Origin of the sequence: Endozoicomonas sp. NE40 (assembly GCF_040549045.1) — a bacterium.
GTDB classification, from domain to species: Bacteria; Pseudomonadota; Gammaproteobacteria; order Pseudomonadales; family Endozoicomonadaceae; genus Endozoicomonas_A; species Endozoicomonas_A lisbonensis.
Window position 1 is genome coordinate 4,324,850 of the sequence record NZ_JBEWTB010000002.1, and the last position, 57,671, is coordinate 4,382,520.

Below are 57,671 nucleotides of genomic sequence, written 5' to 3' on the forward strand. Positions count from 1 at the left end.
TTTAACAAAAGAACGAATTGAAGGGGCGAAGCAGTTGAAACTGGCTATTACCGCTGGAGTTGGTTCTGACCATGTTGACTTACAGGCTGCTATTAAGAATGGGGTTGATGTGGTTGAAATCACCTACTGCAACTCAGTGTCCGTTTCAGAGCATATAGTTATGATGATCCTGTCTCTGGTTCGTGATTACCATACTCAACATGCGATCGCTAAAGCAGGCGGGTGGAACATCGCTGACGCAGTACAACGATCTTATGATGTTGAAGGTATGCATATTGGTTCAGTCGCTGCCGGTAGAATCGGGCTGTCGGTCCTGAGAAAGATGAAACCGTTCGATACCCATCTTCATTACTGTGACAAGCATCGCCTGCCTGAATCCATAGAACGGGAACTGGGATTGACTTATCACGCCTCCGTTGAGTCCATGCTGCCAGAATGTGATGTGGTGACAATAAACTGCCCGTTACATGCGGAAACGGAAAATCTTTTTGATAGTGAAATGATCAGCAAAATGAAAAAAGGTGCTTATCTGGTCAATACGGCACGTGGGAAAATCTGCAATAGAAATGCCGTTGCGGATGCCCTGAAATCAGGTCAGCTCAGTGGTTACGCCGGAGATGTCTGGTTTCCCCAGCCAGCGCCAGGTGATCATATCTGGAGACGTATGCCTCATCATGGAATGACACCACACACATCGGGTACAACCTTGTCAGCGCAGGCTCGTTATGCAGCGGGAACCCGGGAGATTCTGGAGTGTTTTTTTGCCGGGAAGCCGATCAGGGAAGAGTATTACATTGTGAAGGATGGTGTGCTGGCCGGTGCCGGTAAGCACGCTTATACAGAAGGCAATACAACAGCAGGTTCAGAAGAAGCGAGTTCTTACTGAGTTGTTACTACCCTCGTTAGCGGTATTTGACTAAAAGGCTCAATGACAATTCCTTGAAGATTTTTACCTCGCATGCACTGATCTTGATGGCAATTCCCGATACAATAGGGGTTTGTACTCTAGGCAGTTTGAATGCTGACCAGACAGGTCCACTTTTGATTTTTATTTAAGGTTATCTTCATGCGTAATCGACAGGCTTCCTCTGGCAAGCGTCAGGATGTAGGGGAAGTGCTGGTGACAGGTCTTTCCCATGATGGCCGCGGTCTGGCTCGTACTCAGGCCGCTTCCGTTAACAGGGCTTTTGGTCACGGAGCTGGAAAAACGGCTCGGAATAAAGAGCAGGGCAAAACCCTGTTTATAGAAGGTGCACTTCCGGGAGAAACGGTCACAGTCAGGATTTTGGAAGACCGTCGTCGCTTTCTTAATGGCCGTGTCCAAACCATTATTCAACCCTCCGGTGAGCGTGTTGAGCCACCTTGTAAACACTTTAAACAGTGCGGTGGTTGCAGCCTGCAATACTGGTCTCATAAGGGGCAGCTGGCAGGCAAGCAGGAGATTGTGCTGGATCAGTTGCGACGCTTTTCCTCGCTTACCCCAGCAGAGGTAGCCCCGCCCCTGGTGTCAGAACCTTATGGCTATCGCCATCGCGCCCGTTTGTCCATCCGCTGGCAAAAGGACGGTCTGGCTCTGGGGTTTCGGGAAAAACAGAGTAAAGCTATCTGCTCCATCAGCGAATGTCCGGTACTGGCAGAATCCCTGCAGCCTTTGCCCGGGCGTTTGCGCGAACTGTTACCACAGTTGCAGAAACATCAGGCGATCAGTCATGCTGAACTGTTTGACGCCGACAGTGGACGAGCCATTTTGCTCCGCCATATTCGCCCCCTGACTGAGCAGGATGCCCAAACACTCCGGGCTTTTGCCCGGGAGGAACAGCTGCATCTGTATCTGCAGGGTGATCCCGACAAGGTTCAATGCCTTTATAAACCCGGGGATGATGCATGGCTGTACAACCAGATTCCTGAATTTGACCTGAAACTGCAGTTTCGTCCCACTGACTTTACCCAGGTGAACTGGGCGATCAATCGTAAAATGGTGGCGCAGGCGGTTGAATGGTTACAACCGAAAGCGTCTGACCGGGTGCTCGACCTGTTCTGTGGGTTAGGTAATTTTTCCCTGGCGCTGGCTCGTCATGTTCAAACTGTTACGGGCGTTGAGGGGAGCGAGGGGGCGGTTGAACGGGCTCGCTATAATTCGAATCTGAATCATATTGAAAACAGCGATTTCCATCAGGCTGATCTGTCTGCACTGGCAAAGGGCAGCGAGTGGTTTGACCGGAACTACGACATACTGTTGCTTGACCCCCCAAGAACAGGGGCTATAGAGATTATTGAACAAATGGCACAGACTTTGCCAGACAGGGTACTCTATATTTCATGCAACCCAGCCACTCTGGCACGTGATGCTGGCGCTCTGGCTGAACAGGGGTTTCAACTGGCAAAACTGGGTGTCATGGATATGTTCCCGCAGACGGCCCATGTGGAATCCATGGGTTTATTTATAAGAAGCTGAGATACAGCATCAGAACAAAAGAGTAATTGTAGGCAGTTAACTGCCCGCCGGAGAACAACCCGGCGAACCGGATTTATATGGAAAGACTGATATGGTCAAGGTAAGAGAAGATCACCCAACCCGATACGATGGCTCTGTAGATCTGGACGCCTGGCTGCAGCGTCTGGGTGATACTCATGGTATCAACAATATTGCACGGCTGCGTGAAGCCTGCGAAATGAGTCGCACGGCTGAAGAGCAGGCACGCTTACAGGCTGATACCGTATGGCCCACCGGGCCAGGCTGCTATCGCACTGGCCTTGAAATGATCGAAATTCTGGCCGAGTTGAAGGTCGACCCGGACTGTCTGGTGGCCGCAGCATTATACCGGACTGTGCGTGAGCGTAAGCTGGCACTGAAGGTGGTGGAGGAAACCTTTGGTACTACCGTGGCTGCCCTGATCAAGTCGGTGCAGGGCATGGCTGCCATCAGCACATTGCTTAACCCGGCTCGTACCCAGGTACTGGACCAGTCTCAGGACCAGCTGGAAAAAGTCCGCAAAATGCTGGTGTCGATTATCGACGATGTCCGCGTTGCCCTGATCAAACTGGCTGAACGTACCTGCGCTATTCGCGCCCTGCGCGACGCTGACAAGGAAAAGCGTCGCCGGGTTGCCCGTGAAGTGTTCGAGATTTATGCACCACTGGCGCACCGTCTGGGGATTGGTTACATCAAATGGGAGCTGGAAGACCTCTCCTTCCGCTATCTGAAACCTCAGGATTACAAGAAGATTGCCCGCCTTCTGGATGAAAAGCGTCTGGATCGACAGCAATATATCGACAGCGTGGTCGAACAGTTGCAGGAAGCCATGAAAGAGGCGGACATTGACGGTGAGATTTATGGTCGTGCCAAGCATATCTACAGTATCTGGCGCAAAATGAAGCGCAAGGGACTGGATTTCCGCGAACTGTACGATATTCGGGCGTTCCGTATTATTACCCATCAGGTGCGGGACTGTTATGCCGCTCTGGGTGTGGTGCATTCCCTGTTCAACCATATTCCCCAGGAGTTTGACGATTACATCGCAACGCCCAAGGAAAATGGCTATCGCTCACTGCATACGGCGGTATTCGGGCCAAACGGTAAAACCCTTGAAGTTCAGATCCGCACCGAAAGCATGCACGAAGAAGCTGAGCTGGGGGTGTGTGCTCACTGGAAATACAAGGGTACGGATGTTAATGCCAAGAGTGACAGCTACGAAGAGAAGTTGGCGTGGTTGCGTCAGGTGATGGAATGGCATGAAGAACTGGGCGACCTGAGCGGCATTGCCGAAGAGTGGCGCACCGATATCGAGCCGGACCGTATCTATGTCTTTACCCGTAATGGTCATGTGGTTGATTTATCGGTGGGGGCGACCCCGGTGGACTTCGCCTTCCGCATCCATTCTGAAGTAGGTCTGAAGTGTCGTGGTGCCAAGGTGGGTGGGCGTATTGTGCCACTGAACCACTCTCTGAAGACCGGTGATCAGGTGGAAATCCTCACGGCTTCCAACGCCCGTCCGAGTCGTGACTGGCTGAACCCGGATCTGGGTTATGTCACCACCAACCGAGCCCGGGCGAAGATTACCAGCTGGCTGAAGAAACAGGACAGGGAATCCAACCTGGTTGACGGACGCAGCCAGCTGGATGCCGAGCTGAAACGCCTGGCCCTGACCAGTGTGGATCTGCAGCCGTTGTTGAAAAATACGCCATTCGAGAGTCTGGACGATATGTACGCTGCTATTGGTGCCGGCGATTATCGTGTGGCACAGATCACAACGCTGGCGCAACGTGAGCTGTCTCCGGAAGAAGAGAAAGACTTTGAGATCCGCACCAAGCCAAGACAGGAAAAAACGTCAGACAGCACCATCACGATTGATGGCGTTGGTAACCTGTTAACGCAGATGGCGGGTTGTTGCCAGCCAGTACCCGGCGATCCGATTATCGGCTACATTACGACCGGACGGGGTGTCAGCATTCATCGACAGGACTGTAACAACGCCCTGATTCTTCAGAATCAGGAACCGGAGCGCCTGATAGAGGTCAACTGGGGACACTCACCTGAATATGGCTACCCGGTAGAAGTGCAGATTTTGGCCTATGACCGTTCAGGGTTGTTGAGGGATATCACTGTTGTACTGGCGAATGAAAAGGTGAACGTTCTCGAAGTCAGCACCCGCACCAGCAAGGAAGAGAATATTGCGACCATGCGACTGTTGCTGGAAGTTAACAGCTTGCAGCAGCTGGGTGTGGTACTGGCAAAGGTGGATAAACTGCCTAATGTCATTGAGGCGGTTCGTCATCGGAAGGAAGCCAGAAGTAAGTAGATTAAGACTCTGCTTATGGGAGAAACTTATGGAAATAGTCATAGATAAAAAGCCATAGGTAAAAAGCCTGATGCAATATAGCTACGACGACCTGGTGTATTTAATGAATCGACTCAGGGACCCGGTTACCGGTTGTCCCTGGGATCTGGAACAGAATTTCAGCACCATTGCTCCCTACACGTTAGAAGAGGCTTGTGAGGTGTTGGAAGCCATCGCCAGTAAGGATTACGACAACCTGAAAGAGGAACTGGGTGACCTGCTGTTTCAGGTGATCTTTCACGCCCGGATGGCGCAGGAAGAAACGTTGTTTGATATTTCAGATGTCATTCACGGGCTGGTCAGCAAAATGGTTCGCCGGCACCCCCATGTTTTTCCTGACGGAAGCTTACACTCTGAGCGTACCGGAGAGGAAGCGACGACACCGGAACAGGTGACCGAGAACTGGAGTAAGATCAAGCAGCGTGAAAAGGCCGGGGTATCCAGACCGCTGTCCGCCATGCCAGACAAACTGCCAGCGGCGCTCCCAGCCATGGAAAAGGCAAAGAAAATTCAGAAAGCGGCTGCAAAAACAGGGTTTGACTGGCCTGACAGCTCGCAGGTGTATGAAAAAATACAGGAAGAGATTACCGAGCTGAAGGAAGCCCAGACCGAAGGACAGGAGCGAATGACGGAAGAGTTTGGCGACCTGTTGTTCGCCTGTGTGAATTTAGCCCGACATTTACAGGTAGATCCTGAACTGGCTTTACGGCAAGCCACGGGGAAATTCGAACGACGATTCCGTACTATGGAATCTATCGCCCTGGCTGATGAACAGGATTTCCGGCAACTGACGCTGGAAGAAATGGAAGACTACTGGCAACAAAGCAAGCAGAATGGCGGTTAAAGGAAGTACAACTGATGGCGTATTTATTTTAAAAACTGATGTTTGGTGGGGTTATGACGAGGCATAAGTGATGGGGTTGTTTTCTGATGCACCCAGATACGGGGGTGTGTTTTATCGATCTTTTTCTCAATGCATGGACAGCCCTGATATTAATCTCTTTTTTGGTGAGGGTTCAGTCGCTCAAGCAGGCATTTGTGGGGGAGCGACTATTGTTTGGATAAGGTATTATTTGTCGCATGAAGGAATGTATAGCAATAAGATTCTTTCCAGGGAAACCAGTACTATAGAAATGCTCCAAAGTGCATTGGCGTATCGGGATCAGGGATTATCACAGCTGTTCATTGATAAAGGCATCATGATGGTACGTCCATTTCATTACAATGGTAAATCTGTTTCCAGTGCTGACGCCATGGAAGTCAGCCATCTTGTCTCTGTGTCTCATGGGATCAGCATTTTTAGTTATTACCATAGAGCCCTTGGTCCACATGTTGTTGCAGCTTATGTTGATCGGACAAAAAGATTATTTTTTTTCGATGCGAATCAAGGTGACGTATCGATTCCATACCCCGGAAGTTTTCAGTGGCTGCATTCGTACATAAATCTTTTTCTGCAGCAAACAGCATGGTTTAAGGTGACGCATTTTGAACCGTGCTGGAATGAGGGGCGGTTTCAACAATGCCTGGCAGAGTTAACCGCAGACGCTGAAAAGGGTTTCCCGCAGATGCGTCTGAGGGCAAGGCGATTGCGAGAGGGTGTAGTCGAAAGGGAAACTACGTTGTAAACCCGACGCTTCATTTTCCGGAGTAAAGGGTAATAACCCCGGTGCTGCTGGCAGGATAAAATGGACAAGAGCCTTAATGGACGACTTTACAGATCAATGGTAGCCTTGTTTTGCGCTGGAGCGGCTCAATCCAATAGCCTGGGGAGGCAAATAGTAGAAGAGATGTTTATTTATACATGAAGCCAATCAGTAAATTATTATTATTGCTGGAACTGATGATCTGTTACGGCCCATCCCTCTGCTACCTGATTATCGGTATTGCTTTTGTTCCGTTCTGGATATTGTCTGCCCTGAGTGGGGAATTTCAGGCCATCACCATGGTCATGATGGTGGTGGGCGGCGTGATTGGGTTCTTTGCCCTGCTGGCGCTGGTTTACAAAATCTGCCACCCAAAATCCAATATGATCTGTGATGGCAAAATTCGCCTGTTGTCGCTGATGGGGATGATATCGTCCATTGTTATTCTCTATCAGGCCGACGCGATTGAGAAGTTGTTTGAGGTCGGAGCTTTTCTCTATCTGCTGCCCCTCGCGGCTTCTCTGCATATTATCTATCTGGGTAGAAACTACTATTTTTCCTGCTGCGATCGATCTGAGCGTTCAGGCAGCGACTGATATCGAGAGGCAGTACTGCCTCTTAGTTTTTCACTGTAAAAACTCGGCCTGCCGTCGATAATCGCCATAAGAATATAAATACTCTTATTATTTATGGCAGACCCTCTTTCTCCCAGTGGCTCCAAAAGGCGCTCATCAGGCTCATTTGAGTCTTTTGTGGTTTCAGATTCGCAGGAGCCTGAATATTCAGCCGCTGCCAGAGACCATAATGAGTTTAAAGCCCGGTTCGGTTCTCACAGTGTTAAAAAGCATGAAGCGGAAATGCAGTTCATGCTAAAGCCGTTTATGAGAAAAGCTTCCGGTTCGCAACAAGCGTTAGGGAAAAGGCTGCTGCGTACACTGGGAAAGGTGAGGGGGCTGGTCACACGCTCGCTACCCGCTGATCAGTGCACTGTACCTGATTGGAAGGAGGCGCGTGTTCCGGCATCAGAATGGCAAGACGAGCTGAGAGCTAATCAGGTGGATATGTTTGTCTCTGACGAGAGACTGCTGAACAATATGGATTCCAGTTCTGAATGGTACGATCGAATGGGCAATGGGGTGCTGTTCAATGGTGAAGTGCCAGATACGTTTGATATTGCACAGCTGGACAGGCGACAGACCTGTTTTCTGCTGAGTGCATTGGGTGCTTATGCTGCAACCCCACTGGGACAACGTTTGCTACAGCAGATTATCCGGCTATATCCGGAAGGTTTTGTGGGGGTAACTTTAAACGATGACTCTCTGGCTGAACGTAGTGTCAAGGTAGTGGTGTCCAGCAGCCGTCCCGTTGATCGCCATGGTAAGGATTGTTATTCATTTGCCAATACTTCCGGTGCTCGTTGGGCAGGTTATATAGAGAAAGCGTGTCATGCGTTGCTTCTGGAGCGTAGTGCCAACGTTGATCAATTGAAGAAAGAAAAGCCGGGAGAGGATTTGTCTTATATTGAAGGCTTGTTACGCTTGATAACCAGTAATAAAAAAAACAGTTGTCTGCTTGATCGTATCGATATGTCTCTGGCTTTTAAACTGCTGCCACCGATGCCTGAACTAACGTCACCAAGCCCTGCGTTCCAGCAGCCACAAAGTCTGAATGCGTTTGACGCGCGTGATGATGATCTGAAAAAACCTCTGATTAAAGATCTGATCTGTTTCAATATCAAACAGGGCATTCCGGTAATACTGGGTACCAGGGGCGACTGGCGGGGGACTTTTAATGCCTCATCCGGTACCCCGACCAATCACGCTGTAACGGTACTGGGTCCCGCCTCTCTCAGGAAAGGCTCCGACACTGTAGACGGTTTTTTAACCTATGATCCCTATGGAGAAGCTTTTGGCAAGAGCGACATTGCCACGGCTTCCGTTGGTACTACGACGAGCGTAAAACCCTCTGGTCAGGCCATTCGCTTTTGTTCTTATGATGACATTCACGAGTATTTCAACCGGGTAACCATTGCCCGCGGAGGCTTTGTTCATAATCTGGAATACCTTAAAAAACTGGCTGCTGAAAAACCGGATGCCCGGAATGAAGATGGCTGGGAATTAGTCTAACCGGGCGTTTTGATCTCCTGGGTCCTTGTTTCCTGCTTTATTGATGTAAATTATTTCCAACCTGCTATACATTTCGACATAGTCTTTACTCATCGCTGTCCAGGAAGGTTATTGTGGATTTAAATCTGACATTGAACGAAACTCGCGTACTTGGCTGCCTTCTGGAGAAGGAGAGTACAACGCCCGACCTGTACCCGCTGACGCTGAATTCCCTGCTGAATGCCTGCAACCAGAAAAGCAATCGGGACCCGGTGCTGTCGCTGACGCCAGCTGACGTCAAAAGCACTCTGGATGACCTGGTCGAACAACGCCTGGTCAGTGAAGAAGGCGGCTCCCGCACCAGCAAGTACCGCCACCGGTTCTGCAATACCCTGTTCAGTGACCTGAAGTTTTCTGAGCAGGAACGTGCCATCGTCTGCGTGATGTTGTTGCGTGGTCCGCAGACACCGGGTGAAATTCGCAGCCGGACGGGTCGTCTGACACAGTTTTCAGACGTTTCACAGGTAGAAACCGTGTTGCAGGACATGGCTGAAAAAGAGTGGGTCAGGCAGCTGCCAAAGGAACCCGGCAAGCGCGAGTCCCGTTTCGCCCATCTGTTCTCCGGCGATATTGAGGTGCCACCCAGCCCCGTGACGGTCATGGCTGACGACAAGTCGCGTATTCAGGAGCTTGAGCATGAAGTGAAGGTTCTGAAGGCTGAAATTGAGCGTTTAAATCAGTTGCTGGTTTCATCAGCAGACGGCCTGGAGTAACTCTAGCGCCTCTTCCCGGTGGAGGCCAATACTCACAATATTTTGAATATGCCATGTCAGAAACCTTTAAAGTAGAGAAAACATATCTCTGTATCACGAGCTAGGCTGGTGCTTGGATTTTACACTCTCTTTCAGTTCTGCTCTTTCTGTTTCTGAAAGGTAAGCAATGGTCAGGCCATTTTCCTGTGCCTGACGAATATCACCTTGGTTCAATCCAGCAGCAGGAGCAGCAACTTCATATTCATGAGGCAAGTCTATGCCTTCCACAGCAGGATCGTCGGTGTTAATGGTAGCTAAAATACCGTGTGCCAGAAACTGCTTGAGAGGGTGTGACTCTATATTTGGGAAAGCACTGGTTTGTACGTTGGAGGTCAGGCAGGACTCTATGCCAATCTGGTGTTCTGCCAGATAATCCATTAGTTCCGGGTCTTGAATGGCTTTGGCTCCATGACCAATACGCGTTGCACCCAGCTCGTTAATAGCTTGCCATACGCTCTCAGGACCAGCGGCTTCACCTGCATGAATAGTAACGTTCAGACCTGCATCACGAACCTGCTTAAAATGACTGTTAAAAAGCGCACCGGGTTTACCCACCTCATCACCTGCCAGATCGATAGCGACCAGATGGTCTTTATGGGTAAGGCAGGCTTCCAGGTCTTTCTTGCAGCCCTGTAGGCCACAGGTACGACACATAACACCAATTAGATTGGTTTTAACTGAAAAGTCTTTGCTACCAGCCTGTACACCGTCAATCACGGCTTCGACGACTCCTTCCGGGTTCAGGCCGTTTGTCATTGCCATATACCAGGGGCTAAAGCGCAATTCGGCGTAGTCGATTTGGGCATTCCGTGCGTCTTCAACATTTTCATAGGCAACTCGACGACAATCGTCGTAAGATGAAAGAACTTTGACACCCCAGTCAATCTTGCTGAGAAAGCTGACCAGATCGGGCTCTTGATTAGTCACCTGAACATGGGGAAGCAAATCTGTAAGTGTTTTGGCAGGAAGTTGAATATTATTTTTCAGACCTAGCTCAAGAATAGTCTGGGGCCGGGTATTGCCGTCAAGATGTCGATGGATATCGGTCAGGGGGAGTGATTTATCGATCATAGTGTTTCTCACTGTTTTGATGGGTAATCAACTCAGTACCGAGTAATAAAATAGTTGAAATCACAAGGCAGGCAAACCGGGAAATCTATAAACTCGGATAAGACACTCAACGTGACTAGGTAGTTTTGCAAAAGGAAAACAGCTTCCTGCGACTTTAGTAAGCTGGTCCTGTGGATCGAAACAGGTCTCATGATTATGATGAACTGTTGAAAATGATGTTGCTTCCCATTAACAGATATGCCTTACCGCTTTTTTGATAGTTCTGCCAGGGTGTGGAAATCTCGGTCGGCACACTTTCAGAAGAAAGCTCTTTGAAACCGGCAAGGCTATAAAAGTGCTTAAGGTGTTGATAGGGGTAACACCAGCAGCGGGAAGGGGACAAAGCCAGAAGTGTTTCCTTTACCAGCTGAAGCCCATAGCCGCAGCCGCGTCTTGGTACTGACACACAGACAGAGCGCAGCAGAAAACCTTGAGACCGGGGGCAGGCTCGCAGCGCGGCGATTATCTCACCTTCGCTGCGAAGGACAAACACCCGCTCGCCGGAGCGGGCTTTGCCTTTGTGTCCATTGGCCTTGAAAAAACGGTTAACCAGTGGATAGGCCACCGGTTGCAGCTCTTCAATCATTGGTGTTGTCTTTCACACCGCTGGCTTTCTGGGCGCTGGACAGAATGCCCCGCAGCATATTCAGTTCTTTTGACTCCGGGCGGGCCCGGTTAAATAAGCGACGAAGTCTTTTCATCACCTTGCCCGGGTGCTGCTGAATAATAAAATCAATATCCGTCAGGGTTTGTTCAAGGTGCTGGTAGAAGCGCTCCAGTTCTTCCTGAAGGGGGTACTCTTCTGCTTGTGGCTGAGCCTGTAGTTGAATCGTTGTCCGGTCAAAATGAACCGAAGCCTTGCGCAGTTCGTAACAGAGAATCTGAATGGCTGAAGCAACATTCAGCACCGGGTAGTCCGGATTAGCATCAATGCAGGCATGAAAGTGACACTTTTCCAGTTCTTCATTGGTCAGTCCCATGGTCTCCTGTCCAAACACGAGGGCAACAGGGCGGTTGACAGACTCTTTCAGCAGGGCTTCGGCACAAGCATCGGCTTCCAGCATCGGACGGTTACTGGTGCTGTTGCGTGAGCGGGCGCTGGTACCAATCACCAGCGAACAGTCGGCAATGGCTTCATCCAGAGAAGGAAAGATGCGGGCGTTCGCCAGAACATCCATTGCGCCAGCCGCCATTGCGTCGGCATCGGGGTCAGGGTAACGTTGCGGAGTTACCAGACACAGCTCGCTTAAACCCATGGTTTTCATGGCCCGCGCGGCAGAGCCAATATTACCGGGGTGAAAGGTGTTAATCAGGATAATTCGAATATTTGACAGCATGATCCGGGCGAATTTCAATTAAGGTGGGCAATTATAATGTCGTTCCTGCCCCGCATAAATGGCTACCAGGAAAAATAGCAGGCTTCCCTTATATAACTTTTGTGTCTGAAAAATAATTAAAATTTGTACTGTGGTAATAATGGTCGTATCTGTTACAGTGCAGCTCTGTATTTTCCGAAGTTTATCTTCTCTTTTGTGAGTTTCGTCTGATATGAGCAGTTCGACGAATAAGACGGCTGAAAAAGCCGCCTATCGCTGGTTATTACAACAGGTTTCGCCTGCCCGCAAGTGGTTGATTGCCTCCGTTTCACTGGGTTTGTTCAGTGGTCTCCTGTTGATTGTTCAGGCAGCCCTGCTGGCTGACAGTATTCATAAACTGGTCATGGACAGTGTGCCACGCACGGACCTGACCGGTGCGATGATCAGCATTCTGCTGGTGTTGCTGGTTCGCTCGATCTGCAACTGGGGACGTGAAGTCTGTGGCTTCAATGCCGGTGTCCAGGTTCGGGAGAGCATTCGTTCAGCCCTTTTGCAAAAGCTGAAGCGACAGGGGCCAACCACGATCGCTACCCAGCCCGCTGGCAGCTGGTCCACCCTGCTGGTGGAACAGGTGGAAGAGCTGCATGATTTCGTTGCCCGTTATCTGCCGCAAATGGCGCTGGCAGCGTTAATACCTCTGGTCATCGTGGTGGTGGCGTTTCCTCTTAACTGGGTGGCTGGTCTGGTATTTCTTGGCACGGCACCGCTGATTCCACTGTTTATGATTCTTGTCGGGCTGAAAGCAGCAGAAGCCAACCGTCGAAACTTTCAGGCTTTGAACCGACTGGGTGGTTTTTTTCTGGACCGTTTGCAGGCGATGGAAACATTGCGGCTGTTTCAGAGAAGTGCTTATGAAAAGCAGCAGCTGGAACAGGCCAGTGAGGATTTTCGGGTGAAAACCATGCAGGTGTTAAGGCTGGCATTCCTGTCGTCTACCGTACTGGAGTTTTTTGCCTCAATCTCTATCGCCATTCTGGCGCTGTATCTGGGTATGAGTTTTCTGGGGTATCTAAACTTTGGCAGTTACGGGGCTGGAGTCAGCTTGTTTAGCGGACTGTTTTTATTGTTGCTGGCACCGGATTTTTATCAGCCACTGCGTGACCTGGGTACTCACTACCACGCTAAGGCCAAGGCTATCGGTGCCTGCGATGATATTATCAGGGTGCTTGATCAGGAAGCGATCAGCAGTCAGCAGGGTAGTCAGCCGTTGCCTGATACCGGGTCGTTGAGTATCGCCGTGTCCGGTCTGTCGGTGGATGCTCCGGGTGGTCAGAACCTGCTGAGTGATCTGTCCTTTTCCGTCAGAGCCGGAGAGCGACTGGCTATTATCGGCCCCTCGGGTGCCGGTAAGTCGACCCTGATTAATACCCTGATGGGCTTCTGGTCCTATCGCGGGCAGTTGCAGGTGAATGGCTGTGAACTCCGTGATGTGGCTCCTGAAAGCTGGAGAAAGAACATTGCCTGGCTCGGACAGCAACCGTTAATCATCCATGGCAGTGTTTATGACAATGTCTGCTTTGGTCGCGAACTGAGTCGGGAGCAGGTGTTACAGGCGTTGCATAACGCTCAGGCAATGGAGTTTATTGAAAGACTGCCGGCGGGTATCGACACGCTGTTGCAGGAACAGGGGGGCAATGTATCCGTCGGGCAGGCGCAACGTATCGCCCTGGCTCGTGCCATCGCTGAACCTGTGAAATTGCTGATTCTGGATGAGCCTACTGCCAGCCTTGATGCCCTGAGTGAGCGACTGGTTCTGGATGCCCTTGAATCTATACCTTCAGACTGTGCGGTCATCACCGTGACCCACAGGTTGGAACAGATTGATTCCATGGATCGGGTGCTGATGCTGGAAAGCGGAAAGCTGGTGGCTGAAGGTGTGCCCGCCGAGTTGAAGTCGGGGCATTTTCCATCGAACGATCGATTCTCACATTTTGTCACTGAGCTGGAACAGGAACAGGGACTCGCTAAAGGACTCGCTAAAGGAGTAGCCAATGGGTAACCTTCTGCCGTTTATTAAACTGTACCGTCGTCATCCTGGTGCTATGGCATTAGGTGTATTACTGTCAATTACCACATTGCTGGCAAGCCTTGGGCTGTTAGCCCTCTCTGGCTGGTTTATCACCTCAACCGCCATTGCCGGATTAACACTGGCAACGGCACAACACTTTAACTTCTTTACGCCGGGTGCTGGCGTCCGGGGTTTTTCCATAGGACGAACCGCCTCCCGGTATTTTGAGCGTCTGGTCAGCCACGATGCGACCTTTAAACTACTGGCCTGGTTGCGGGGCTGGTTTTTCGCCCGTCTTGCGCCGGTTCCCCTGCATCGTTTAAAGCGATTTCGTAAGGGTGATCTGCTGAACCGGCTGGTGGCGGATGTTGACGCTCTGGATCAGTTATACCTGCGGATGTTCAGCCCGATTCTGGCGGCTGTTCTGGTGATTGTGATTCTTTCACTGGGGTTGAGCTGGTTCAGTACCACGCTTGGGTTGTCTGTGCTGCTGATGATGGGGGGCTGGTTATTGCTGCTGCCGCCGTTGTTTTATGCGCTGGGTAAACACAGCAGTAAGGCGAAAGGTGTCAGTCAGCAACAGCTCCGGCAGGCTGCGCTGGATTATCTGCAAGGGATGGCTGAATTGCAGATTGTGGGTACTGAAGAGGTTTTCCGGCAGCAGTTAGACGAGCGGGAGCGTCAGCTGCACCGGCATCAGGCGAGGCTCTCAAAGCTGGAAGGTCTGGGCTCTGCGTTGTTGACGTTTGCAGCGGGCAGTTCTGCCGTCGTCATGCTGTATCTGGCGGCGGGGGAATATCAGGCAGGGGGGATTTCCGGCCCTGTTATGGTGATGTCGTTGTTTGCGGTACTGGCAGGGTTTGAAGCTCTGATGCCGGTTCCCGGGGCTTTTCAGTTTCTGGGCTTTACCACACAGGCGGCGGGGCAGTTGAAAGAAGTGATCGACCAGCCACCCATGATTTACGGTGAGCAGAAGCCTGAGGTTAAGGGGCAGGTTCAGTTTGAAAATGTCAACTTTTCTTATGGCGGATTGCAGGTACTGGATCAGGTGACACTGACGATTCCTGTCGGTCAGCACGTCGCACTGGTGGGCAAAACCGGGTGTGGCAAGTCAACACTCGCTGGTTTGCTGACCCGTTATAACGATTGCGACAGTGGTCAGGTATTGATTGATGGTGTTCCAGTCCCTGATTTCAGTGAGCAGGCGCTTTATCAGGCGCTGGCTGTGGTTCCCCAGAAAACCCATGTACTAAGTGCGACGTTGCGGGATAATCTGAAGCTGGCTGATCACTCTGCCAGCGATGAGCGTCTGCTTGAGGTTATACAAACGACGGGGTTAAACCAGTTAGCTGCGGCTCGAGGAGATGAAAAGATTCTTGATCTGTGGCTGGGGCAGGGCGGCATCACTTTGTCGGGTGGTGAACAGCGTCGTCTGGCTATTGCCCGTGCCATGCTGAAGCAGGCAGATATCCTGATCATGGATGAAGCGTCGGAAGGGCTGGATCGCTTCAGTGAACAACTGTTGTTAAACCGTATTCTTGAGGCTTATCAGCACAAAACCGTGATGATGATTACTCATAAGCAGGGTATGTTGCAGAAAATGGATGCAGTGTACCGGCTGGATGGCGGGCGTTTGTCTCAGGTTTGCGGTTGATCCAGCCCAAGGTGTTCGCAAGCCTGTCGGGTCAGTTGTTCAATGGCGTTGTCATTATTGCCATGGAGATTGTCTGCCCTGATGATGCCCCCATCCAGCAGGGGCTGAAAATGTTCTGCTTTTAACCGGACATCTTTAAGTCGCAGCTGGGTGAACAGATGACGGAATTCGATCTCTTCAGGCTGTGGGTTCCGGGGGGACTCGTCGTCTGTCGCTTTCGTTGTTGTCTGGTTCAGCTGGCGGACAGGTGGCTCAGGCGCGACATCTCTTTCGGTAATAGCGGGCCGTGTAATGGGAATACGGCGGGGCTTTTTTCTGGTACCTGCTGGTTGCAGATAGGGTGTTACCGGTTGCGTACCAGGGATAACCGGCAGGGCAGAACCGATAGCTCCCATTTCCTGACGTTCTTTTTCTATGTATCTGGCTAAAGCGCCCCGACTCTGGCTGGCCGCCAGCTCCAGCAGCTCACCACGGCTTTTATTCGCGGCAGTGACCAGTTTCTCCAGGTTTTCCTTATTAATGGCTTTGTAGGCTTTTTCGGTCAGTACGCCCCGGCTGTAACCCAGTTTGATAATGTTCGCTGTCTTCAGTAGCAGCCTGATGTTCGTTTCTGAGATATTCCGGTTGCGCAGCTGCTGTTTGATACGACTAATTGATGCCTGGCTGGCTTTCGGCTCAGCCAGCCTGCCCAACAGCGGCAGGGGTTTTACCAGACGACGTAACCCCCATAGTCCGCTAACCTCATTTTTACTGTCCAGCCATGTACCTTTCTTCTGTAGCTTCTGCCAGGTAAATGCACCGACAATATCTCTGGGTCTGATCAAACTGTCCATAGTGTGCCATCGTTTTTCTCTCAGGAGATATCGGCACATTGAAGATAGTTTGCACTGCGCCGACGCTGACCCAAAAATATCAACCCGAGAAGTAGCAGGGCAGGAATCCAGATCAGCTGTCTGGGGGGGCGTTCTACCGGAATTTCCAGACGGTTAAGGGTCCAGTCAAAATCAATACCGGCTGATTCTGCCGGGCTGTCAAAGCTGATCATATCTACCTTGAGTTCGCCGTCAGACGGGTAGGTTTGCAGACCCATAAAGCTCAGTTGTTGCTCGGCACCTGCTTCAGAGCCTGTCGGCAGAATGCTGAGCTTGCTAACCATTCTGCCATCGAGATTTTCACCGGAGACCCATAGACGGATTTCGTCATCCAGTGGTGCCTTCTCCAGACCGGCAATAATCTGCTCACCTTCATAGGTTTCATAGGGATCGTAAATCTGGTCCCACCAGAAACCGGGGCGGAACAGGGTAAAGGCGATCAACAGCAAACCAACGGTTTCATACCAGCGGTTTTTGGTCAGCCAGTAACCCTGGGTAGCGGTAGCGAAAACCAGCATGGCCACCAGGGCGCTGGACACCACCAGAACCAGTTGTAGCCAGCTATCCACCCCAATCAGTAACAGCTCGGTGTTAAAGATAAACATAAACGGCAGAACGGCGGTACGGATATCGTAGGTGAAGCCCTGAATACCGGTCCGGATCGGGTCGGAACGGGCGATCGCTGCCGCCGCAAAGGCAGCCAGCCCTACCGGAGGCGTATCATCTGCCAGAATGCCAAAGTAGAACACAAACAGGTGAACGGCGATCAGAGGCACGATCAGGCCAGACTGAGCCCCCAGGGTAACAATCACCGGTGTCATCAGTGTTGAGACAACGATGTAGTTGGCGGTGGTTGGCAGTCCCATGCCCAGTACCAGACAGATCAGCGCCGTGAACACCAGCATAAGAATCACATTACCGCCGGAAATCCATTCTACAAACTCGGTCATTACCAGCCCGATACCGGTCAGGGTAACAGCGCCCACAACAATACCGGCTGTAGCGGTGGCGACGCCAATGCCGATCATATTGCGCGCACCACTTAACAGTCCATTGAGCATATCGAACCAGCCCTGTTTGAGAGCACTGGTGTCAGGCTGTTTGCTTCGGAACTCTTTACGGAAAAAGGACAGCAGGGGCTTATGGGTCAGGGTGATCACAATCATGACCAGGGTTGACCAGAACGCAGACAGTCCCGGGGAGAAGCGTTCAACGGTCAGGCACCAGAGCAACACGACAATCGGCAATAAATAGTAAAGACCGCGTTTCAGTGTCGGGCCGGGCTCGGGCGTATGGCTGAGCGTGGCTTCCGTATCCCGGGGCAGGTCGGGTTGCAGTGAGGCAAGCTTCACCAGACCCACGTAGCTCAACAGCAATGCGCTGCCAATCATGTACAGGGCATAGTCGCCCATATAGCTTCGGGTCCAGCCAATGCCGTAATAGACGGCAGTTCCCATAATGCAGAGCCCGGCAAAGGTTCCGGTAAACGACAGCAGTGCCTGCAGTTTGGTGCGGGTGTGCCTGCGTGGCAAACCTTCCATTCCGGCTTTAACCGCTTCAAGGTGAACGATATAGAACAGGGCAATATAGGAAATAATAGCGGGCAGCAATGCCGCCTTGATTACTTCCAGATAGGAAATGCCGACGTATTCCACCATCAGAAAGGCTGCAGCCCCCATGATGGGCGGAGTCAGCTGGCCATTGGTGGAGGCAGCGACTTCTATGGCTCCGGCTTTATGGGAAGGGAAACCGACCCGCTTCATCAATGGGATGGTGAAGGTTCCGGTGGTGACAACGTTAGCAATGGATGAACCAGACACCACGCCACTCAGGCCGGAAGACACCACTGCCGCTTTAGCAGGGCCACCGCGCATGTGACCCAACAGAGAGAAGGCTACCTGAATAAAATAGTTACCGGCACCGGCTCTTTCCAGCAGTGCGCCGAACAGGACAAACATAAAGACAAAGTTGGTGGAGACACCCAGCGCTACCCCGAACACCCCTTCGGTGGTGATCCAGAAGTGGGACATGGCTTTATTAAAACTGGCACCTTTATGGGCTATAACGTCCGGCATATAAGGACCGGCAAAGGCATAGGTAATAAATACCAAAGCGACGACCATCAGTGGTGGGCCTAACGCACGACGGGTGGCTTCCAGTAACAGAATAATGCCGGAAGCCGCGATAAACAGATCCATGGTGGTTGGTGCGCCGGAGCGGTAAGCCAGCTCGGTGCTGAACAGATACAGATAAGCCGAACTGAAACTGGCCAGCAGCGCCATTATCCAGTCGTAAAAAGGCACCTGGTTTCTATACGACTTGCGCCGTGCAGGAAATGCCATAAAGGCGAGAAAAACGGCAAAGCTTAAATGAATGGCGCGAGCCTGAGTGTCATTGAAAATACCCGCTTTGAAAATAAAAGGCAGTGGGGATGCATACCAGAGTTGAAACAGCGACCAGCAGAGTGTGACAGCAAGAATAAGCCGACCAGTAAGACCAACCGGGTTGCGCGCCCCCTGATCGGACTGTTCGGCTATTTTGCGGGCTTCCCTGAGAGCCTCTTTGGATGTGTCGACTTCCATGGAAATTCCTGACCTGAACGTTAATCGTTAGTACTCGTAAACGGCAGCAAAACCCGGCGAGCCGGGTTTTGTCATTACATGATTGACGGACAAGAATTAATTCTTGATCAGGCCGGCTTCCATAAAGTAGCGCTTAGCGCCTTCGTGCAGAGGTGCAGACAGACCGTCAGAGATCATTTCTTCCTTCTTCAGGGTGCCGAATGCCTGATGCATCTGCTTGAAGGTGGACAGGTCTTCGAACACGGATTTGGTCACCTGATACACGGTTTCATCGCTCAAACGGGTTGAGGCAACAAACGTAGCGGCAACACCAAAGGTCTGTACGTCGGCGTCGTTACCACGGTACATGCCACCGGGAATGGTGGCGGTACGGTAATAAGGATTTTCGCTGAGCAGCTTTTCAACGGCCGGGCCGCTGACAGTGACAAGGTTGGTGTCACAGGAGGTGGTGGCTTCTTTCAGGGAACCACTGGGATGGCCCGCAGTGAACACAAACGCATCAATCTTGTTGTCACACAGGGCTTTGGCCTGTTCAGAGGACTTGAGTTCAGAGGTCAGCGAGAAGGCTTTGGTGGTCCACCCTTTGGCGGCCATCATTTGTTCCATGGTACCGCGCTGACCGGAACCCGGGTTGCCAATATTGACCCGCTTGCCTTTCAGGTCTTCAAACGTCTTGATGTTGGCGTCTTTACGGGCAAGGACGGTGAAGGCTTCCGGATGCAGGGAGAAGACTGCCCGCAACTCTTTATCCGGGCCATTGGGCTTAAACTTGCTGGTGCCGTTGGTGGCATGATATTGCCAGTCCGACTGGACAATACCCATGTCCATGTCACCGGCACGAATGGTGTTCAGGTTGTAGCTGGAACCACCGGTAGACTCAACAGAGCAGCGAATACCAGTATCTTTGCGGGTTCTGTTAACCAGACGACAGATGGCGCCACCGGTCGGGTAGTAAACACCAGTCACCCCGCCGGTACCAATGGTGACAAACTGCTGTTGAACGTTTTGAGCATTGGCGCTGACGGCTGAAACTGCTATGCCCGCTCCAAAAATGGCCATACTTAATTTTTTTAGTAATGTCATTGGCTATTCTCTGTTGTGGTTATTATCGTTCTTGCTATTGCCTGTTCATGGCTGTTTGCCACAAAAATTCCATTTCTATCATCAGGGAATTTGAAACCTGATTACAAGTCATCAGTTGTATATCATATTTTTTTTGTCCTTTAAATTGTCTTGTGGCAATGTTTCAAAAGATTCAGCTACCTTTTTAGTTTTATATCTGCCTTCCTATGAAGTGAAACGAGCTATCCTTATAGGGTCATGGAAGCGCCTGATTCTTTGAGTCGTCTGATATAAGTAGCAATATATGAAGACGATCAGCATTTTTTACCTTTACGACAGGTCTTTCAGTCCTTGAGGAGTAAGATATGTCATCATGGTACGAGCGACGAAAATACAGCAAAGGATTAAAGGGCGCCGCTCAGGTTCACAGCTCAGAGCAGTTTCGGGTAGACCGGTTCAGGCAACAGTTTTTTCTGAGTAAATATGAATTACAAGCCAGAGGGTACGAGAAAATTACACTTAAAAAAGGGTGTAATTGTGTTATTCAGGGATCGTTTGATGGTTTTGTTTCAGCGAATCATTGCACCATTAAAATAACTGAGCCGAAGCCCAGAGATGGAGGCACAAGACCTGCACCAGACTTTGTAGTGGCTGTTTGCATGATTCCACCCCATAAAAGGGTCTCATTAGGTGTCGATGTAGAAGGTGAATCCAGTTTTACGATGCACTTCGTAGAGTTCTGGAGATCAACAGGTGCGGGAGCTATTGGTTCCAGCTCTTTTAACCCGGATGTATTGTTGATGCAGGTAAAGCACTTTGCCGACGCAACCGAGGCTAATATCGTAGCAACCAGAATGCTTCTGTCCAACATTGCTGTAACCTTGCCAACAGTCAACACTGAAAAAAAGGAAAGGGATGGTTCGACGATTGAGGCAAGAATTCCGGGAGAAAATACTGTTGAGTGCGCCGCTCTGGGAATCAGTAATAATCAGAATAAAGACATCTGTTATCCAGTTATGATAAAGCGTGGTATAGAAAAGATCATGCGACTTGCTACAGAAGGCGATAAAACCGAAAAATGATAGTATGCAACACCCCTGGGACGGGTGTTCTGCCAGACTTATAAACCTGGCTACCGGTTTGTAGAACCCGTCCAGCTTGAGTTATTGATTTTCAGGAACCTGTCAATGAAGAGCATACCTTCCGAATCATTATGCCCTTGCGGAAGTGGTCAGACTTATCAGCACTGCTGTGCAATGTTTCATACGGGGAAAAACGCCCCTACAGCAGAGAAGCTGATGCGGTCCCGTTTTTGTGCCTACTATCTGAAAAATGCTGCTTACCTGCTGGAAACCACCTGGCCCCGTCAACACGACGGGCTGGATAAATCAGGCATTATGAACCGGGCCGATACAACGGAGTGGACACGCCTGGATGTTGTTCGTACCGAAGCCGGACAAGCGGAAGACAGCAAAGGCATCGTTGAATTCAAGGCGTGGTACAAAGATGGAGCCGGTGAATCCGCTCACCATGAAACATCAGACTTTATACGGGAGAACGGGCGCTGGTACTTTATCTATCCTGATATTCCGGCAAAATTGCCGGGTCGTAATGACCCCTGTCTGTGCGGCAGTGGCAAAAAATATAAAAAGTGCTGCGGTTGTTAAATCAGCCTGCCACCCTCAGGTGCCATGAGAGGGTGGCAAGGCAGACCGCAGTGTTGATACTGGGCTAAGGGCAACCATGTAATGATTCACATGGCTCCCATAAACTCTACCAGTAAAAATAACTCAGAATAGTTGAGAATATAACCATGGGGATTTTTAGAGAGGACATGGCTTCGCTGGCTCCTGAGAGGGGAACGCTTTGAAGTGTGGTGCATTGGCAAGTACTTTTTCCTGCAACCCAGCTGACCTGGGCGTCTTTCCAGGTGCCGCCGTACTCATTGCAAACCGGAAGCTTGCTATTTTCATGTACATTGCCTCCCGGACAATTAAGGTAGTAATACCTGGCGCAACCTTCCCAGTTGTTGTGGTTCTTTGACTTATCCAGATGGGCCTGCCAAACGGTTTTACCCTCTTCATTGGTATCGGGAACACACTGATTACCCCAGGGCGAAGGTGGGTCATAGTCACAGTCTTCTTCATTCTGGCATGGCGGTTCAACAACGTTAAGTGTGTGACTGATTGAATCAACAAACCAAAGGCGTTTGGTTATTTTGTCTACAGTCATGCCTGCAATTCGCCTTGCAGGTGTTCTGATACTGCCAATCAAAGTATGGTTTCCTGTTGTGATATCCAGTTTAATGGCATGAATTTCTCCTGTAGCTGCGTCACTCACAAAAAGTCGGTCTTCAGAAATGGTCAGACCACTGGGGGTATCAAGCCTAAGGTCTTTGACATTTAGTACAGAGAAGGTTGCATTGATTATTTTGGTATACGTCGTGTACTTTTCTCTCCACTCTTCTTCGGGTTTGACATGGCCGCTTGTTACTCCGCTTTGGGTATCTAGAACGTTAATCCTACCTGCCGCCGGATTTGCCACGAACAAAAACTTGCCATATTTAACCATATGCCCGGGTATAATAGGGCCAGTTCCGGCTTTTCTTGTCATGGTGGTTCCCTCATAACGGTAAAGGGAGGCACCATTATGGTTGTGACCGCCATAACCGTGGGATTGGGTAATGCTGGTAAACACGATACTTCCATATTTAGAATCTGCGCCAGCGTCCCATGTCCAGTAACCGGCTTGCTCGCCGTCCCAGGCCGCACCCATTGAATAGGGCTGTTGATGAATCATGGACAGATGGGAACCAAAGGGCTGTTTGGAAAGATCATTCGGGAAAAAGTCGTTATTTTGGATGGCAAAGGTTTTGAGGTTATTCGCCCATAGCGAGGGCCCCATAAAGTCGGTGCAGGTTCGCTGTGAGTAATCGCCTCCCATAAATGCGGAGGCTGTATAGTCATTGCAGCTGCCGCCTGTAGTAAGAAAGGTTCCTGTTGTATTCAGGTTTTGAGCCAGTTGCCCTTCAAAGTCTGGGGCGTCCCCGTCACTTGGCGCTCCACCAAAGGCAATGGCTGTAGGACGGTGCATGAAGTGACAGGATGCCAGGTCCCGTCGCTTTTCTGGTTTGTAGGAAGCAGACTTGATTCCCGGACAGTAAAAAATGGTGACACTGTCATCACTATTTAAAGCCCAGATTTGTCCTCTTGCGTTGGGGTTTTCAGCGACTGCAACAGGGTTTTTCAGCCCCCCCTGATCGGGTCTTGAACTACCCCACTGGCGTATTGCAGGAACGAAATTGTCATTGCTGTCTTTAACTCCGAACTCAGGTATGCAGCCAGATACTCCCTTACAGCGATTAGCGACAGGGCATTGGCCATATCCAGCCGATGAGCCGCCGGGTTTTCTGATAAGGGAGCAATCGGTCAACTCAGCCCGGCCTGGCGGTGTATTTATCAATGGCAATGTCGCCAGAACGAAAAATGAGAGGTGTCGTTTGGTTCTTGAAAAACGGGTTTTGACTTCGTGATACATAGAGATCATGCGCTCCTGTCAACACGGTTTAAAAAATGAACTCAAGTCAAGAAAAAGTAGGATTAGAGAAAAGCCTGAAAGCATTCTCATAGCAGATTTATTGAAATGTTTGGGGCTTTTAAAGTTAGTGAAGTACTCTGCTGAGTATAATGTAGCTGAACTAAACCTGAATGGTGGTGAAACTTATTTGAAAATGACACCGACAAACTACGAAGTCCCGTAGAGGCTGGCCTGACTATTCTGTAAACGCCCCCCGGCAGAGCTTAATGAAATTGTTGTAATCACCAACAGGAAACTCCTGCGTAAATTCGTTACACTTTCTGTCAGAAAAAGACCAACAGGAGCCCATAATGAAAGCGGGGAAATTTGTCATCAGTCTGTCCTGGCTGGCATCGATACGCAACTCCTCTATCGGTCAAAGATCGCCTTTTGATCACTGTTTTTGGCGGTTTTCATTTGATGACATTAATGAAACAGCTGCCAGAAGCAGCTGTTCCTGATGAGTGTAAAGGGTGAGCTAGAAGATAGTGCTTGAAGAATCCCAGAAAAAAACCATCCAGACGGCTTACAGTGCTTTTTTGAAAAGTAAGCAGCTCAAGGCCCGTCCTGGGCAGAAGCAGATGATCGCTGAAATTGCCCGGGCTCTGGGTGATATTAATACCGACGGTGAGGGGCGCAGAACGTCTGATCCGTCTGTTACTGTTATTGAAGCCGGTACCGGCACCGGTAAAACCGTTGGTTATGTCATTCCAGCGGTGGCCATGGCAAAAGCGGCAGGTAAAAGGCTGGTCATCTCGACCGCCACAGTGACGCTGCAGGAACAGATTATCAGCAAAGACTTGCCGGATATTATTCTTAAAACCGGTTTGAAGTTTTCCTTTACCCTGGCGAAGGGGCGTGGGCGCTATGCTTGTCTGAGCAAGCTGGACCGGCTGTTGCAGGAAGAACAGTCGGTGGCCTCCCTGATGGATATGTTTGCTGGTGAAGGTCAAACCGGGCAGCAGGATGAAACGGCATTGAAACTCTATCAGCATATGCTCGAAGAGTTTGCCGCTTCGAAATGGCAGGGTGACCGGGACAGCTGGCCAGAAGCTCTGGAAGATCAGCAGTGGCGTTTGATTACCACCGACCACGCCCAGTGCAGTGGCAGACGCTGTGGTTATTTTAACCAGTGTCCGTTTTATAAAGCCCGCAACGATCTGGAGCAGGCTGACGTGGTGGTAACCAACCATGATCTGGTGCTGGCAGATCTGGCGCTGGGCGGCGGTGCGATTCTGCCTGACCCGAAAGACTGTATTTACATTTTTGACGAAGGCCATCATCTGCCGGACAAGGCGATTGACCATTTCGCCTGTCATGGTCGTTTAAAAGGGACGGCCAGCTGGCTGGAAAAAGCCGGTAAACATCTGCAAAAGGTGCTGGGGCAAAATGCTTTGCCGGGTGAACTGGGAGAGCGGCTGGAAAAACTGCAGCCAGAGTTTGACCAGCTGGTTAACGCTTTAGGTCATGCACGACAGATGTTGCACAGGGAAGCCACTTTCGAACCCAGGGTTCAGGGTGACTTAACGGTGGCGGTGTACCGTTTTCCTGAAGGGGTGGTGCCTGGTGCTATTCGTCAGCAGGCAGAAGTGCTGAAGGCGGGCTTCAGCCGTTGCAGCGGTATGCTGGAAAAAGTCGCCAAAGACCTGAACGATGCTATGGACGGTGATGTTCCGGGCATTGACCGCTGGCAGGCCGAGCAGCTGTATCCGGAAATTGGTGCTATGCAGATGCGTATGGAGAGCCAGTTCCAGCTGTGGCTGACCTACTCGCTGCCTGATCCTGAAGGGGAGCCGCCCAGTGCGCGCTGGGTGAAATGGACGGAAGGTTCTTTTGGTGAAGAACTGGAACTGTTCAGCAGCCCTATTCTGTCGTCTATGACGTTGTGGCAGACCTTATGGAACCCTGGTTATGCTTCGATCGTTACGTCTGCAACGCTGGCAGCCCTGGGTAACTTTAACCGGTTTCGCATGCGTTCAGGCATTCCTTCTGAATCTAAATGCGTTGTTGTCCCCAGCCCTTTTCAACATGCAACCGCCGCCAGGCTGGTGATTCCTGCCATGGAGTCTAATCCCCGTGACAGCGATGCCCATACGGAAGAAATTGTGGAAATGCTGCCAGAGCTGCTGGAAGGCAGTAAAGGCTCACTGGTGCTGTTTTCTTCCAGACGACAGATGAATGACGTTTATTATGGGCTGGAGCAAAACCAGCGAGACCAGATCCTGTTGCAGGATGATTATTCCCGGCAGGAACTGCTGAAACTGCATCGTAAAAACATTGATGAAGGTAACACCAGTATTCTGTTTGGTCTGGCCAGTCTGGCAGAAGGGATCGATTTACCCGGTGAGTACTGTGAGCATGTTGTCATTGCCAAAATTCCGTTTGCGGTACCGGATGACCCGGTGGAAGCGGCACTGGCTGACTGGCTGGAAGCCCAGGGGCGTAACCCGTTTATGGAAATTACGGTGCCAGACGCGGCGATCAAGTTGGTACAGGCTTGCGGTCGTCTGTTGCGGACAGAACAGGATTCTGGGCGTATTACCCTGATGGACCGGCGGGTGGTCACCCAGCGTTATGGTCGTATGATTTTGAATTCCCTGCCACCGTTTAAACAGGAAGTCGAACACGCGGTGTTGTAGCGGGAAAGTGGAAATCAGGTGCAGGTCTCTGAAAACCTGTACCTGATAGATGAGAGGTTACTGATATAGAGCAACAGTACTATCCGGACAACCTATCCATTTGCTCTTTAATTAGCGACTGTACATAGTCTGTCTGGTCTTTGTCGTTGGGATGAGATTTAGCATATTCAGAGAACTCATTTTTCAGCATTGTCAGCTGAGAGCTGGAGCCTACGGTTGAAAGATCCCGTTCAAATGCTGCCCAAAAATCTGGCTGATCGTGATAATAGCCGGATTTAAAGCTGCTCATTAACTGGCTGGCTGTTAAGCCAGTTTGGGGTTTCCTGGAATTCGGTTTCGGTGCTATCGCTGGGGCTTTTTTCTTTGTAGTTTGAGTTTTTTCTGCTCCAGAGTTTGCACCGGTACTGCTACTTTGTTTCCGGGGAGCGGGCTGCGGTCGTACCCGGGGAGCATGAGGTGGTACCGGTGGGGGCTCAGTTTGAGTTTTTTCTGCTCCAGAGTTTGCACCGGTACTGCTACTTTGTTCCCGGGGAGCGGGCTGCGGTCGTACCCGGGGAGCACGCGGTGGTACCGGTGGGGGCTCAGTTTGAGTTTTTTCTGCTCCAGAGTTTGCATTGGTATCACTAACCTGTTTCTGGGGCTTGGGTTTCTCTTCTACCGCTGGGCCTTTTTTCTTTTCAGGTGGAAGTGACTGAGTATTTTGGTTTTTCAGCCCGGCTGCATCAATTAACGGGTCAAGTACTGAAGGTAAATCCTTGTGCAGGGCTTTAAGGACATTATACTGGCCGGGAGTCTGGACAAAAGCTTTGCGGGTTTTTCTTGCATTGTGAATGGAAGAGTCAAGGTCAGTATTAACTGTACCATCACGCAAGTAATCCCGGGTGCTTTTACTGAGAGTAATAAAAGTGCCGGTACGGCCAACCCCCGCATTGCAGTTGACCACCATTGGACTATCTTCATAGCCTGAGAGTTCAGGTTCCTGTTTCAACTGTTCCACCACTACTGCCAGGGCTGCCAGCCTGGACGGCGTTCCTGAAGTGTGGTCTTCCCAGCCGGTATCATAGACGCGAAAATGGGTTTTTCCATCGATTTCGAGCTTGTCTATACGGACTTTGTCACCGTCTAAGAAATGTTGATCTGCCAGCTTGACTTTAACCCCCGTATAGTTTTCTTCGCTGCCGATCTCTTTAGGCCCCAGGCTCACCGTACGTTTTCGTTGAGTTGGGTTTTCGGGATCCAGTTCGTTTTTACTGACCAGACAAACTGATACTCTGGAGCCTGTATCGTTAATCATGTGGGCAAAGTGATGTATATTTTTTTCAGTAGGACCTTGAGAGGCAATATATGGCGTTTCATCAGGGTCTTCTGACAATCTGACGTAGTTAGCATGAACATAGTTTCCTTTCCTTCCAGCACAGCTTTCAATGTCGCAGGGGATATCACGGTATTTGGGATTTGCCTGCTTGCCAAACTGTTCATGTTGAGGGTTATTTTTGGGGTCAAAGACGTTTTTTAGCTTTGGATCCTTTCTACGTTGATTGTTGTAATTAGTCTGTACGTCTTTTTCTTGTTTTGTAAGAGGCCTTTCAGGATCCTTAAAGTCGACAAATTCCTCCTGAAGGTCATGAGGTATCTGATCTAAAGCCTTGTAGGCTGATGAACAACGGTCGGAAAATCCCAGTTGGCGATCAAGTTCTTTTAGGACAGTGTCTTTATGCTCATCGTCTCTTTCAAGCAGTTTGTTGCGAAATGACTCAATCATTCTATCCTGTTTTGGTCCGGCGGATTGGGTAAGCGCGAATGTCACTTCCTTTTCTGCACGGACTTCCTGCACCAGTGTCTTTATGTCATCTGGTAATTCATTATAGGCTTTTATGTAGCTTGAACTGGAAAAGAAGCTTTCTCTGTCAAGATGGCGCAAGTGCTGCTTGGCCAGATTCCTGTCAGTGTTGTTGTCAGGACCAGCATAAATACCATTTTCAAGATTTTCGGAAAATTGATCCAGTGAATAAATCTTGGGCAGGTCTGTTACTTTTGTTTGCTTTGCTGGTTTTGCTGATTCAGGGGTTGGAGGAAGTGGACGTCCGATGTAAGGGTTATCACTGGTTTTGGCCAGAGAGGCTGTACGCTCCCTGATCGGGGTTCCCTTTGCCTTTGCTGGTTGATTACCTGGTGAAGGCGTATGTCGGATTTTTTTGCCGAAAAGGGCTGACACCAGTTTGTTAAGCCATTTTCTGGGCCGGCTGACATTGGTTTTTTTGCCCTGAATAGTGAGTTTGCGGCTGCCATCAGCTTTCTGAGTCTGGTTCTGCTGCGGATACTGCCCACTGACGTTTGAAGATTTTGGATCAAATCCGTTCATTGAAAACTCCTGCTTAATGCGTCCTTACCTTTATTCAGAGTAAGAGGCTATCAGGCATTTTTCATGGCAAAGGCCATAATCCTGTGTTTAGATGGGCAGGATTGACGTTTTATTTCGAATTGAGTGTATAAAAAGCGCACAGACAAAAAACTGTCATTGCCAACTAAGGTTGCTAACTGATTGAATAAAAAGGAAAAAACAAGGCGGCTATAAATTTTGAATAAACCGCCTGTTTTTTAGAAGCTAAAGAGTCAGCCACGCTTTTCTTCCGTTGAACTCTCTTCAGCCTCTTCAGTACTGTCATTTTCTGACAGTGTAAATTCAGAAGATTCCGGCTGTTCAGCTTCTTCCTGATCTTCTGTCTGGTGGTCATTATGAGCCAGGGTCCATTCAAGGTTCGTTACCCGCTGGCCTTCCTTTTTGTCGTCAGCCTGTTCGTCGTCTCCGGCAAAGGCTGCCAGATTGATGATGGAAAGGGGTAACAGAAGGGCGAAAGCCGCCAGTTTTTTCATCTTCATTGTGAACGTCTCTTGTTGCTAGTTTTCATATTGTTGCTTCTTATGCATCGGCGTTTGACACTTCTGTACCGGAAAGGTTCCATAGCAATGGATATTCAGTGTTTTATTTTTGTTCAGGCTTCCACTACCCGGTGGATTGGGTGATGAATTTACCGGGTAATGGAAAAAACACTGGTTATCAGCCGCTTGTGGGGAGATCCGTGATTCCCAGTCCCGATCGTATCAGTTACAATGGGCGGCTAACTTTTCTATTTTGTCGGTCAGTGGGTACCCAACCTGCTGCAGACCGATAAGAACTATCCAGTAGAGCGATTTACCGAGCGAGAGAGTCATGCTTGAAGTTAATCCGATCAAGGAACGTATTAAAGACCTGACGGCGCGTACGGACGTGCTTAGGGGGTATCTTTGACTACGCTCACAAGAGCGAACGGTTACAGGAAGTAGAGCGGGAACTGGAAGATCCGGACGTGTGGAACGAACCGGAACGAGCCCAGGCTCTTGGTAAAGAGCGTTCCATTCTGGAAGGCATTGTCTCCACCATCGACACCATGACTTCCGGTCTGGAAGACTCCGCTGAACTACTTGATATGTCTGTGGAAGAGCAGGACGAAGACGGCGTTGACAGCGTGGTGGAAGAGCTGGATGAACTGACTCAGAAGCTTGAGATTCTGGAGTTCAAGCGCATGTTTGCCGGCGAAATGGACCCGAACAACGCTTACCTCGATATCCAGTCCGGTTCCGGAGGCACAGAGGCTCAGGACTGGGCCAATATGATGCTGCGTATGTATCTGCGCTGGGGCGAACAGAAAGGCTTCAAGACCGAGATTATTGAAGTATCAGCCGGTGATGTGGCAGGCATTAAGTCTGCAACGGTGCAGTTCTCCGGCGAGTACGCTTTCGGCTGGTTGCGCACAGAGACCGGCGTTCATCGTCTGGTTCGTAAGTCCCCATTCGACTCCGGCAACCGTCGTCACACCTCCTTCTCTTCGGTGTTTGTTTCTCCGGAGATTGATGACAATGTTGAGATTGAGATCAATCCGGCCGACCTGCGAATCGATACGTACCGTTCCAGTGGTGCGGGCGGTCAGCACGTAAACACCACCGACTCTGCGGTGCGTATTACCCACGAACCGTCCGGTATTGTGGTGCAGTGCCAGAACCAGCGCTCCCAGCATCAGAACAAGGATAAGGCGATGCAGCAGCTGAAAGCGAAGCTGTACGAGCAGGAAATGCAGAGGCGTACTGCCGACGCTCAGGCGCTGGAGGATACCAAATCCGATATTGGTTGGGGCAGTCAGATTCGTTCCTACGTGCTGGACGACTCCCGTATCAAGGATTTGCGCACTAACGTTGAGACCCGTAATACCCAGGCCGTACTGGACGGGGATCTGGACAAGTTTATCGAGGCCAGCCTCAAGCAGGGTCTGTAATCACAACCTTTTTTAGAAAGACTTTTTGAAAAGGCTTTTTTTGAGAAGACTTTTTTTGGAAAAACAATGTCTGAAGAACAAATGATCGACGCGCAGGAAGAGAACCGCCTGGTTGCCCTGCGCCGTGAAAAGCTGGCGGCTATCCGCGCTGAACGGGTCGCTTTCCCGAACAAGTTTCGTCGTGACGCTTATGCGGCTGATTTGCAGGAACAATACAAAGAAGCCGGTAAAGAAGAACTGCTGGAAGCGGGCCACAAAGTCCGGGTCGCTGGTCGTATCATGCTGAACCGTGGTGCGTTCATGGAGATTCAGGATGCTTCCGGCCGTATTCAGGTTTACGTAAACCGTAAAGTGCTGGATAAGAGCACCCTGAAAGAAGTTAAAACCTGGGATATGGGCGATATCATCGGCGCCGAAGGTACAGTGCAACGATCCGGAAAGGGCGACCTGTATGTGGATATGGAAGGCGTGGAGCTGTTGACCAAGTCCCTGCGTCCGCTGCCAGACAAGCACAAGGGTCTGACGGATACGGAAATGCGCTATCGTCAGCGTTACGTGGACCTGATCATGAACGATGAGTCCCGTGATGCTTTCCGTGTGCGTTCCCGTATTATTCAGGTGATCCGCGACTACTTCCACAAGAATGAATACATGGAAGTAGAAACGCCGATGCTGCAAACCATTCCGGGTGGGGCGACAGCGCGTCCGTTTGTGACCCATCACAATGCTCTGGATATGGAGATGTTCCTGCGTATTGCACCGGAACTGTACCTGAAGCGTCTGGTCGTGGGTGGTTTCGAGCGTGTGTTCGAAATTAACCGCAACTTCCGTAACGAAGGTCTGTCTACCCGTCATAACCCGGAATTCACCATGATTGAGTTCTACCAGGCGTATGCGGATTACATTGACATGATGGATCACACCGAAACCCTGTTCCGCCTGCTGGCTGAAGAAGTGACCGGTAGCACCAAAGTGACGTATCAGGGTACGGAACTGGACTTCGGCAAGCCATTTGCCCGCATGTCTGTGTTTGAATCTATCCTGCACTTTAACCCTGAGCTGGAAGCGGCGGATATTGACAATATCGAATCTGCAACCGCCGTGGCGAAGAAACTGGGTATCGAAGTGAAAGACATCTGGGGGCTGGGCAAGATCCAGATTGAGATCTTCGAAGAGACCGTTGAAGAGCGCCTGATCGACCCAACCTTTATCACTCAGTATCCGACTGAAGTGTCTCCGCTGGCTCGTCGCAGCGATGAAGACCCGTTTGTCAGTGACCGTTTTGAGTTCTTCGTGGGTGGTCGTGAAATTGCCAACGGTTTTTCCGAGTTGAACGACGCGGAAGACCAGGCAGAACGCTTCCGTCAGCAGGTGGCGGAGAAGGATGCGGGTGATGATGAAGCCATGCATTACGATGCAGACTACATCAATGCTCTGGAATACGGCCTGCCACCAACAGCGGGTGAAGGTATCGGTATTGACCGTCTGGTGATGCTGTTTACCGACGCACCTTCTATTCGGGACGTGCTGCTGTTCCCGCACATGCGTCCACAGGTTTAATGCCTGCCGGTGCAGCTGGTCGAGCCAGATCAGCTGTGCCTCTCCTTTCGTCTGCTGTCAGAAAACCCTGTTTATGTCTGGGTTTTTGTCTTAGCCGTCCAGTTAATCTGCTTAAACATAGTCCAGTCCCGAACGGATGCATGAGCCTGCGGATGCTGCTCTTGAAACCCTGTTCTGAGGCTGGCTTTTTTACGAACTTTGGGCATAAGTGCCGGTTAGATTCTATACTGCTTCACCATCTCACCCGGCAGGGCTTTACAGGTCTGTGTTCAGGCAGTCTCTGCGGGAGAGTTCCGGCAATGCCCGATTGAGGGCATTGCGACAAACAATAAGTCAATGTAGCCGTTGTCAGCGAGCGCCTGACAGTGATGAGGGCTTATTACAGAAGATTAACAGGCAAACGGTATAAGGCATTTCCTCATGGAAGCAACGAACTGTGAAGTAGTGAGTGACTCTCTTTCTCAGACCAGTAAAGACAATGGTACTTCCTCCAGCGGATCGTCAAATGGAAATGAAGCCCTGAAGTATCAGGGACGAAAAACCAGTCGTGCCAACAGTGAGCAGCGACGTCGCATTATTCTTGAAGCGGCATTGCGCATTGTTGTGCGAGATGGTGTCAGAGGCGTCCGCCACCGCGCGGTTGCCAGGGAAGCCGAGGTTCCACTGTCTGCAACCACTTATTATTTCAAAGATATTTCAGATCTCATTACAGACACCTTTACGTTGTTTGTGGAAATGGGGGCGGAAAAATTCAAGGCGTTCTGGGAAGAGTCTGACTCCAAGCTGCAGGAGGCCCTGGCGCTGCTGGGTGGACAGGATTCAGCCAGTCTCAGTCAGGAAGTCAGGCTGGTGTTTGTGGAGAGAATGGTAGATCTGGCGGTGCATTATATTGTTACGCAGCTAAGGGATCACCGGGATTATCTGATTGCAGAACGATCGTTTCAGCTTGAATGCCTGCGTAATGAAAATCTTCGTCCTGTGGCATTTAATCACCAGTCTTACCTGTTAAACAGTCTGGAAAGCTTCTTCCGGCGTGTGGGTTCAGAGAAGCCTGATATTGATGCCCAGCTCTTTTCTGCGGTTATTATGCAGGTTGAATATCAATGCATGGTTCAACCCGGTGACGAGCCTGACACCGGGTTGATTCGCAGCAGGTTAATGCGTCAGATCAGCCTGATGCTAGTGGGTTAGATACGGATTGGTTGACTATTGCCAGAACGGGCTGTATTCAAGAATGCTGTCCGTGCTGGTTCTGTCAGCGACTTCCAGGCTGAGAATACCCAGCTCCTGCATAAAGCCGTAAACCATAATGGCGTTTGACAACGTCAGATACGAGAACCCCTGGTGCTGACGATAGCCCAGCCGGTTCAGCTGTTGCTCTTTATCTAACGGGTGTTGTTCGGTCTGTTCACGGTTCAGTGAGCGATCAATAAATTGCTTCACTTCATGCTGTGTGATCAGCAATTGCTCTGGTTCCGTTTTTATTGCCTCCAGCAGGCTGTACTGGAACAGGCTGCCAATTGCCACGACTTCTCCATTATTGCGAGTGATTTGTGAGCGAACCAGTTTGGGAATCTTTTCCGCCAGATGATGTGCAAACCTTACCCCTTCTTCAAACTGATCGCTGGTTAATGGATGGAGGTTGTCGTTCTTCTGCAAGTCCTTCCCCTGGACGACTTCCAGCAGGTAGCGGAAAAATGACCGGGAACCAGCATCTCCCTTGTAAGCTATAGTATCAGCGGCCGGATCGTCTGCAATCAGCTGGTAGCTGTTATTACCAATATCCCAGACGACGGGTTTGCCGGGCTTTTTGCTGGCGCGCAATGCGGTGAAATAGTCTATCTGGTTTTCATCGTCCTGCGTCAGTATCTGCATAACAAGACCGGTTTTACCCTGCAGGGCTGACTGAACCTCTACCTTGTTGCTGGTAATCCTGATGGCTTCTGTTGCAACCACCTTGATATGAGCGGTGTGGTAATAGCTGGCTTTATCTTTCAATCTCAGAAATATATCTGACATGGCATCAAGGGTAGCCTTATCGATGGTGTGCCAGTCATTATTCAGCACATTGTCATGTAAGCGGAAGGCGATACTGTCCTGGTCTTTGATCTCCAGAATGGTGTCATTGCTGCTGTTGACGTCCGCAATAGCGTACTTGATGGCGCTTGAACCCACTTCAATGACCATGCGTCGCTCGACGCTGTCTGTGGCAAACAGGGGTGATGCGATAAAGCAGGCAACCATCAGCAAATGGCGTAACAGAGCGCGTTTCATAATAGCTCCTTTGAGTAATCAAAAGAGTTGTCGGCCATAGGATATGGTTGTTAATGGTTCGGGTAGAGTGGTTTGTGAAACATTTGCAATGCGTGGCTGAAACAGAAGTTTGGTTTTATAATCCCGTCTGATTTTTTTGACAAGTGGCTGCTGGTTAATCCTGCAGCCTCTGGAGAAGGTACATGCGCGAAGTTAGGCTTGAGCCTACATGGAAGGCTCATCTGCAGGACGAGTTTGATAAAGACTACATTCAGACCCTGAGAGCCTTTCTGCTGGCTGAAAAAGCGGCTGGTAAAACGATTTATCCCCACGGTGATGAATACTTTAATGCTCTGAATCTGACGCCTTTCGAACAGGTAAAGGTGGTAATACTGGGGCAGGACCCTTACCACGGTCCGGGGCAGGCACATGGATTGTCGTTTTCGGTTCGGCCCGATATAACCATTCCACCGTCTCTGGTGAACATGTACAAAGAGCTGCACAGTGATCTGGGTATTGAACCTGCCCGGCATGGTTTTCTTGAGCATTGGGCTCAGCAGGGTGTTCTGTTGTTAAACAGCGTACTGACGGTTCAGCATAAACAGGCGGCGTCGCACCAGGGGCGAGGTTGGGAAGAGTTTACTGACCGTATCATTGCTGAACTGAATGAAAAACGCGAAAACATTGTGTTTATTCTCTGGGGAAGTTATGCCCAGCGCAAAGGACGGTTTATTGATGCTTCAAAGCATTGTGTGATCAAGTCGGTGCATCCGTCACCTCTGTCGGCTTACCGTGGCTTTTTTGGCAGTAAGCCGTTCTCCAGAGCCAATGACTACCTGAATTCCTGCGGGATCAACCCTGTCGACTGGCGCTTGCCTGATGTCGTTCAATAAATTATTTTCAATAAGGGCTGCATTCGAATATGCAACCCTTATCAGGCTTAAGGCAGAGTCACTTCACCCGCCAGGCTCTGTCCCAGCTGTTCTTTAACCTGTTCAACGGTCAGACCGTTAGAGAACAGGTGGTGCAGCTTACAGAACATGGCTTCGGTGGTGGTGTCCAGTCCACCCACAACACCGGCATTGGCCAGTGCGGAACCGGCTGCGTAGCTACCCTGATGCACAGTACCACGGTGGCACTGGGTCAGGTTAACAATCAGCTTGCCAGCGTCTGTCGCTTTCTTCAGTGTATCCAGGAACGCCTGATCGCCATCCGGGCCATTACCGGTACCGTAAGTACGCATGATAAAGGCTTTCATTGGCTGCTGAAGAATGCTTTCAATCCATTCAGCGTTAATGCCCGGGAACAGTTGCAGAATGCCGACATGGGTTTCAGAGTCGCAGTCCAGCAGGAATTTCGGCTCGCCTTCCGGCTTATGCAGCAGGAATTCATCCAGATCAATATTGATGTCTGCGCGACCCAGCCATGGGTAGTTTGGCGTGTCGAACGCATCGAACAGATAGGCATTCTGTTTGCGGCAGCGGTTGCCACGCATCAGACGACCATTGAAGTACAGGCAGACTTCTTTAATGCGCTCATCGGCTGCCAGGCTCAGGGCGCCGACCAGGTTTTCCAAGCCGTCGGTACGGGCTTCGCACAAGGGAATCTGGGAACCGGTAAAAATAACAGGCTTGCTCAGGTTACGCAGCATGAAGGACATCATGGAGCAGGAGTAAGCCATGGTATCGGTGCCGTGCAGTACCACAAAACCGTCGTATTCGTCGTATTTGCTGGCGATATCGTTAGCGATCTGTTTCCAGTTGTCCGGACGGATATTGCTGGAGTCAATCAGTTGCTCGTATTCACCCAGGTCAAAATCAGGCAGGCTGGTGCGAACATTGGCAGGCAGTTTTTCTTCCAGCAGGCCCATCAGGTTCTCTGCTGGCGCATAGCCGGAGTCTGTTGGCTTCATGCCAATAGTGCCGCCGGTGTAGGCAACGTAGATCTTTTTCATCGTCTTCTCTCAGGCAAAAACGCCCGGAACAGTCAGTCCGGGCGCATAACTATACAACTTGGCTAGTTACAGTACTCAGGCAGGTTGCAGCTGTGCAGACTTGACGTACTTGTTGTCGTCAGGGCGGAATTTGCCCAGGTACGCAAAGCCAATCACCAGGGCAATCACAGCAAAGCTCATCCACATGTAAGGAACGTACTCAAAAGTGGAAACACCCAGCAGGCCTGCCATGAAAATACCGTTATCACTCCATGGTACCATACCAGAGGTCAGGGTTCCGCCAAATTCCGCAGAGCGGGAGAGCATACGACGGTCAACGTTCATACGGTCGTAGCTGCCGGACATGATCTTCGGTGTCAGGATCAGGGACACGTACATGGCACTGCCGAATACGTTGGCAAAGAAGGCGGTTACGACTGTGTAAGCAGTCAGGTTACCTTCATTGGTGATGCGGTTTTCGTACTGTTTGGCAACAGTTTCCAGAATACCCACTTTATCCAGCAGACCACCAAAGCCCAGACCGAAGATGATAACGGCAACAGAACCCAGCATGTTAGACATGCCACCACGGTTCAGGATGTTGTCGATAAAGGCATTACCGGATTCCATGGACAGAGGCGCCCACATGCTGCTCAGTGCTTCAACCGGGGTACGGTCCTGGAACAGGATCGCCCAAAGCATACCCAGGGCGGAACCAAACATGATGACCGGGTAGGAAGGCATCTTGCGGGACAGCATGAACAGAACGGCCATTACTGGTACAAACGCCAGCGGAGAAATGCTGAAGTGCGACTCCATCACTTCCATTACCGCCTGAACCTGTGCCATATCAGCGTTACCGCTGAACTGGAAGCCGTAGAAAGTGAAGGCAATCGCAGTCAGGATGTAGGCAGTGACACTGATCGGCAGCATGCCTTTGATGTGGTCGACGATTTCAACCTCAGACATGGAAGACGCCAGAATCACGGAGTCAGACAGAGGCGACAGTTTGTCACCAAAGTAAACGCCAGACAGGATGGCACCTGCTGTGACGGGTGCAGGAACGCCCAGACCCTGACCGATACCCATCATGGCAATACCGGCGGTACCGGCCGCACCCCAGGAGGTGCCGGTAGCCAGAGCGGTCATGGAGCAGATGATCAGTGTGGCCAGCAGGAAGATGGATGGATGAATAGACATCAGTCCATAGTAGATAATGCTGGGTACAATACCACCGGCAATCCAGGTACCTACCAGAGTACCAACAGCCAGTAGAATAAGAATGGCACCCATGCCCTTATAGATGCCTTCCGCTGCAGCGGCTTCCAGGTCCTTATAGGTGTGACCCAGTTTGACACCCAGGCCCATCGCCAGGAACCAGCCAGCACACAACGCCAGCTGAATAGGCAGGTCGAGTTTGGCAGTGAATGAAAAAGCCAGTGCCAGGAACGTACCCAGTACCAGAAAAACCTGCAGCATAGTCGGCAGACGCTTAGAACTCTTGTGCATTAAGAGTAACTCCATAAAACCTTGTAGTAGCAGGTCAATTATCACACTGGACAGGACTGGTTATATGTTGATCTATGTCATGTAATTTTTCGTAAATGATCGGAAGATTTTGCTTTTTGATACAGGTCAATTTTTGAGCGTTAAGGTTGAAAATTAAACGATTTTGTAAATAGTGAAAACTTGCAGATGCCTATGAAATCTACCTGTCTGGCGGGGTGAGTTACGTAAAAATTCACCTGTTAATGAGTATGATAAAACGATAAAAGAGACTGGTTTTCAGGTGCAGAGTGGTCGATAAGGTGTAAACCAGAGAGGTGTTTTGATCAGTGTTGGTACCGGACAGGTTCGGGTTAAGTCATAAACGAACCTGTTCGGTTGATATTTTAAGACGGCCTCTAAGCGAGCAAGCGCTCTTTCAGACCTGAAGAACGGTGTGTCGGTCGTGCAACAGACTGGTTAAAAACAGCATCTGTCGTAAATAGTTCCAGCTCTTTTTTGGCACGGGTAATGCCTGTGTATACCAGTTCACGGGTCAGTACCGGATTGATTTTATCAGGCAGAATCATGGCGGTGTGGGCAAATTCAGAACCCTGGCTTTTATGGATGGTCATGGCATAGACGGTTTCGTGTGCGGGCAGACGGCTGGGTAACAACTCTTTCAGCGAGCCGTCCGGCAACTGAAATACCACCCGCAGGCGATCATCAGCGCCAGCCAGAGTAATGCCAATATCACCATTGTATAACCCAAGTCCGTGATCATTACGGGTGATCAGAACCGGTCTGCCCGGGTACCACAGGGTTTCCCGTTCAACCAGGCGGTGGCGGGCGAGAGCGCTGCGAATTTCAAGGTTTAAACCTTCAACGCCATAGGCTCCTTCCCGCAGGGCGCACAGCAGACGGAACCGGTTAAAGGCTGCCAGTATTTGCCGGGCTGGTAAGCCTTCTTTTATTGCCTGCAGATAAGGACGGTATTGATCGACACAGAGTTGCAGCATGGTTTGATAACCGCTGTCGTTCAACAGGTGACGCCGGATATCGTGGAAACCGGCTTCCCATACGGCTTTAGTGCTTTTGACCTTTCCCCCGTTGACAGCGGTTGCCAGCTGACCAATACCGGAAGAGGCATCGAACCGGTAACTTTTCTGCAACAGACAGAAACAGTCGTGAATGCTGGCATCGGTTTCCGGCAGTTCTGTCCTGAGGTCATAACCGGTTAACTGCTGCAACTGCTTTTGCTGCCTTTCGGTATACGTGTTGCCTGCAGCCGCACAGATATCACCCAGCACACTGCCTGCATCCACCGAGGCCAGCTGATCACGATCACCCAGTAAAATAATCCGGGCATCTGTGGGTAAAGCGTCCAGCAGACGGTTCATCATGGGCAGATCCACCATGGACGCTTCATCGACAACCAGAATATCCAGATGTAAAGGGTTATCCCTGTGGTGGCGGAACTCTGTGCTGTTGGGGATAACGCCGAGCAGTCGATGAATGGTGCCTGCCTCGCTGGGAATATTACTGCGAACGGTTTCGCTGCAGTGCAGTTTTTCCAGTACACCGCCAATGGATTCGGTCAGGCGTGCGGCGGCTTTACCTGTCGGTGCCACCAGTCGTATAACCGGTACCTTGCCTTTAGTTTGCTGTTCCAGCTCAACCAGCATGGCCAGTAGTCGTGTGACGGTAGTGGTTTTGCCGGTTCCCGGCCCACCACTGATCACGCTGAAGGATTGGGTGGCGGCCAGGGCGGCTGCTACTTTTTGCCAGTTCAGGCAGGCGTGTTCGGGAATCAGGTTGTCCAGGTTTCTGAGGTCATTACCGGAGCTTGCCTGTTGAATGATCTGCCCGATAGCGTTCCAGTCCAGCCCGTCCGGTTTTACGATATCGAGCCATTTAACGACGGCTGCCCGTTGATTGGGTTCGCTCTGAAGGCTGTTCAGCAGCAGGTTGTAATCTCTCTGAAACAGCCGGTCGAGAATGGTTCGGATTGTGGCGGGTTCAACGTCCCTGGCTGTTTTGTTTCTCAGAATTTCTGCTACCCGATGTTCAAAGTGCCAGTAACGATAGAGGTACAGGCGATTCCGGTTCAGTACCAGTGGTGTCGGAGTGCTACCTTCAGAACCATCGGAAACCAAACGGGAGCCTGATAACTGTTCCTGCCAGTTGCCGGACGCCAGCAGTGGTTCAAGAGACTGTAACGCTTCCCGGTCAATGCCAAACAATGTCTGCTGTTCAATGTCTTCCAGTGACAGACAGACATTGCCGCTGGCCAGTTCATGGCTGACCAGCGCGCCTGCCAGAACTGTTAAAGGCTCTCCGCCCATTTCCTGCAGAAAGCGGGCAAACTGGTAATCCAGCGCCCGGATGGAACCGGCTGTTTTCAACTGCCCAAGGGTTTGCAGTACCGGAGATTGATGGGTTGTCATTATTCGTCCTCTCCAGTCAGCTTACCGGCAAACAGGTTGTCCATGGCTTCAATCAAAGCCTGTTTCGGGCGGGTGTCGTAAATACCGTGACGGTCACTGTCATTGCTCTGCACCCCCCTGAGAAACAGGTAGATGACACCGCCAAAATGCTGTTCAAAATCGTAGTCGGGCAGCCGGGTTTTCAGCAGGCGGTGCAGCGCAAGGCTGTAAAGCTGGTACTGCAGGTCATAGCGATGCTCAATCATCATCTGTTCCATACGGGCGCGACTGTAATCACTGTATTGTTCCCCCAGCCAGTTTGATTTGTAGTCAAGAACGTACCAGCGTCCCTGGTATTCAAACGTCAGGTCGATAAAGCCTTTTAACATGCCCTTCAGGGTGCTGAAAGCCAGGGGCGCGGCTTTGGCTGAAAGCGGGTCATCTTGTTGCAACAGGGAGTTCAGTTTGTGAGCCTTGAGCTCGGACAGTGGCAGATAAAATTCCATTTCCACCTTGCGGGCCTCTTCCGGCAGACTGCGCAGAGTCATCTGCTGACCGTCCAGAGGCGCATCCAGACAGTTAGTGAGCATGGTAACCAGGGTGTCGCACCACTCTTCTCCCAGACCTTCCAGTTGCAACTGTTCATTCACAAACTGCGGCATCTGTTCCGGCGTTGAGTTCACCGGCGTCAGTCGTTCAAACAGAGTGTGCATGAATGTTCCGGGTCGGGCACCTTTCGGGAAGGTAAAAATAGAATGCTCAACGGCCGGGGATTCCGGCTTTACGGCAGACTCTTCCTGTACTTCCATATCAATGCCCGGCTGTTCGTCGCTGGCGCTGGTATGGGGCTGGCCTGAGTTGGAATGCGCTGTTTTTGACAGTGCCGAATAGCTGGTCATCCACCAGTCTTTCTCTATGCTGCCCGTAAAGCTTTTCGCCACCAGTGTTTCAGTATGATCGTCTACTGGCTGAAAGGCAGGCAGTTGCTCCAGAGGTGGTTCGTACACATCAATAAACGCATGTTCCTCGTCCATTGCCTGAAGGCGGGCGGTCAGGTCTGACGGTTTAATGGTGTCGCCTTTGTCCAGTAGCTTGCCAAAAGCGCTTTTATGCAGGTCAGTCACCGGGTCTTTGCCTGAAGGGCCTTTTTTCAGGGGTGCCACGCCGACATAGCAGCAATGCACCGACCGGGTCATGGCTACGTACATCAGGCGAAGGTCTTCTGCCAGCCGTTCGTGGTCGGCTTTGCTCAGGGCGTCCGGATCACCGGACAGGTCCAGCTGGGTTCTGCCTTTGTTCTGATCGTGAAAAACCGGCTCTGTGGCAGCTCTATGGGAACAGGCAAAGGGCAGGAAACAGACATTGTATTCCAGCCCCTTGGATTTATGGATGGTGACAATTTTTACCAGATTGCGCTCACTTTCCAGATGCAGCTGCTGTTCATCGGAATTGTTGTCCGGACTCTGGCTATGTTCCGTCAGCCAGCGCAACAGGGCATGGGGTGTTTCCTGTTCCTGGCTGGCGCTGGCCAGCAGTTCACCCAGATGCAATAAGTCAGTCAGCTGTCGCTCACCACGGGTGCTGTCAGCCAGAAGGCGCTCAGCGATTCGGTTCTGGTGAATCAACTGACGCAGCATGGGCAGGACGCCATAGCGATCCCATAACTCTTTATAACGGGAGAACTCTTCAACCCGCTGTTCCCAGAGTTCCTCGTTCTGGTTCAACTCATCAAGCATTGATGCTGACAGAGCCAGCAGGGGAGTTGCCAGCGCCGAGCGCAGTGTGCGTTCATCGGTGGGTGCCAGACAGGCCGCCAGCAGGCGTTGCAGGTCAACGGCTTCCTGACAGTCGAACACTGACTCTTTATTACTGAGGTAGACACAGGCAATATTCTGCGCGTTCAGGGCGTCACGGATCATAAGCCCCTGTCTGCCGGTACGAACCAGAACAGCGATATCGCCTGCCTGCAAGGGCGTTTGTTCACCCTTCTTTTCAATGACGCATTCATTAATATTGGCATCGGTCAGCAGGCGGTTGATCTGGTTTGCCGTTGCCTGAGCCATAGCAGACTCATAACGGCCACTACTCACAACAGGTTTTTCATCATCCTGTTGCAGCCAGATTTGTAAGGCGGTAACGGGTTTGCCTTCCAACAAAAGGCGACTGTTGTCTGCTCTGTCTGAATGCTTGACTTGCAGGAAGGGTATATCCTCGTAAAGGAATGGATCGTCTACCTGGTCAAACAGCGTATTGACAGCGTTAATCATATTGCTGGTGGAGCGCCAGTTCGTACCCAGAGTGTAATGAGCGGATACCTGCTGACGAGCCTGCATATAGGTGAAAATATCGGCACCACGGAACGCGTAAATCGCCTGTTTCGGGTCGCCGATCATAAACAGTCCGGCGTCTTGTGAACTGCCATCGCCGTATATCTGGCTGAAAATCCGGTATTGCAGGGGATCAGTATCCTGAAACTCGTCGATCATGGCGACTGGAAACTGTTCTCGAATAGCACTGGCCAGCGTGCCGTTGATATCGTTTTCCAACGCCCTGCCAAGGTTGGCCAGCAGGTCGTCAAAGGCCATCTGGTGTTTTCGTAGCTTGAGTTCACGGACTTTTGTGCGAATCTCTTCCAGCGCCTGATCCCGGATCATGCCGCTCCAGGCGTGTTTGACCGAGAGTGGCTGTTCAGCCAGCTGGCCAATTAATTCAAAAACTTTGTGTTCAGGCGGTGTGCCAGCCTTTTTGGTGTCTTTTTTCAGAGCTTCCGGGCTGTATACCTCCCAGCCGTATTTGCTCCTTCCAAGTGATGGATTCAGGCTGCTGCTGTGAATAAAGTCATTCATGTCATCCAGATAGGTCAGAGCCTTGCTGTTCTTTTTCAGTCCGGCACCGTGCAACAGGTCTTCAATGGCCTGCTGTTCCTGCTTCCAGAGTGTCTTAACGGCAATGATCGGGTCGATATAGTTCTGTTGAAAAGATTCGACAGAATCCGGCAGGTCGCCCCGAATGACTTCCAGATTGTGTTTGCCGAGCCAGCTGCGAATGCTGTTCAGAAGGTCTGTCGGTGTATCCCAGAGGTCAAGGGTCAGGCTGGCAAGAGGTTTGTCCACGGGATAGAAATGACGACGCCAGAAGTCAGCCGCCGTCTGTTGCAGCAGGCTGGTTTCGTCGGTAATCAGTTCACTGGTGAACAGGGTGCCGCTTTCAAAGGCATGCTGTTTGAGCATTCGCTGGCAGAAACCGTGAATGGTAAACACGGCTGCTTCGTCCATCTGCCTTTCAGCAGCAAGCAACAGGGCAATGCGTTCTTCCCGACGGTCAAGGTTTGTAATCAGATTCTGAATAAATTCGTCATCAGACTGCCCGGCAATAAAATCCATGCGGGCGTCGTGCAGTCTTGCCCGAATTCGGTCACGCAGTTCTGCGGTGGCCGCGTCGGTAAAGGTGACCACCAGAATCCGGTCGGCACTGAGCGGTTCAGGGTGAGAAGAATCATCATCACCGTGCCCCAGAACCAGCCTTAAATAGAGATTGGCAATAGTGTAGGTTTTGCCGGTTCCGGCACTGGCCTCAATCAGGCGGTTGCCATGCAGAGGAAAGTGAAACGCATCAAGCTCTATGGCTGTGTTGTCTGCTATCTGGGTCTGTTCCGTCATTTTACTTCCTCCAGATAAGGCTGCATGGGTTGCATCAGCGTCTGAGCCAGCTCAGTCATGGCGTCATAAACGGGTTCCAGTGTCGGGTAACACCGGCTCATATACGCATCCCGTCGTTCACCATCATGGTTATAACCACCTTCGTAGGCGCTATAAGCCGCACTTTCCGCTTTGGCTTCGTCTGCGAATACCCAGCTCCGGGCGGTTTCCGGGAAGAATGCCAGAGGTGCTTTCTGTCCCTGCTGATACTGCCTGATCAGTTCCTGCAGCTGTTCCAGAGCGTCTTCTTTTTCGACAACCTGATAGATTATCGGTTTCTCAATGCTTAGCAGGTGGGTGATCGCCGGCTGGTCTGAACAGGCGCACAGGCACAGATGCTCTATCCAGGTCAGCATAAGGTCTTTGCCTTTGACTTTGGCCGGGCGATAGCGGACCAGGCTGTTGTTGTAAATGTTTTTCAGCCAGCCTGTCAGTTGCAGTTCACCGAGCTTCAGGTTGACCTCGACGCTTTCCTCTTTTTCATTGCCATCGGGTTTGCGGGTACGGGATTTTACCTGTTCCGACAGGTCAGCCAGACCGGTTTCCTGCTCTTCCAGAAGCAGGTCACCAAAGGCACCGTGGGGGAGCCACCCAACGGCTTTCAGGGTTCGGTACACGTCATCGGTATGACCCTTTTCGAGAAGGTCGTCAAGAACCCGGAGCTTCAGCTGATAAGCGTCCAGTCCACCTATGATAAAGGGTTCCGTTTCCTCCAGAGCCTCATCACTGTCCTCAAAAAACACCTTCAGGCGACGGTTGCAGAAACTTTTGCAGGGGTTTCTGTAAAAACGCAGCAGCTCGCTGAGTTCCAGCACATCCTGTCTGTCCTTTTCTTCGGGCAGGGCTGTGTCTATAAAGGCGGTGGTGTTTATTTCATCCCGTCTGGCTGCCGGTAGCCATTCTCGGGCATAACTGAACAGAGGATTATCCGCTGACTGCCTGTCGGGCAGGAAGTTGCCGGGGCTGAAAGGTTGCAGGGTATGCTCTGTTAACAGGTGGTGTTTGATGGAGAGGTCATTAATCGTGTAATTCTGATCAATATAATCCAGCAGCTCCGTCACCAGTACCGAAGGTACACGTTCAGTGTTGTCTTTTACACTGCGTCCGACGTAGCTGATATAGAGTTTTTCCCTGGCGGACAGTAGTGCTTCCAGAAACAGATAGCGGTCATCTTCCCGGCGGGAACGGTCGCCACGACGGGTGTGTCGGGCAATCAGGTCAAATCCGGTTGGGGCAATACTGCGGGGGTAAGCGCCGTCGTTCAGTCCCAGCAGGCAAACCACCTTGAATGGAATGGAGCGCATAGGCATCAGGGTGCAGAAGTTCACCTGCCCGGCAAGGAAACGCTGGCTGCTGCGCTGGCTGGATAAACGGTCGGTCAGATAGCTCAGCAATACCGGACGTGTCAGCGGTTCATTATAGCCAGCGTCGTTTAATTGCTGATGCAGGTTTTCAAGGCTTTCATGAACCAGCTTTAGTGCGTATTCGTCGTTTTCGTCCGCGAGAAAGAAACGTTCATTGATGTCATGAATGTAAGCCGTCCACTCTTCAATGGAGCGATCCTGTCCAAGGGTCTTTGCCAGATGGTCAGCGTGGTCAATAAATTCTGCCAGCTGACCGGCCAGACGGGCGCTCATGCCCTGCACGGCTTCAAAGGGTAAAATATTGTCGTACAGTCCACAGGCTTCCGGCATAGCGTAGCCCAGCAGCAGGCGACGCAGGCCAAACAGCCAGGAGTTGCTCTCCCTGGGTGGCAGGTCGAAGTGCGCCTGATGGTCAGGGTTAAGTCCCCAGCGAATGCCGGCTTCATCGACCCAGCGACGCAGGGTGTCCAGATCGTCGGCAGTAAGTTCGAACTGTCGCTGCAGGGCAGGGATTTCCAGCAGTTCCAGCAGTTCTGGCGCAGTGCAGCGACTGTTATCCAGATCCAGCAGATGCAGCAGTCCGGACAGTATCGGATGTTCATTACGGGCGCTGCGGTCCGAGATAGAGAAGGGGATGCGGCGTGGATCGTCCGGGTTCTGGCTGCCAACACCACCAAACACCGCCTGTATCCAGGGGCTGTACTGGTCGACATCGGGCAGCATGACCACCACATCCCTTGGCGTCAGTTCGGGATTTTGCTCGAACAGTGCCAGCAACTGATCGTGCAATACTTCCACTTCCCGGAGCGGGCTGTGGCAACTGTGTACATGCAGGGACTGGTCAGCAGGGTTGACCGGCTGTTTGTCGGCAGGTTCTCTTAATTCCAGAATATCGTTTTGCAGGCTGTGTAGCAGACAGTTGTGATTACCGTCGACAAAAGCACTGATCTCAGGAGCGTTCAGATCATGAAGCTGATGCAGGTAGTCTCGCCCTAATTTACCCATAGAGCCCAGCAGGGGGTTACCGGAAGCGTTCGGATCGCTCAACGAATTGCCCGGGGATAACCCTTCACGGGTGAAGTCATCCTGTCTGCTGGCACTGACCGCAGGCAGCGAGTGAACCAGCTGGTCAGAAGTAAACTGTTTAGCAGTCATGCGCGCCAGGTATTTGGGGTCTTTCTCATCGCCCCAGTAGTAACGGCAGGGGTTGCACACCAGCATGTGAACATCGGTCTGTTCGCCCAGGGCTTTTAAGGTCTCAACGAAATGTGGGGGCAGGGCGGAGATGCCAAAGACGAACAGGCGTTTAGGAAGTTTGTGCTGATGGTTGCCGTTATACAGTTCTTCCAGGAAGCGGTGGTGCATATTGGCACGATGCCAGTAGTTTTGCCCCAGGCTTTCGGTTTTATTCACTAATGCCCGCCATAGCTCCGGCTGCCAGGGTTGTTCAGAGGCAACGCTGTCCGGGCTACTTCCCTCTGTTGTCCGGTCTTTTGACCACTCTGCAATCCAGTCGGGGCGATACACCAGGTACTGGTCAAAGGTGTCGGCAACTTTTTCTGACAGCTGAAACAGACGTACACCGTCTTTGTCATCTTTCAGGTACTGCCTCAGGTCGGCAAAGCTGTCCCGGTCGATCATCTCTGGCAACAGCGTCATGATCTTCCAGGTCATGGCTTCTTTGTTGAAAGCTGATCGCCCGGGGACATCGGGCAGAACCTTGATAAACATATCCCAGAGAAAGCTGGCAGGCAGGGGGAATGCGGTGGCTGCTGCAATGCCAAAGCCGTCAGCCAGTGCCAGACGCAACCACTGGGCCATGCCGGGACTTTGCACCAGTATCTGCTCATCTTCTAAGGGATTGGACTGAGGGTCTCGCCGGATTAGCTCGACCAGCAGGTCTTTCAGCACATCAAGCTGATTGGAGTGGTAGATAGTGAACACTTTGTTTATGACAGTTTTCTGTTGGATTGCTGAAAATGGGATCATTCAACAGCATGGACTGTCAATAGAGTTACATCAAGAGAGTTAGGTCAAGAGAGTAGCATCAGGAAAAGAGTTGCACGGCAGGGCTATCAGGCCCGGCCGTGTCGATGCAGGGCGCTCATCATGTTACGCTTCTGCTTTTTCTTTCTGGCGGCAGGTTTGCCGGTGTAGTTGGCCAGGATTTCGTTTTCTGCTTCCTGCAGTTGCGCCATGTTTGGTTTTATTTTTTCCAGATAACGCTGACCAGCGCCATCCTTGATGTTCAGCTTGCCGCGCAGGCTGGACATTTGCTCCATCAGGTTTGTGGCTTCCTTGATGGCGCTTTTGCCTTCATCAACGGTTTTTCGGGCGTTATCTTCAGTTTCGCTGTCCATAGTGCCTGTTCCTGCAGTTCATAGCTAATTTTAGCAGTCGTGGCGAAAGCGGTTCTTATCTCAGGGTGCTACGGCATGTAAGGCGCTCATCAACAGTGTAACGAAGAGAATCTTGTACCCTGCTAAATGGCTGTCTGCGTGGGAAGACAGCTGGTTTGTTAGTGGGTATTGGCTGCTGTGACCATTGGGCGACAGGACTGCACTGCTGGGATGAGTACGGTTGTACTTATCCTGGAAAAGCTGGTTAAACAGGACCATTTCACCGCTGTTGGCGGTATGAGCTTTATACGCAACCAGCGACTCGCCAGGTTCGGGCCTGATAATGGTTTCGCCGTTGTAGCTGCCAAAGTTCTGCTTCAGTGTGCCTGTTTCAGTATTAATGGCGAAAACGTTCAGTTGCCTGGTTATTTCAGGGCGAGGGCATAGTTTGACCAGATAGCTATAAAGATCGGTGTCAATGGAATCAGGCAGTCCCAGCCATCTGGCATCAAAAATCTGGTGTTCGTCAGTCAGTCTGGCCTGCAAACTGAGACTGGCTTCAAACTCGACATGGTAGCCCGGGGGGAACGGCTGGTTCAGTTGTGATGAAAGCTTTTCTACTCCTTTACGAAGGACTTCCATCATATCGTTACACGCCTTGCTGAATTCACGATTATCGATGGATTCATCCATTACCACCAGAAGACGGTTCTGATCCGGCTGGAGCATTGCATAACGGGTTGTCAGTTGTCTGAGTGCCTCTCCGGTAAGACTTAAGCGACCATTGTCGCCGAATGAGTGGTCATCTTTTCCGGTGCGTGTGTGCAAGGCATAAACAGTCGACTCTTTGTTAGCGCTGAATGGTGACTCCAGCTCTCCTGTCTGGTTGGGGGACAGCCGCTCGATGTTCACCAGCAGGCGCTCTCCTGAAGATGTAATTGAACGCAGCATGTGGCGTTCTTCTTGTCCGTTTATTTCCCGTCTTCCGGATGTGCCAAATGTGGGATTAAGGGCCCCGGTTGTGCGGTCGAATGAGTAAACCACTGTTGCATTCTTTATATAGGGAACCGCTGTGGTATTTTCATCCACTCCCATCAAGAGTGCGCCATTGCTGGTCAGCGTCATTGCCCTGATTTTGTTGTTGTGGCCATAATGACTGGTCAGCCAGGAGGCTTCACGGGTGCAGTCAAAGGGTGCTTCAATCTGACCGGTGATAAGGTTGACTTTGCAAACTGCTATGCGGTTACTGTATTTTTTTTCTGCCAGACTGTTCGGATCTCGAAATGAAGCCCCGATGTACAGATTGTCTCCATCCAGAACGGATTTTCCTATGTAGCCTTTAGTCTTCTCGCTACTGAGGCTTAGCTGTCCGGATTCGGCGAAAGAGGTATCGGGCTGTCCGGTCTCAAGATCAAAGGCGTAAATACGGCTTCCTTCAGAATAAAGGTTCGCTGTCACCAGAAGCCTGTTGTTGTGGATCAAAAGCTTTTCGGGTAGGTAGCTGTATTGCTCTGCAGGTAAACTCAGCATGCCATTACTGGCAAAAGAGGTATCTATTTTACCGGATAACAGCCGGAACCTGAGAATATGAAGTTTCGGTTTATCGGGTGTGTCCTTTAACGACCCAAGGATGACGATGTAGAGACTACCATCTTTGGCAATACCTCTGGCGCTATCAACTTTCGAGAATTGCTCCAGTGCCACATCGCCATTGTTACCAAAAGTGGTCAGTGGACTGTTTCTGGTAAATGTCCGGGCAGTAAGTTGTAAACGTCTGGAACTCTCCTGATACGATGGACCCGATGTGGTGACGTACAGCACCATGTCCTGCTCCTCGAGTACGATGATGTCTTCAGGCCAGACAATGTTGTCATGGCGGGGCGAGGCCGTGCCGGGAGTGGTCTCCGTCTGACTGGGATTTTTACCCAGAGGTAAAGCCATTGAGATCGGTGTCAGAAGCAGGGACAGAATCAGAACCGGGGTGACGTGATATAGCAGGCGGTTGCAAATTCTTGCGAATAATACCTGCATAAGGATGAAAGTATTGTGCATAGTCACTGACCTCTAGGTGGCTTTGCAGACTTTTTGTAGCTTTACTGTCTGGCTTAACCCATGGGTTTGGAGTGTCGAGGTGCAAACAACGCGATCAGCTTAGTCGATAAAATAGTGAACAGCTATTGATTCCTGTCGATCATGTCGGGGTAGTAGGTTTGTTTGTATAGCTTGTGAGTTTGTACGGTCGGTGGTAGCGGATTTCGCCTATTACGCAGTGGTTCTGCCAGAAAAAAACAGTACAATAGAGCGGCTTTCCTGCAAGGTCATTCTGGACGGTTATGTCTTACGCCCCACACAAAAAATTCTTTCTGCTATTGACTCTGATACCTCTGCTGCTGATGCGACGCCTGTCTGTCTTCTGTGTAAAGCAGGAACCGTCAAAAGGATTTGCTTTGTCCACTGTTCTGGTCCTGACACTATCGCTGCTGCCCTGGCAGTCCGTTCAGTCTCTTGAAGACAGCACCTATTTCTCACCGCTGAAAGTCGCTTACCTGACTGATGACGTTCCCTGGAGCTTTACCAACGCTGCAGGCGAGCCGGATGGCATTATGCTGGATGTCTGGCGTGCCTGGTCCAAAGCGGTAGGTATTCCACTGCGTTTTTATCCCATGAGCCGGGAGCAGGCGATACGTCGTTTAAAGGACAGTGATATCGATCTTATTGCCAGCCTTGGCCCTGAAAGCAGGGTGCAGGACAGCAAGCTGGAACTGCAGGAAATGCTGACAACCCGACCTGCTTTTTTTGTCCGGAATGACCTGGAAGAAAAAGCCCTGATGGAAACGCTGACGGCTTATGAAGTGGGTGTGGTCGACGATGGTGTGAGTGCAAATCTGGTTAAATCCCAGTATCCGGAAGCCAGTGTCAGGTTATACCCATCGCTGGATGAGATGATCAAAAGCATTTCCAACCGTGAGCTGGTCGTCTTTTTTGGCAACAGCGATGTTTTGAGGTATTACCTTAGTGCCAGGGGAATTAATGTTGACTTTACCATAGACACAGAAGCCAAGTATCCGGCGCAGGGGCTGGTTGCTGCCATTGACCAGAGTCGTCTGGCGCTTCGCTCCCTGATTCAGCGGGGGCTGGATGAAATCAGTAAGGAGAGCTGGGAGGAGCTATCGCAGAAATGGTTTGGTGTCTCTGCCCAGGAAGAGAGTCTGGTGATAGCCCTTGGCAGTAATACTGCACCACTGTCTTTTATTAATGCGCTGGGGCGCCCTGCGGGGATGTTTGTCGATATCTGGCGGCTTTGGTCCCGAAAAACGGGCATGCCGGTACGCTTTCGTATGGGAGAGCGGGATGAGAGTATCCACGACCTGCGCACAGGCAAAGCCGACTTCCATGGCAGCTTGTCACCATCCCGTGCTCGCAGTGAATGGTTACGTATGTCAACGCCTTATTACGGCCTGGTATCAAGGCTCTACTTCCGCAATAAGCCCGGTCAGCGGGACCCGGGGGCAGACCTGGATAACCTTAAGATCGGTGTGGTCAGTAAATCCAGTAATGAAGAGTTCCTGAATACCTGGTTTCCGGACGCCATTACTGTTCCGGCAGACAATGTGTCCCGCCTGATCGAGCTGCTGTTTCGTGGCGAGATTGAAGTCTTTCTGGCGGAGCCTGAAGTCGTGGAGTCAGCCCTGAGTGCCTCGGGGTTGGTGGGTGAAGTGTCCTCCAGCAAATACATTAATATGAACGAGGCCGTTGCTGCCGCTGTACTGGCAGAGCGGGGGGATGAACTGCTGACCCTGATTAATAAAGGCTTAAACAGTATCACTCCCGATGAGTTTCGTGCCATTGAAGAGAGCTGGATTCCCAATAGCGATAACCGCTATTTCAACCGTCCAAGAGCTGCCGTCAACCTGACGGAAGAGGAGCGACACTGGCTGGCCCAGCACCATGTGTTGCGTACTGTGCTGAATAACAATAATCCTCCGTTGTCGTTCAAAGATGAAAATGGGGACTATCAGGGGATTGCGGTAGACTTCATGCGGCTGATTGAGGAACGGCTGGGCATTACTATCCAGATTGAGGAGAGTAATAACCTGAGCGAAATCCTGGGCCGGGCTTATCGTCGGGAACTGGACATATTGCCAATGATTCAGCGTACCGATGAGCGGGCGCGTTACCTGGACCTTACGGCACCGATCTTTACTGTACCCACGGTTATTCTGGCTCGCAGCTCCGATACATCAATCCGGTCGCTGTCTGACCTGAAAGGAAAAGACGTTGGGTATATCCCTGGCAATGCATCCTATGAATATTTCCGGGAGCGTATGCCGGAGATTGACTTCAAGCCGGTACCTTCTGCGGCCAGTGGTTTAAACCGCATTTCTACCGGTTCTCTGGATGCCATCATTCTCAACCTTGCAACCGCCAGCTATCAGCTGGAAAGGCTAAAACTGACCAATATCCATATTGTTGGCGAGGCCGGGTATAACTTTGAATACACCACTGGCAGCCGTAATGACTGGCCAGTGCTGAGCAGTATTCTCGATAAAACTGTCAACTCTTTCACCAGCGAGGAGCGGTCTGCACTGCAATCCCGCTGGATCAGTGTCAGTACCATCAGCTGGGCGCCGGACAAGGAGCTGTTTATAGGTCTGTTGCTGGTGGTGGTCACCCTGATACTGATTATTTACTGGAATCGTCGTCTGACTCTGGAAATAGCCGATCGTGAACGGGCAGAGAAAGAGTTAAAAGCCCGTGCCGACCTTGATCGGCTGTTCAGTAATATTTCACGACAGTTTATGGATAATTCGGTGGATGACTCCATCGACTTTTTCCTGAAAAGCGTTGGTGAAAGCCTTGGGTTTGAGAGTTGCCTGCTGGTGGTGGGCAGTCACCCAAAAGCCAGCATTGAGCACTTCTGGTCCCGGCTGCCATCGTTTGACCCCGGTGCCTACGCCGATGCCAGCCGCTATCGAAATAAAAGACTATCTGCATCTACTGGGTGATGACATCCTGTATGCCAGTGATAAAACCGATAACTCCAGAATGCCGGATGACTGTAAAGCCATATGGGACGCGCAGAAGATAAAGAATGTTGTCTATGTCCCCATGGTGCTGTTTGGTGATGACGTTGGGGGGGTATGTCTGCTGAACCGTGACAGCAGTACCCTGCCTCAGGCCGATGAAATTGAATTGCTGCGCCGGGGTGGTGAGCTGATTGCCGTAGCACGAGCCCGGCAGCAGGCCGATGATGCACTGAGACAAAGTGAAGAACGTTATGAACTGGCGATGGATGCTGCCTCTGATGGTCTCTGGGACTGGGATATTACCCATGAGCGTATTTACCTGAGTCCAAGATACCAGGCCATGCTGGGTTATCAGCCGGGTGAACTGGGCAATACACCAACCGCCTGGCGTCGTCAGATTCATGTCGATGACAAGCAGGCGACACTGGACTTCTTTAACAGCCAGTTCAGCCATTCCGATGAAAGCTTTCAGTGTGAATACCGCATACGCCGCAAGGATGGCAGTTACGCCACGGTGCGCAGTAAAGGCAAGGTAGTGTTCCGTGACAGCCGGGGTATGCCACTGCGGGCCGTTGGAACGCTGATTGACATTACCGAGCAGCGGATTCGTGAACGGGAGTTATCCATGGCGCGCTTCTCGCTGGATAATGCCGGTGACCATATCCACTGGTTCCGCCGGGATGGTTCCCACAAGTATGTCAACGAATCCGTATGTAAGGTTCTGGGTTACAGCCATGATGAAATGATGGACATGACCATTATGGATATCAATCCGGCGGTGACGGCCAGTTCATGGAGCCGGTTGTGGGATCAGCTGACCTTGCGCAAGGCACTGACCTATGAAACATTGCGCAAGACCCGGGATGGTCGTGTATTTCCGGTGGAAGTGACAGCTAACTATATGGAGTATGAAGGGGAAGGCTTTCTGTTTGCGACCGGTCGGGATATTACTGACCGCAAGCAGGCGGAAGAAGCATTGCATAAAGCCAAGGAAGCGGCGGATCAGGCTAACCAGGCCAAGAGTAATTTCCTGGCCAATATGAGCCATGAGATCCGGACACCAATGAATGCCATCATTGGTCTCAGCCATCTGGTTCTGAAGACCGAAATGAGTAACAAGCAGAACGATTACATCAGCAAGATAAAATCGTCTGCCCATGCCCTGCTGGGCATCATTAACGATATTCTCGATTTTTCCCGTATTGAAGCAGGCAAGCTGAATATGGAGTGTATTGATTTTGATCTCGGGGATGTTTTTGAGGACCTCTATAATGTCGCCATCGTCAAAGCGGATGAGAAAGGCATAGACCTGAGTTACGACATCGCACCGGATGTGCCAAGGCTGCTGAAGGGGGACCCGCTTCGCCTTGGGCAGATACTGCTGAACCTGACCCATAATGCTGTAAAGTTTACCCAGGAAGGGAGTGTTCAGGTGCGCGTTAAGCTGGAGTCCGGCGATGACGAAAACGTCCGGCTTGGCTTTGAGATAGAAGACTCGGGTATTGGTATCAGTCCTGAGCATCAGTCCAGACTGTTTGAATCATTCTCCCAGGTTGATGGATCGACTACCCGCAAATTTGGAGGCACCGGTCTGGGTCTGGCTATCTGTCGCAGTCTGGTGGAAATGATGAATGGCAAAATCTCTGTGGCTTCCGAACTGGATGTTGGCAGCACATTCAGGTTCTCTATTGATCTGGGGCGTGGCGTTTCGCTCAAATCTTCCGCCTCTGCCCTGGTGGGTTCGAAAGTTCTGGTTGTTGATGATAAAGACGATGCCCGGGCGCTGTTGACCAGTCACCTTGAGGTGTTTGGCTGTCATGTGCTCGTGGCTGAAAACGGTCAGCAGGCACAGGCACTGTTGAAAGAGCACAATCTGCAGGGAGATGATCTTCAGGGAGGCGGTCTTCAGGAAAACAAGCCGATTACTCTGGCGCTGCTGGACTGGCGTATGCCCGACATGGATGGCCTGGAGCTGGCAGAACATATACGAAATATGAATCTGCCTGTTTGTCCTTCACTGATTATGGTGTCCGCTTACGGGCGTGAAGAAGTGATGGCCAGGGCGACCGGCCGGGTGGATGCTTTCCTGATCAAGCCGGTCAGCAGTTCTGTGCTGATGGAGACCATGCTGCGGACACTGGATCGTCAACAGATGTTGTCCCGCAGGGATTCCGGTCTGGATGAAGCCGCTGACAAGGCATTCAGAGGTCATGTGTTGCTGGTAGAAGACAATGATATCAACCAGCAGGTGGCCCGGGAACTGCTGGAAGGTTTCGGGCTGCAGGTGTCTCTGGCTGATAACGGACAGAAAGCGGTTAACGCCGTTGAGCAGCATCAATATGATCTGGTGTTTATGGATATTCAGATGCCGGAAATGGATGGCTATCAGGCGACCCGGATCATACGTCGACTGCCCGGCAGGAGCGAACTGCCGATTGTTGCCATGACGGCTCACGCCATGACCGGAGACCGGGAGCGCTGTTTGCAGGTGGGTATGAATGACCATATTGCCAAGCCGCTCGACCCCAAAGAGTTGAGCAGTAAGCTGGAGATGTGGCTGCAGCAGGCAGCCAGAACAGAAAATGTTGTCATTGATGTGGAACCGGAGCGGTCTGAACCAGACGCTGCGGATTCTGATGCAAAGGGCGAAAAAGCGGGATTGCCTGGTATTGATGAAGAAGAGGGGCTGGCCCGGGTGATGGGCAATCGCAAACTGTATGATCGCCTGCTAAGGAATTTTTATCAGGATCAGCATACCGACTGGCAGGAACTGGAGAGCTGTCTGGAACTGCAGGACTGGAAAGGGGCTCGTTTCCTGACCCATGGACTGAAAGGGGCTGCGGGAAGTCTTGGGGCTAAGGATCTCCATAAAGCAGCGGGTGCTGTTGAGGCTGAGCTGCGCAGCTCAGAGCAGCGACCTTCCGATGCTCTGCTGGAAACTCTGCGTGACCGGTTTACCGAGGTGATGAGTGGACTGAAAGCCTTCAGGGCAGAGGCTGAACCAACGCCTTACAGCTATGGCGAAGGCATGGTGGAAACCGAACGTCTGTCGTTCCTGTTAAGCCATATGCAGACTCTGTTGCAGGAAGGTGATGCGGATGCTGCAGACTCTCTGCCTGAACTGGTGCGCGGGCTGTCAGGCATGGTGAAGCAGGACCAGCTGGATGAACTGTGCAGGCGGGTTGAGAATTATGACTTTGATGAAGCAGGGCAGGTGCTGGACGAGTTGCAGGAAGAGCTGACCTTATGAGTGGAAAAATGGTGGACGGAAACGCTGTTAACTGTACGGATGACGGTTCTTGCATTGCGATGTTACACTGCGCCACCGGATAAAGCGGGATGTAAACGCAGAGGTGAGATGTTGTTAACCAGATCTTATAAACGATCGCTGCTACTGGGCATTGTCCTGCTGATAGCGGCATTCTATGTCATGGGTACCCGCCCAAGACTCAAGCACTTTCAGGGGCATACCATGGGAACCACTTACAGTGTTTCCTATGCTGCGACACTGTTTTCTGATCCGGTGAAAGCCGTTCAGGCCGATGTAGACCGGACGCTGGAGGCTATTAACGACAAAATGTCGACCTATCGCCCTGACTCTGAACTGATGCAGTTCAACCGCGCGCCGGTTGGCAAACCGTTCCAAGCATCAGATGAACTGGTCGACCTGGTTCATCGCAGTCTGTATTTCTCCAGAATCTCAGACGGCGCTTACGATGTGACGGTGGGGCCGCTGGTTAACCTCTGGGGCTTTGGCCCTTCTGAAAAAGACAGTGGTCAGGCTGACAAAAAGATGCCTGCTGATCAGGGTGGCGCTGGTCAGGATGAGAGTGTTGATCCGATACTCTGGATGCTGGCAAACTATCCGACAGAAGTTCCCAGTGATGAATCCATTAATGCGGCACTGGATCGTGTCGGGTATCAGTATCTGATCGTTGATACTGCTCGTGACACCATGACACGCGAGAAAGACCTGTTTGTGGATCTCAGCTCCATTGCCAAGGGTTATGGGGTAGATAGGGTAGGCCAGACTCTTAAGGACCGCGGTATCAATAACTATATGGTTGAAATCGGTGGCGAGGTGCTGGTCAGTGGTCGTAAGCCGGACGGTGACGCCTGGCGTCTGGGTATTCGCGGCCCTGCGATGACGGCGGGCGGCATGCCAGCGCTGGTGGTGACTATTGGTGACCGGGCTCTGGCGACCTCTGGCGACTACCTGAACTTTTTTGAGATTGATGGCCAGAAGTTCTCCCACATGATTAACCCCCATACTGGCCGTCCGGAAGTCAGCCGCCTGGCCGAAGTGGCGGTGATCGCAGACACGGCGGCAGACGGTGATGCGCTGGCTACCCTGTTTATGGTGCTGGGGGATAAAAAAGGTCTGGAGCTTGCAAATCGCGAAGGGATTGCCGCTTACTTTACCTATCATTCAGAGGATGGCGGGTTTGAATCAGTGAGCAGTGAGGCGTTTAAACCTTATTTGCAAGACTGACGTAAAACATAACTGGATAAATTATGATGAAGGCAGGTAACTGCCTTCTGTCTCAAGTTAGGAGGTACTGGCTATGACGACAATGCTGGTCACATTCTGTGTTTTTCTGGCGCTGATTGCCATGATGGCGGTCGGTGTTATTTTTTCCAACAAGCCCATCAAGGGTTCCTGTGGCGGTCTCAGCACACTGGGGCTGAAAGATGGCTGCGTCATCTGTGGTGGTGGCGACAAGAAAGAGAAAGCGTTCCGTGATGCCTTTGAGGAGGTAGATATGGATGAACTGTTCTACGACGCTACGGCGCACAAAAAAGCCTGACGGTTGAGCGGGTAGTGGGCTCACTGCCCGCCCAATGACAGGGTATGCATAATAAAAAAGCGTATTATCAGATACGTGAATTTAAAATAACGATAAAACGGCAATCTCAAGGGGTATAAAGGATGGGAGTGAGCAACTACGACCTGGTGATCCTGGGATCGGGTCCCGCCGGAGAGGGTGCCGCCATGAAT

The 57,671-nt window shown here is 51.1% G+C and carries 38 protein-coding genes and 1 pseudogene (2 of these 39 running past the window's edge); 22 read left to right on the forward strand and 17 right to left on the reverse strand.

Annotated elements, in window-relative coordinates; genetic code table 11:
* From V5J35_RS20675 to V5J35_RS20710, 8 genes are all read left to right on the forward strand, one after another.
* Positions 1-886: the 3' portion of an NAD-dependent formate dehydrogenase gene (locus V5J35_RS20675; RefSeq protein ID WP_354008947.1), read on the forward strand. Its footprint begins 305 nt before the window's first position; the window shows 886 of its 1,191 coding nt (coding positions 306-1,191); its start codon lies off the left edge, out of view; the stop codon is at positions 884-886.
* Positions 887-1,066: 180 nt separating this feature from the next.
* Positions 1,067-2,455 carry a 23S rRNA (uracil(1939)-C(5))-methyltransferase RlmD gene (rlmD, locus tag V5J35_RS20680; protein WP_354008948.1) on the forward strand — a complete coding sequence of 463 codons (1,389 nt, stop codon included), beginning with the start codon at positions 1,067-1,069 and terminating at the stop codon, positions 2,453-2,455.
* Between the two features lie 91 nt (positions 2,456-2,546).
* Positions 2,547-4,799 (forward strand): GTP diphosphokinase, encoded by a 2,253-nt coding sequence (relA, locus tag V5J35_RS20685; RefSeq protein ID WP_354008949.1) that lies wholly within the window; start codon positions 2,547-2,549, stop codon positions 4,797-4,799.
* A 70-nt stretch (positions 4,800-4,869) separates the two neighbouring features.
* Complete coding sequence (mazG, locus tag V5J35_RS20690) at positions 4,870-5,682, forward strand: nucleoside triphosphate pyrophosphohydrolase (protein ID WP_354008950.1); 813 nt, start codon at positions 4,870-4,872, stop codon at positions 5,680-5,682.
* Positions 5,683-5,752: 70 nt separating this feature from the next.
* Positions 5,753-6,463: a hypothetical protein gene (locus V5J35_RS20695; RefSeq protein ID WP_354008951.1), complete on the forward strand. Its 711-nt coding sequence runs from the start codon at positions 5,753-5,755 to the stop codon at positions 6,461-6,463.
* A 176-nt stretch (positions 6,464-6,639) separates the two neighbouring features.
* The gene (locus V5J35_RS20700) at positions 6,640-7,077 is read left to right on the forward strand and encodes a hypothetical protein (protein WP_354008952.1); all 438 of its coding nucleotides are present in this window, start codon (positions 6,640-6,642) and stop codon (positions 7,075-7,077) included.
* 156 nt (positions 7,078-7,233) lie between these two features.
* Complete coding sequence (locus V5J35_RS20705; RefSeq protein ID WP_354008953.1) at positions 7,234-8,607, forward strand: hypothetical protein; 1,374 nt, start codon at positions 7,234-7,236, stop codon at positions 8,605-8,607.
* A 113-nt stretch (positions 8,608-8,720) separates the two neighbouring features.
* A complete protein-coding gene (locus V5J35_RS20710) occupies positions 8,721-9,359 on the forward strand; it encodes a YceH family protein (RefSeq protein WP_354008954.1) in 639 nt (212 codons plus the stop codon).
* Between the two features lie 93 nt (positions 9,360-9,452).
* Here the strand turns inward: V5J35_RS20710 and add are convergent, their stop codons facing one another.
* From add to trmJ, 3 genes are all read right to left on the reverse strand, one after another.
* Positions 9,453-10,469, reverse strand: coding sequence for an adenosine deaminase (gene add, locus V5J35_RS20715; RefSeq protein ID WP_354008955.1), 1,017 nt, complete (start codon positions 10,467-10,469; stop codon positions 9,453-9,455).
* A 193-nt stretch (positions 10,470-10,662) separates the two neighbouring features.
* Positions 10,663-11,094: a GNAT family N-acetyltransferase gene (locus tag V5J35_RS20720; protein WP_354008956.1), complete on the reverse strand. Its 432-nt coding sequence runs from the start codon at positions 11,092-11,094 to the stop codon at positions 10,663-10,665.
* Positions 11,087-11,845 (reverse strand): tRNA (cytosine(32)/uridine(32)-2'-O)-methyltransferase TrmJ, encoded by a 759-nt coding sequence (trmJ, locus tag V5J35_RS20725; protein ID WP_354008957.1) that lies wholly within the window; start codon positions 11,843-11,845, stop codon positions 11,087-11,089. The genes V5J35_RS20720 and trmJ overlap by 8 nt, the downstream gene beginning before the upstream one ends.
* 211 nt (positions 11,846-12,056) lie before the next feature.
* On the opposite strand from trmJ, the gene cydD reads away from it, so the two are divergent.
* Positions 12,057-13,883, forward strand: a complete 1,827-nt coding sequence (gene cydD / locus V5J35_RS20730; RefSeq protein WP_354008958.1) for a heme ABC transporter permease/ATP-binding protein CydD — start codon at positions 12,057-12,059, stop codon at positions 13,881-13,883.
* Positions 13,876-15,546 carry a heme ABC transporter ATP-binding protein/permease CydC gene (gene cydC / locus V5J35_RS20735; protein ID WP_354008959.1) on the forward strand — a complete coding sequence of 557 codons (1,671 nt, stop codon included), beginning with the start codon at positions 13,876-13,878 and terminating at the stop codon, positions 15,544-15,546. The genes cydD and cydC overlap by 8 nt, the downstream gene beginning before the upstream one ends.
* Here cydC and V5J35_RS20740 read toward each other — a convergent pair.
* From V5J35_RS20740 to V5J35_RS20750, 3 genes are all read right to left on the reverse strand, one after another.
* Positions 15,531-16,379 carry a hypothetical protein gene (locus V5J35_RS20740; protein WP_354008960.1) on the reverse strand — a complete coding sequence of 283 codons (849 nt, stop codon included), beginning with the start codon at positions 16,377-16,379 and terminating at the stop codon, positions 15,531-15,533. The genes cydC and V5J35_RS20740 overlap by 16 nt on opposite strands.
* A 20-nt stretch (positions 16,380-16,399) precedes the next feature.
* On the reverse strand, positions 16,400-19,000 hold the full coding sequence (locus tag V5J35_RS20745; protein WP_354016488.1) for a TRAP transporter permease: 2,601 nt from the start codon (positions 18,998-19,000) through the stop codon (positions 16,400-16,402).
* A 96-nt stretch (positions 19,001-19,096) separates the two neighbouring features.
* Positions 19,097-20,083: a TAXI family TRAP transporter solute-binding subunit gene (locus tag V5J35_RS20750; protein ID WP_354008963.1), complete on the reverse strand. Its 987-nt coding sequence runs from the start codon at positions 20,081-20,083 to the stop codon at positions 19,097-19,099.
* Between the two features lie 344 nt (positions 20,084-20,427).
* Here V5J35_RS20750 and V5J35_RS20755 point away from each other — a divergent pair, with 344 nt between their 5' ends.
* Complete coding sequence (locus V5J35_RS20755; protein WP_354008964.1) at positions 20,428-21,144, forward strand: hypothetical protein; 717 nt, start codon at positions 20,428-20,430, stop codon at positions 21,142-21,144.
* Between the two features lie 105 nt (positions 21,145-21,249).
* On the forward strand, positions 21,250-21,729 hold the full coding sequence (locus tag V5J35_RS20760) for a YchJ family protein (protein WP_354008965.1): 480 nt from the start codon (positions 21,250-21,252) through the stop codon (positions 21,727-21,729).
* Positions 21,730-21,835: 106 nt separating this feature from the next.
* Here the strand turns inward: V5J35_RS20760 and V5J35_RS20765 are convergent, their stop codons facing one another.
* A complete protein-coding gene (locus V5J35_RS20765) occupies positions 21,836-23,599 on the reverse strand; it encodes a YncE family protein (protein WP_354008966.1) in 1,764 nt (587 codons plus the stop codon).
* A gap of 527 nt (positions 23,600-24,126) precedes the next feature.
* On the opposite strand from V5J35_RS20765, the gene dinG reads away from it, so the two are divergent.
* The gene (dinG, locus tag V5J35_RS20770; protein WP_354008967.1) at positions 24,127-26,277 is read left to right on the forward strand and encodes an ATP-dependent DNA helicase DinG; all 2,151 of its coding nucleotides are present in this window, start codon (positions 24,127-24,129) and stop codon (positions 26,275-26,277) included.
* 79 nt (positions 26,278-26,356) lie between these two features.
* Here the strand turns inward: dinG and V5J35_RS20775 are convergent, their stop codons facing one another.
* Together V5J35_RS20775 and V5J35_RS20780 are read right to left on the reverse strand one after the other, a co-directional pair.
* Positions 26,357-28,639, reverse strand: a complete 2,283-nt coding sequence (locus V5J35_RS20775; protein ID WP_354008968.1) for a tyrosine-protein phosphatase — start codon at positions 28,637-28,639, stop codon at positions 26,357-26,359.
* Positions 28,640-28,890: 251 nt separating this feature from the next.
* Positions 28,891-29,157, reverse strand: coding sequence for a hypothetical protein (locus V5J35_RS20780; protein WP_354008969.1), 267 nt, complete (start codon positions 29,155-29,157; stop codon positions 28,891-28,893).
* A gap of 331 nt (positions 29,158-29,488) precedes the next feature.
* On the opposite strand from V5J35_RS20780, the gene prfB reads away from it, so the two are divergent.
* The 3 genes from prfB (at position 29,489) to V5J35_RS20795 (ending at position 33,338) form a co-directional block, all read left to right on the forward strand.
* Positions 29,489-30,587 (forward strand): peptide chain release factor 2 gene (gene prfB, locus V5J35_RS20785; RefSeq protein ID WP_354008970.1). Its coding sequence is split into 2 segments (ribosomal slippage): positions 29,489-29,563 and positions 29,565-30,587, totalling 1,098 coding nucleotides; the frame shifts between segments, so codons are not numbered across the junction.
* Between the two features lie 66 nt (positions 30,588-30,653).
* Positions 30,654-32,147: a lysine--tRNA ligase gene (gene lysS, locus V5J35_RS20790; RefSeq protein WP_354008971.1), complete on the forward strand. Its 1,494-nt coding sequence runs from the start codon at positions 30,654-30,656 to the stop codon at positions 32,145-32,147.
* Between the two features lie 420 nt (positions 32,148-32,567).
* On the forward strand, positions 32,568-33,338 hold the full coding sequence (locus V5J35_RS20795; RefSeq protein ID WP_354008972.1) for a TetR/AcrR family transcriptional regulator: 771 nt from the start codon (positions 32,568-32,570) through the stop codon (positions 33,336-33,338).
* 15 nt (positions 33,339-33,353) lie between these two features.
* Here V5J35_RS20795 and V5J35_RS20800 read toward each other — a convergent pair whose 3' ends face one another.
* Positions 33,354-34,421: a Ppx/GppA phosphatase family protein gene (locus tag V5J35_RS20800; RefSeq protein ID WP_354008973.1), complete on the reverse strand. Its 1,068-nt coding sequence runs from the start codon at positions 34,419-34,421 to the stop codon at positions 33,354-33,356.
* A gap of 182 nt (positions 34,422-34,603) precedes the next feature.
* On the opposite strand from V5J35_RS20800, the gene ung reads away from it, so the two are divergent.
* A complete protein-coding gene (gene ung, locus V5J35_RS20805) occupies positions 34,604-35,293 on the forward strand; it encodes a uracil-DNA glycosylase (protein ID WP_354008974.1) in 690 nt (229 codons plus the stop codon).
* A gap of 47 nt (positions 35,294-35,340) precedes the next feature.
* On the opposite strand, the gene ansA is transcribed toward ung, so the two are convergent.
* The 7 genes from ansA to V5J35_RS20840 all read right to left on the reverse strand — a co-directional run bounded on the left by ansA (position 35,341) and on the right by V5J35_RS20840 (position 49,697).
* Positions 35,341-36,354: an asparaginase gene (gene ansA / locus V5J35_RS20810; protein WP_354008975.1), complete on the reverse strand. Its 1,014-nt coding sequence runs from the start codon at positions 36,352-36,354 to the stop codon at positions 35,341-35,343.
* Positions 36,355-36,429: 75 nt separating this feature from the next.
* Positions 36,430-37,842, reverse strand: coding sequence for a Na+/H+ antiporter NhaC (gene nhaC, locus V5J35_RS20815; RefSeq protein WP_354008976.1), 1,413 nt, complete (start codon positions 37,840-37,842; stop codon positions 36,430-36,432).
* A gap of 395 nt (positions 37,843-38,237) precedes the next feature.
* Complete coding sequence (recD, locus tag V5J35_RS20820; RefSeq protein WP_354008977.1) at positions 38,238-40,265, reverse strand: exodeoxyribonuclease V subunit alpha; 2,028 nt, start codon at positions 40,263-40,265, stop codon at positions 38,238-38,240.
* Positions 40,265-43,903 carry an exodeoxyribonuclease V subunit beta gene (gene recB, locus V5J35_RS20825; RefSeq protein ID WP_354008978.1) on the reverse strand — a complete coding sequence of 1,213 codons (3,639 nt, stop codon included), beginning with the start codon at positions 43,901-43,903 and terminating at the stop codon, positions 40,265-40,267. Before recB ends, recD begins: the two co-directional genes overlap by 1 nt.
* Positions 43,900-47,295 carry an exodeoxyribonuclease V subunit gamma gene (gene recC, locus V5J35_RS20830; protein WP_354008979.1) on the reverse strand — a complete coding sequence of 1,132 codons (3,396 nt, stop codon included), beginning with the start codon at positions 47,293-47,295 and terminating at the stop codon, positions 43,900-43,902. The genes recB and recC overlap by 4 nt, the downstream gene beginning before the upstream one ends.
* 86 nt (positions 47,296-47,381) lie before the next feature.
* Positions 47,382-47,666 carry a hypothetical protein gene (locus tag V5J35_RS20835; RefSeq protein ID WP_354008980.1) on the reverse strand — a complete coding sequence of 95 codons (285 nt, stop codon included), beginning with the start codon at positions 47,664-47,666 and terminating at the stop codon, positions 47,382-47,384.
* 60 nt (positions 47,667-47,726) lie between these two features.
* On the reverse strand, positions 47,727-49,697 hold the full coding sequence (locus V5J35_RS20840) for a hypothetical protein (RefSeq protein ID WP_354008981.1): 1,971 nt from the start codon (positions 49,695-49,697) through the stop codon (positions 47,727-47,729).
* A gap of 281 nt (positions 49,698-49,978) precedes the next feature.
* Here V5J35_RS20840 and V5J35_RS20845 point away from each other — a divergent pair, with 281 nt between their 5' ends.
* The 5 genes and pseudogenes from V5J35_RS20845 to sthA all read left to right on the forward strand — a co-directional run.
* The gene (locus tag V5J35_RS20845) at positions 49,979-52,651 is read left to right on the forward strand and encodes a transporter substrate-binding domain-containing protein (protein WP_354016489.1); all 2,673 of its coding nucleotides are present in this window, start codon (positions 49,979-49,981) and stop codon (positions 52,649-52,651) included.
* On the forward strand, positions 52,605-55,922 hold the full coding sequence (locus V5J35_RS20850) for a hybrid sensor histidine kinase/response regulator (protein WP_354016490.1): 3,318 nt from the start codon (positions 52,605-52,607) through the stop codon (positions 55,920-55,922). The genes V5J35_RS20845 and V5J35_RS20850 overlap by 47 nt, the downstream gene beginning before the upstream one ends.
* 108 nt (positions 55,923-56,030) lie before the next feature.
* A complete protein-coding gene (locus tag V5J35_RS20855) occupies positions 56,031-57,164 on the forward strand; it encodes an FAD:protein FMN transferase (RefSeq protein WP_354008983.1) in 1,134 nt (377 codons plus the stop codon).
* A gap of 73 nt (positions 57,165-57,237) precedes the next feature.
* Entirely contained in the window at positions 57,238-57,480 is a 243-nt protein-coding gene (gene nqrM, locus V5J35_RS20860; RefSeq protein WP_354008984.1) for a (Na+)-NQR maturation NqrM, read from the forward strand.
* A gap of 122 nt (positions 57,481-57,602) precedes the next feature.
* Positions 57,603-57,671, forward strand: a pseudogene (gene sthA / locus V5J35_RS20865) (Si-specific NAD(P)(+) transhydrogenase) (it continues 1,327 nt past the right edge of the window).

Coding starts and splice junctions, on each gene's coding strand:
- rlmD (WP_354008948.1), top strand. CDS start 1,067: ATGCGTAATCGACAGGCTTCCTCTGGCAAGCGTCAGGATGTAGGGGAA.
- relA (WP_354008949.1), top strand. CDS start 2,547: ATGGTCAAGGTAAGAGAAGATCACCCAACCCGATACGATGGCTCTGTA.
- mazG (WP_354008950.1), top strand. CDS start 4,870: ATGCAATATAGCTACGACGACCTGGTGTATTTAATGAATCGACTCAGG.
- V5J35_RS20695 (WP_354008951.1), top strand. CDS start 5,753: ATGGGGTTGTTTTCTGATGCACCCAGATACGGGGGTGTGTTTTATCGA.
- V5J35_RS20700 (WP_354008952.1), top strand. CDS start 6,640: ATGAAGCCAATCAGTAAATTATTATTATTGCTGGAACTGATGATCTGT.
- add (WP_354008955.1), bottom strand. CDS start 10,469: ATGATCGATAAATCACTCCCCCTGACCGATATCCATCGACATCTTGAC.
- V5J35_RS20720 (WP_354008956.1), bottom strand. CDS start 11,094: ATGATTGAAGAGCTGCAACCGGTGGCCTATCCACTGGTTAACCGTTTT.
- trmJ (WP_354008957.1), bottom strand. CDS start 11,845: ATGCTGTCAAATATTCGAATTATCCTGATTAACACCTTTCACCCCGGT.
- cydD (WP_354008958.1), top strand. CDS start 12,057: ATGAGCAGTTCGACGAATAAGACGGCTGAAAAAGCCGCCTATCGCTGG.
- cydC (WP_354008959.1), top strand. CDS start 13,876: ATGGGTAACCTTCTGCCGTTTATTAAACTGTACCGTCGTCATCCTGGT.
- V5J35_RS20740 (WP_354008960.1), bottom strand. CDS start 16,379: ATGGACAGTTTGATCAGACCCAGAGATATTGTCGGTGCATTTACCTGG.
- V5J35_RS20745 (WP_354016488.1), bottom strand. CDS start 19,000: ATGGAAGTCGACACATCCAAAGAGGCTCTCAGGGAAGCCCGCAAAATA.
- V5J35_RS20750 (WP_354008963.1), bottom strand. CDS start 20,083: ATGACATTACTAAAAAAATTAAGTATGGCCATTTTTGGAGCGGGCATA.
- V5J35_RS20755 (WP_354008964.1), top strand. CDS start 20,428: ATGTCATCATGGTACGAGCGACGAAAATACAGCAAAGGATTAAAGGGC.
- V5J35_RS20760 (WP_354008965.1), top strand. CDS start 21,250: ATGAAGAGCATACCTTCCGAATCATTATGCCCTTGCGGAAGTGGTCAG.
- V5J35_RS20765 (WP_354008966.1), bottom strand. CDS start 23,599: ATGTATCACGAAGTCAAAACCCGTTTTTCAAGAACCAAACGACACCTC.
- V5J35_RS20775 (WP_354008968.1), bottom strand. CDS start 28,639: ATGAACGGATTTGATCCAAAATCTTCAAACGTCAGTGGGCAGTATCCG.
- V5J35_RS20780 (WP_354008969.1), bottom strand. CDS start 29,157: ATGAAGATGAAAAAACTGGCGGCTTTCGCCCTTCTGTTACCCCTTTCC.
- lysS (WP_354008971.1), top strand. CDS start 30,654: ATGTCTGAAGAACAAATGATCGACGCGCAGGAAGAGAACCGCCTGGTT.
- V5J35_RS20795 (WP_354008972.1), top strand. CDS start 32,568: ATGGAAGCAACGAACTGTGAAGTAGTGAGTGACTCTCTTTCTCAGACC.
- V5J35_RS20800 (WP_354008973.1), bottom strand. CDS start 34,421: ATGAAACGCGCTCTGTTACGCCATTTGCTGATGGTTGCCTGCTTTATC.
- ung (WP_354008974.1), top strand. CDS start 34,604: ATGCGCGAAGTTAGGCTTGAGCCTACATGGAAGGCTCATCTGCAGGAC.
- ansA (WP_354008975.1), bottom strand. CDS start 36,354: ATGAAAAAGATCTACGTTGCCTACACCGGCGGCACTATTGGCATGAAG.
- nhaC (WP_354008976.1), bottom strand. CDS start 37,842: ATGCACAAGAGTTCTAAGCGTCTGCCGACTATGCTGCAGGTTTTTCTG.
- recD (WP_354008977.1), bottom strand. CDS start 40,265: ATGACAACCCATCAATCTCCGGTACTGCAAACCCTTGGGCAGTTGAAA.
- recB (WP_354008978.1), bottom strand. CDS start 43,903: ATGACGGAACAGACCCAGATAGCAGACAACACAGCCATAGAGCTTGAT.
- recC (WP_354008979.1), bottom strand. CDS start 47,295: ATGATCCCATTTTCAGCAATCCAACAGAAAACTGTCATAAACAAAGTG.
- V5J35_RS20835 (WP_354008980.1), bottom strand. CDS start 47,666: ATGGACAGCGAAACTGAAGATAACGCCCGAAAAACCGTTGATGAAGGC.
- V5J35_RS20840 (WP_354008981.1), bottom strand. CDS start 49,697: ATGCACAATACTTTCATCCTTATGCAGGTATTATTCGCAAGAATTTGC.
- V5J35_RS20845 (WP_354016489.1), top strand. CDS start 49,979: ATGTCTTACGCCCCACACAAAAAATTCTTTCTGCTATTGACTCTGATA.
- V5J35_RS20850 (WP_354016490.1), top strand. CDS start 52,605: ATGCCAGCCGCTATCGAAATAAAAGACTATCTGCATCTACTGGGTGAT.
- V5J35_RS20855 (WP_354008983.1), top strand. CDS start 56,031: ATGTTGTTAACCAGATCTTATAAACGATCGCTGCTACTGGGCATTGTC.
- nqrM (WP_354008984.1), top strand. CDS start 57,238: ATGACGACAATGCTGGTCACATTCTGTGTTTTTCTGGCGCTGATTGCC.